Genomic DNA, 56,646 nt, shown 5'->3' with positions numbered 1-56,646 from the left:
GCGTCGACGAGCTTGCGCAGCTCCTCGGCGGCGGAGCCGGGCGGCGGCTCCTCCTGCCCCCGGCGCCGGGCTCGCTCGGCTGCCAGGTCCTCGGCACAGGCCCGCGCCCAGGCGTCCGCGTCGGGGCCGGACTCGGGTCGGTCGGTGGCGTCGCTCATGCCATCGACGGTACCCGAACGGCGGTGCGGTGTTCAGGGGGTACGGGGCCACAGCCCGGGGTCCGGGGTGAAGCGGACACTCAGGGTGCCGTCGCGCAGGGCGGCACCGGAGACGGTGCAGCGGCGGAGCGCGGACGGCAGCGGGGCGAGGTGGCGGAACGGGCCGACGGTGAGGACGAGTTCGTCGCCGCGGCGGACCAGGCCGAGGTCGCTCCTGGCGGCGCCGGGCAGCGGGATGTGCCAGACGAGGACGCCGTCCTCGGCACGGCGGTCCTCGACGGTCCAGTCCGGAACGCACGGCTTCTGCGGCGGGTGGCCGAGAGGGGCGAGGTCGTCGGCGGCGGTGCGCGGGTCGCGGCCGAGATGGGGCACCTCGTGCACGGGGAGTACGGGCTCGTACGCGTCGCGCAGTTCCTTCAGATGGGCCTGCTGCTCGGCGGCGAGCCCGGCCAGCCAGGTGTCGGGGGAGGTGGTGGGCAGCACGCGGTTGGCGACGACCGCGTCGATCGGGAGCCGGTGCAGGGCGAGCCCGGCACGGGCGGTGCGCAGGGCGTCGGCGGCGGCCGGGCCGGGTTCGACGACGAGCCGTACGCCGGTGGCGGGGGCGTCGATCAGGTCCTGTACGGCGGAGAGTTCGGCGTCCCAGCGGGCGGCGGTGCGGTACAGCCACTCGGCGGGCATGGGGACGCCCGCGAGCTGGGCCAGCATGGGGCGCAGGGCGCGGGCGGCCTGACGCTCCGCCGGGAGCAGGCGGCGCAGGTAGCGGCGCAGTTGGGCGGGCAGGGCGAGCAGGGCGATCGCGTCGCGGAGGGGAGGCAGGTCGACGACGGTCAGGTCGTGGCCGCCGTCGGCGGCGTCGCGGAGGGCCTTGAGGTAGGCGTGGTGGGCGCTGCCCGGGAGTTCGGTGACCTCCTCGCCGTCGAAGCGGGCGGCGCCGAGGAGTTCCAGGGCGGGGGCGGCGTGGTCCTGGAGCGCGAGGAGTTCGGCGCGGAAGTGCTCCGCGGGGCGTATGGCGCGGAGGGTGAGGCGGCCGCGCGCCTCATGGGGCGGGAGCCAGTCGACCGGGTCGCCGCTGATGAGGAGGACGTTCAGGCCCTGGTGGGCGGCGGTCAGGGCGGTGGCGGCGGCGTGGGTGGTGCGTCCGGCGCCGCCCGGGCCGGTGACGAGGAGCGTACGCATGCCCTGCACCGTACCGGCGCGCCCGCCCGCACCTCGCCGGGCGCTCCCCCTGCGGGCCCCACGGGTCGGCTCGCACGGGGCGCGGGCCGGGGGGGACGGTTTCCCCTGCCCCGGGCCGGAGGGACTGAGCCGCCCCTCCCTCCCGCGAGCACTGCGTCCGGGGGCCGCCCAGGCGGAACGAGCGCCCGCAGCTCAGGGGGCCTCTTCGTGGGTGTGCCCTCGCCCCCGGCGAAGTCGGGGACGCGGAGGACGCGGGGAGCCGCACGGCACCGGGCCGGCTGGGGGTGTCGCGCGGAGCTGAGCCCCCGGAGAGCCGCGGCCCGACCGCAGGCGGCCGGTGCCCCGCCCCGCGCGGGGAACGCCGCACACGGCGGGGCACCCGCCGCCGGAGGGGGCACCCCTCCGGCGGCGGTTACGCGGCCCGGGTGGACTCGACTCGCTTCTTGAGACCCGCCAGCGCCCGGTCGATGATGACCTTCTCCGCCTTGCGCTTGATCATGCCGAGCATCGGGATCTTGACGTCCACCGTCAGCTGGTACGTGACCTCCGTGCCGGTCCCCCCGCCCAGCGGTGCCAGGCGGTAGGAGCCGTCCAGTCCGCGGAGCATCTGGGACTTGACCAGGGTCCAGGAGACCTCCCGGTCGCCGGTCCAGGTGTACGCCAGGGTGTGGTCGTCGCGGATCGCCCCGGCGTCCAGGACCAGGCGGACCTGCTCGGCACGGCCGGTGTCGTCCTTCGACAGGACCTCGGCCTCCTTCACCTCGCCCGTCCACTCCGGGTAGCGCGCGAAGTCGGCGATCACGCCCATGACGTCGGCCGGCGCGGCCTCGATCGTGATGCTTGAGCTGGTGTGTTCCGCCATCGCTCTGGCTCCTCCAGGGGGCTCGGTACGTGGGGGAAGGCTACCGCGTACCCGCCCGCGCCCACCGCTGGCCCCGGGCCGCCGCCACCGCCGGTCCGGGAGGCGTCACCACTCCAGGGCCCAGGGCCTCCCCGAGGACGCGAAGTGGCCCACGTTCACACATTCCGTCGCGCCCACCCGCATGCGCCGCACCAGCGGCTGGTGGACGTGCCCGAAGAGCGCGTACCGGGGCCGGACCCGCCGGATCGCGTCCAGCAGGGCCGTGCTGCCGCGTTCGAACCGGCGGGCGACGGTGTCGTAGGTGAGCTCCGGGACGTCCGGCGGGATGTGCGAGCACAGGACGTCGACGTCCCCCAGCGCCTCCACCTTCGCCGCGTACTCCTCCTCGGGAATCTCGTACGGCGTCCGCATCGGGGACGGGAGCCCGCCGCCCACGAAGCCGAAGACGAGACCGCCCAGTTCGACGCGCTGACCGTCCAGGACGGTCGTCCCGGGTCCGGCGAACTCGGGCCACAAGGACGGTATGTCCACATTGCCGTATGTGGCGTAGGTGTGCGCGGGGAAGGCGGCGAAGAGCTCCGCGTACTGCTTGCGCACCGCGGACTCGATGGCCGTGTCCCTGTCGATGCCGCGCTCCGCGAGCCCGGCCCACAGGTCGCGGGCGAAGGCGCGGGCCTCGTCGAAGCGTCGTGCGCCGCGCAGCGCGACGATCCGGTCGGCGTTCGCCTCACCGAACAGTTCGGGGAAGATGCCGCGCGCATGATCCGCGTAGTCGAGGAAGAGGACGAGGTCCCCGAGGCAGAGCAGGGCGTCGGCGCCTTCCCCCGCCCTGGCCAGATCCCGGGCGTTCCCGTGTACGTCGCTGACCACATGAACTCGCATGAAGACCCACCCTAGAACTCGGCTCCCGACCCGGTCGGTACGGCCGGACCTGCGGTTACTTTCCCGTTGTGACGGGTGTGGACTACTGTGCGCGAAGTACGCCCACGACGTGTGACGCACGGAACATCTGGCCAGGACCCCCTATCGGGAACCGCGTACTGGTGGGTAACGTCCGGGCAGTCCAGTCGTGCTCACCCCACTGAGTGCGGCCTGCCATGGACCGCAGACCGGCGCAATCCACACAGAGCCGTGGCGTCGGCGCCCGATGAGGAGCAGCAGCCTTGCGCGAGTTCAGCCTTCCGGCCCTGTACGAGGTCCCGGCGGACGGCAATCTGACGGATCTCGTCCGCCGCAACGCAGCGCAGCACCCGGACGTGGCCGTCATGGCCCGTAAGGAGGGCGCGGGCGGCACCTGGACGGATGTCACCGCCGCCCGCTTCCTCCAGGAGGTGCGGGCCGCCGCGAAGGGACTCGTCGCCCAGGGCGTACGGCCCGGCGACCGGGTCGCGCTGCTCTCCCGCACACGCTACGAGTGGGTCCAGCTGGACTTCGCGATCTGGTGTGCCGGCGCGGTGACCGTGCCCGTGTACGAGACCAGCTCGCCGGAGCAGATCCAGTGGATCCTCAGCGACTCCGGCGCGGTCGCGGCGCTCGTGGAGAGCGACGGCCACGCGAAGGCGGTGGCGTCCGTACGGGACGGGCTGCCCGCGCTGAAGCACGTGTGGCAACTCGACGGAGACGGCCGGGGTGCGATCGCGGAGCTGACCGAGGCCGGGAGGGACGTCCCGGACGAGGCGGTCGACGAGGCGAGTGCGGCCGCGAAGGCCGACGACACCGCCACGATCGTCTACACCTCGGGCACCACGGGCCGCCCCAAGGGCTGTGTGCTCACCCACCGCAACTTCTTCGCGGAGTGCGGCAACGTCGTGGAGCGGCTGAAGCCGCTGTTCCAGACCGGCGACTCCTCTGTGCTGCTGTTCCTGCCGGCCGCGCACGTCTTCGGGCGGATGACGGAGATCGCGTCCGTGCTGGCTCCGATCCGGCTCGGCTGCGTCCCGGACATCAAGAACCTCACCGGCGACCTCGCGAGCTTCCGGCCGACGCTGATCCTGGGCGTCCCCCGGGTGTTCGAGAAGGTCTACAACTCGGCGCGGGCCAAGGCCCAGGCCGACGGCAAGGGCAAGATCTTCGACAGGGCGGCGCAGACCGCCATCGAGTACAGCCGAGCCAAGTCCCGCCCGGGCGGGCCCTCACTGGGACTGCGGCTGAAGCACAAGCTGTTCGACGTGCTGGTGTACAGCAAGCTCCGTGCGGTCCTCGGCGGCCGCTGCGAGTACGCGATCTCGGGCGGCGCGCCGCTGGGTGAGCGGCTCGGCCACTTCTACAGCGGCATCGGCTTCACCGTGCTGGAGGGGTACGGCCTGACGGAGTCCTGCTCCGCGACCGCGTTCAATCCGTGGGACCGGCAGAAGATCGGCACGGTCGGGCAGCCACTGCCGGGCTCCAGGGTGCGTATCGGGGACGACGGCGAGGTGCTGCTGCAGGGCGAGAACATCTTCACCGGCTACTGGAACAACGAGGCCGCGACGGCCGACGCGCTGGCCGACGGCTGGTTCCACACCGGCGACCTGGGCTCGCTGGACGAGGACGGTTATCTGTCCATCACCGGCCGGAAGAAGGAGATCCTGGTGACGGCGGGCGGCAAGAACGTCGCCCCGGCGGTGATGGAGGACCGGATCCGCGGGCACGCCCTGGTCGCCGAGTGCATGGTGGTGGGCGACGGGCGCCCGTTCGTGGCCGCGCTGGTCACCCTGGACGAGGAGTTCCTGGTCCGCTGGGCGGCCGAGCACGGCAAGCCGTCCGACGCCACGGCGGCGTCCCTGCGGGACGACCCGGAGCTGCTGGCGGAGGTGCAGAAGGCCATCGACGACGGGAACGCGGCGGTGTCGAAGGCGGAGTCGGTGCGGAGGTTCCGGGTCCTGTCGGCGCAGTTCACCGAGGAGGCGGGGCACATCACGCCCTCTCTGAAGCTGAAGCGGAACGTGGTGGCGAAGGACTTCGCGGACGAGATCGAGGCGCTGTACAGCGCGTGAGCGCGGTGTCCGGGGCCCGTAGGCGTGGCGCGGACCCCGGGCCGCCGTCGGCCGGGGTCCGGGCGACGGGCCTCCCGCTGCGGCGCTACAGCAGTTCCCGCAGCCGCCCCGCCAGCAGGTCCCACCGCCATCGCTCGTCCACCCACAGACGCCCCCGCTCCCCCATCCGCCGTCTCAGCTCCGGGTCCCGCAGCAGCGGGACGATCCGGTCCGCGGTCTCCTCGGGGGATCCGCCCCGGACCACCCATCCCGTCTCGCCCTCCAGGACCGTGTCCGGCGCCCCGCCCGAGTCTCCGGCGACGACGGGGAGGCCGGTCGCGGAAGCCTCCAGGTAGACGATGCCGAGCCCTTCGACGTCCAGACCGCCCCGCCGGGTCCGGCAGGGCATGGCGAACACATCGCCCGCCCCGTAGTGCGCGGGCAGCTCCTCCCATGGCACCGCACCGGTGAAACGTACGGAATCGGCCACTCCGAGCCGGTCCGCGAGCCGCCGCAGGTCCCTGGCATAGGGACCGCCGCCGACGATCAGCAGAACGGCGTCCGGCACCTCCCTGAGGATCCTCGGCATCGCGGCGATCAGCGTGTCCTGGCCCTTGCGCGGCACCAGACGTGAGACGCACACCACGACGGGCCGGTCGGCCAGCCCCAGCCGGGCGCGCACGTCGGCGCCGCCCGAGCCGGGGTGGAAGCTCTTCTCGTCGACGCCCGGCGGCAGCTGCACCATCCGCGCGGCGGCGGCCGGGCTGAGCACTGCGGCGATGCGGGAGCGGGTGTACTCCCCGAGGTACGTGATCGTGTCCGTGGCCTCCCCGATGCGGTGCAGGAGCTGTCGCGAGCCCGCGAGCTGGGCCCACCCGGCCTCGTGCCCGTGCGTCGTGGCGACGAGCCTGCGGGCCCCGGCCCGGCGCAGCGCGGGCGCCATCAGGCCGAGGGGCGCGGCGGCGCCGAACCAGACGGACCCGCAGCCGTGTTCCCGCAGCAGGGACACCGCGCGGGCGGTCACCCGGGGCGTCGGCAGCAGCATCGTCGTACGGTCGCGGACAACCGGGAACGGCTGCTCGGCGTCAAACGAGGCAGTGGCCTCGACACCGTCCCTGTCGCGCTTCCACGTGGACGCGTAGACGACGACACGGTCCGGGTCGAGCCGCAGCGCCATGTTGTGGAGGAACGCCTGGATCCCGCCCGGCCTGGGCGGGAAGTCGTTGGTTACGATCAGCGTCTTGTGCATCGTGGCCGAAACAGTACCGAACGACGGCCCCGCACACCGCTCAGCCACCCGAACCGAACCGGACGGACCGAGGTACCGATGACGTACGCGAGCGGACGACGGCTGCCCGCTGCCCCCGTGGCCGTGTGGCTCGCCTCCCGGGCTGTGCTGCTGCTCTACACCTTCAGAGTCGTCTTCGTCCCGGGTCCGGACGTCACCACCGACGTGTCGGTGATCTACCACAACTGGTATCTGGTGCTCCAGCAGGGCACCTTTCCGCTGGACGACGTGACCTGGCAGTACCCGCCGGCCGCCGCCGCCGCGATCCTCTCCCCCGCGCTGCTGCCGTTCCTGGAGTACGCACACGCCTTCTTCGTCCTCGCGCTGCTCTGCGACATCGCGGTGTTCGGGCTGCTCATGTACACGGGCGGGCGGCCCGGCAAGAGCTATGCGGGCGCCTGGGTGTGGATCGTCGGGCTGCCGCTGCTGGGCCCGACCTCGTACGCCCGCTACGACGTGATGGTGACCGCGATCGCCGTGGCGGCGCTGCTGGCCGGGGTGAGGCATCCACGGGTCATGGGCACGCTGGCCGGGGTGGGGGCGCTGCTCAAGGTGTGGCCGGTGCTGCTGCTGGTGGGCACCGGGCGGGGGCCGGTCACCCGCCGTTCGTGGACGGCGGCGGCCCTGTCGGGGGTGGCCGTGCTGCTGGGCTGTGTGGCGGCGGCGCCGGGCGCGCTGGCGTTCCTCGGGTTCCAGCGGGACCGGGGCACGGAGGTGGAGTCCCTGGGCGCGCTGGTCTTCCATGTGCTGCGCTTCTTCGGCTCCTGGGAGGGTGAGGTCCGGCTGAACTACGGGTCGGTGGAGTTCCTCGGGCCGTATGTCCCGCTGGTCAGCAGGGGCGCGCTGGCACTGACCGTGCTGGCGTTCGGCTGGCTGGTGCTCTGGCGGCTGCGTGCGCGGGAGTTCGGGAAGACGACGCTGTGCGACGCGGCGTTCGCGGCGGTGCTGCTGTTCACGACGACCAGCCGGGTGATCAGCCCGCAGTACATGCTGTGGCTGGTGGGACTGGCGTCGGTGTGCCTGGTGTGGCGGGCCAGCCGGATGCGCTCGGCGGCGGTGCTGGTGGTGGCGGCGACCGGGGTGACGCTGCTGGAGTTCCCGATCTGGTTCTCCCATGTGGTGCAGAGCGACGCGCTGGGCCTGACCCTGCTCCTCGCACGCAATGGCCTGCTGGTCGCGGCCTCGCTGCTGGCGTGCCGGGAGCTGTGGCGACAGACGGTGACCGAACCGGCCCTGCGGGAGGCCGCGTACCTCGGGAGCGGCGGCCCCGGGGAGGGTCAGCGTGCCGGGTCGGCGCTGCTCAGGTCCTGACGCAGCCGGTCCTGCCACAGGCGTGTGAAGGCGTCCGGCGTGGTGGAGAGGACCGTACGCATCGCCTCCTCCATCGCGCCGCCCCGGTCCTCGTGAGCACCGACCGCCTGGTAGAAGGCCGTCAGCTTCGCCTCGCCCCACCGGTCCGCGATGAGCGCGCAGGCCAGCCAGCCGCCCTCGTAGGCGCGGGCCACGGCCGCCGTGTCGTCGCCGCCGGAGGTGAAGTCGGCGTCGCCCGGCAGCGCGTCGGGCACCTTCCCGGCCCGTACGGCACGCCGCAGCTCGGGTGCGGCCTCGACCGGGGAGGGGCCGCGCGAAGCACGTCGGTCAGGGGCGGCGGTCGGGTGACGGGCGGGCCCCGGAGCGCCGGAGTCCCGGTGGGCGACCCAGTCCGCGAATCCCTCGGACAGCCACAGCGGGGTGGCGGCGGAGGTGTGGGCGCGGGTGGCGACATGGGCGGTCTCGTGGGTGAGGACGAAGCGCCGCCCGTAGTCACCGAGCGTCTCGTACGCCTCGGGGTTGACGATCACCCGGTCCCCGCCGCCGACGGCCCGCCCGGTGCGGTGGCCCCCGGTACGGCCCGTCGTCACCGCGGCGATGCCCCGGTACCCGGCCGCCGGTTCCCCCAGCAGCTCGCCCATCGCGTCGACCGACGGCGGCATCAGGACGACGACGCCCTGCGCCCACGGCTCGGTCCAGGCCTCAGCCACGGCGGGGACGGCACGGTCCGCGACGGCGGCCAGCTCCCGGAGCCGGTCCTTGCGGTGGCCCACCCCGAGCACCAGGCTGCGTGCCCCGCGCACCACGTCGACCCGTCCCTGCTCCCAGAGCTGCGCCGCCGCGCCCTCGGCCCGCCGGTCGTCGTGGACCCGCCACGGGCTGCCCTCCCGCTCCCGCCACAGCTTCAGCGCGCGCTCCCCGCTGACGGGGCCGGCGGCGCCGTGGCCCTCCAGCGTGTAGCTCAGCTCGGCCCGCACCTCCGCGGTGCGCGGACCCTCCTGGCGCACCTGGAGAATCCGGTACGTCCAGGAGGCGAGCGGGACGTCCGCGAGGTGGGACAGCTCCTGGGCCGCGGGGTCGTCGGGCGCGACCTCGCGGGCGAGCACCGACTCGGCGCGTGCGTCGAGCGCGCCCTGGATCCCCCGGGCGTCCCCGTTCCGCCCGGCCGCGCCGCCCGGATCGCCGGGCGTCGTACAACCGTTCAGGCCGAGGGCCAGACCGACGAGGACGAGAAGCGCCACGCATCCCCGGCGCACCACGCCACCACCCCTTCCCGGCCGGACTCGCCCCCGATCGTACGGTCCCGCCACCCACGCCGTGGCCGCTCCGGCGGATCTTCCCCCGTACCGACGTCTCCCGGACCGGGGGTGCGGGACCTCGGCCCGCCCGGCGCCCGCCGGCGGGCTCCGTCAGCCGCGCCGGGCAGGGGCCCGGGCGCGCCCGCACTTCCGGGAGGAGGCGGTGCGGGGAACGTTTCACCGCCTACACCCGCGTCACCGCCGAGACCGGCATCATCCCCACCGGGTCGTACCGCACCGGCGCCCCCGGGTAGGGGGCGTGGACGACCTGGCCGTTGCCCATGTACATCGCGACATGGCTCGCGTCGGAGCGGTAGGTGACGAGGTCCCCGGGGCGGGCCTCGGACAGCGGCACATGGCGGCCCGCGTTCCGCTGGGCCTGGGAGGTGCGGGGCAGCCCCACGCCCGCCTGCGCGTAGGACCACTGCATCAGGCCGGAGCAGTCGAAGCCGTTGGGGCCGTTCGCGCCCCACACATAGGGCTTGCCGACCGCGGAGCGGGCCGCCTGGACGGCCATGGCGGCCCGCGAGGAGGCGGCGGCTCCGGACACGGCGGGCACGGGCCCCTGTTCACGGGCGCCGGAACGCGAGGCACGGTCGACGGCCGCGCGTTCCTCCCGCGTGAGCGAGTTGAGCAGCGCCCGGGCCTCGGCCAGCTTCTTCTCGACCGTGCGCTTGTGCCGCGCGACGGTCGCCCGGCTCCGCTCCAGCTCCCCGAGCGCCCGCGTGGCCTCGGCCCGTTCCTGGTCCAGCCGCTGCTGGGCCCGGCGCAGTTCGACGAGCGCGCCGGACTGCCGCTCACTGATCCGGTCGAGCGTGGCGGCCCGGTCGAGGAACGTGTCGGGGTCCTTGGACAGCAGCAGGGCGAGCGTCGGATCGATGCCGCCGGAGCGGTACTGGGCGCCGGCGACCGAGCCGAGCGCGCCGCGCATGTGGTTGATGCGTTCCTGGCCGCGGGCGACGCTGTCCTGGGCCCTGGCCACCTGGCCGCGCAGCTCCGCGGTGCGCTCGCCGGCCTTGTTGTAGCTCTCCGTGGCCTGTTCCGCCTCGGTGTAGAGCCGGTCGACGCGGGCCCGGGTCGCCTCGGCGGTCGGGGTGCCGGCCGGCTCGGCGTGCACCGGGGCCGCGAGCGCGGCGGCGGCGGTGGCCGCGGCGGCCGACAGGACGGTGGCCTTGGCGGCCTTGGCGCTCTGGGCGGGGCCCGGGGGTGAGGTACGGCGATGGGATGCCACGAACCGCGCTCCCTTCAGCGGTACGCAGGCGGGTGCCTGTGGCGGGCTGTTGCGCGGCAGACAGTAGCCGGGCGGTGACGGCCCGGCCAAAGACCTCAGGAGGCGCACAAAGTGACGCCCCGCCGGGAAACACAGGTCACCGGCGGGGCGGGGCGTCAGTTCGGGGGCGGTTATTTCCCCCGATCGGGCGCGCATGGCGGGCGGTTAGCGCGTCTGGAGCACCACCCGCGCATATCAACGCATCAGATGCGCACGCCGAACTGGAACGTACCGAGGTAGTTCATCGACTCGTAGCGGACATACGCGCCCGGCTTCGGGGCGTGCAGCACGGTGTTGTTGCCCGCGTAGAGGCCCACGTGCGCGAGGTTGTTGAAGAAGACCAGGTCGCCGGGCTTGAGCTGGCTGCGGCCGATCTTCACCCCGTCGTTCTGCTGGGTGTAGGTGGTGCGCGTGAGGCTGACACCGGCCTGGCGGTAGGCCCACTGGGTGAGTCCGGAGCAGTCGTAGGAGTTGGGGCCCTCGGCACCGGAGACGTACGGCTTGCCGACCTGCGTGGCCGCGGCGCTGAGCGCGGCGGCGCCGCGGTTGGAGGCGGGAGCCTCGTCGCCGAGGTCGGGGCGGGACTCGCTGGTGGCGCGGCTGGCGCGCTCCTGGGCCTCGCGGGCCTTGCGCTGCTCCTCCTCCTGCATCTTCCGCCGCTCCTCGGCGGTGAGCGTGTTGAGGAGCTTCTGGGCCTCCGCGAGCTTGCCCTGGTACTTCTCCTTCTTGTCCCCGAGGGTCTTGCGGACGTCCTCGAGGTCGGCCAGCTTCGCGGTGGCCTCGGCACGCTGCTGGGCGAGGGTGCGCTGCTTCTCCTGGATGGACTCCAGCGTCTCGGCCTGCTTGGCCGTCAACTGGTCGACGGCCGAGGCCCGGTCGAGGTAGTCGTCGGGGTTGGAGGAGAGCAGGAGCTGGAGGGCCGGGTCGATGCCGCCGCCCCGGTACTGCGCGGCGGCGACGGAACCGATGCCGTCGCGGAGGGTGTTGACCTCCTCCTGGCCGCGGGCGACCTTGTCCTGGAGGGCGCTGATCTCCCCCTGGAGCTTCTCTCGGCGCTCTTCGGCCTGGTTGTACTGCTCGGTGGCCACCTCGGCCTCGTGGTGGAGCTTGTCGACCTTGGCCTTGACCTCTTCCTTGGTCGGCTGGGGCGCGGCCGACGCGGACTGGGAGGTGAGGGCCACGGCGGCGGCCGCGGTCGCGGTGAGCACGGTCACGCGGGCGCGGCTCGGCTGCTTGGGTCGACGGTGGGACGCCACGGAGGCGAGCTCCTTCTTCCTAGCGCCGCCTGCCGGGCTGAGGTCGTGCCCCGGCTCCGCGCAACGCGTCCGGATCCCCCACGAAACTGTCCGAACTGCACGGATTAGGCGGTTCCTTCACTGACACTCCGGATGAGTGATCAACCGTGTGAAGGTTCGAGGCCAGACCCTAGTGACCGAGTTGTGATCAGTTCAAATCCTCATACGAAAATTCTCGCCGCCGAGTATCATTCTTTACTCGCGCCCCACCCTGTGTCACGTGGAGTTGACGCACCGTTCCTGAACCCGAGTCCCGAAAGGGGCATCCGGCACAGGAGTTACGAGAGGCGCGAAAGCCGCTTCAGCAACATCACGGACGCGACCGGCCGGGCACCGGACCTGGCGACGCCGTCCGCGACCTCCTTGTCGCTGGAGACCACGACCACGGGACGTCCCGGCGGCTCGGCCCGCACCAGTTGGCGGATGAGCTCGTCGGCGGTGACGCCCGGCTTGGAGAACAGCACCCGCACCCCGCGCGGCGGGGCCAGCAGCACCGGGGCGGCCAGCTCGGCACCGTCGAACACACAGGTCACCTCGGCACCGCTGCGGGCGGCCAGCGCGGAGAGCCCGCCCAGCAGCCGCAGCCGCTGCTTCTCCAGCGGCATCGTCGGGTAGCCGGTCTTGGTGACGTTGTAGCCGTCGACCACCAGATGCGCCTGCGGCAGCTCCAGCAGCTGGTCGAGGAGGGCCGGGTCGGTCTCGGAGAGGGCGCGGGCCGCGATGTCCTTGGGTGACATCCGGCCGGGCTCGACCGCGTCGACGGTGTCCGCGGGCCGCACGGACACGGGCGGCAACGCCAGTTCGCGGCGCAGCCCCTGGGCGCCCTCCAGGACCGTGTCCAGCAGCAGACGGAGCCGCACGTCCTCGACGGACCGGCCCTCGCGGGCGGCGCGACGGCTGGCCTCCAGGGCCGCTTCCGCCTCCCCCAGCCGGGCCTTGAGACGGCGGGTCTCGCTCTCGGCCGCCGACACCCGGGCCGCCGCGTCCGTCTTGACGGCGTCGATGTCCGCCCGGGCACGGCGCAGCGCGGCCTCGCCGCGCTTGACGTCGCTCTGGGCGCTGCGGAGCTTGCGGTGAAGCGATTCGGCTTCCTTGCGGGCCGCCTCCAGTTCGGTGCGCAGCCGCTCGGTCTCGCTCCTGGTCTGTGCGCGGGCCTCGGCCAGCTCCTCCCGCAATCGGGCCAGTTCGCGCCGGCCGGCCTCGTCGGCCCGCTCGGCGTCCGCCCGCTGGACCTCCTCCCCGGCGGCGGCGACCAGCTTGACCCAGCCTCCCGGGCGCAGCACGTAGGCCGCCGCGGCCACGTCGACGGGGTCCGCGGCGGCGGGCGGGTTGCCGGATTCGACGGCGTCGGCGAGTTCGGGCTGGGAGGCCCGCAACCGGTCCGCGATCCGCTGCCGGAAGACCGGGTCGCTCTCCAGAGCCGCCGCCATCGCGTTCCCGGCGAACCGGGAGCGGCGGCTCGGCGTGAACCGTGCGTACTGGCGCAGCTGCGCGGGCAGCTCGGTGACGGTCAGGCCGCCGAAGGCGTCCGAGACCAGCGCGACGACCCGGCGCCGCACCTGCTCGGGCAGCGGGCGGTCGAGCGCCTCGGCGGCGTCGTCGGCCGCACCGGCCGACTCGGCGCCGCTCTCCGGCTCCGCCACGATCCGTCACCCCACTACCCATCAGCTACCCGGCCTGCCGGGGTCACCGGCACCTACCAGCCGTACCAGGCCTACTACCCGTGCGCACGCACGCGGGTCTCGATCAGGTCTCGATCAGGAACCGGCACCTTCCGCCGGGGCGCCCGGCCGGTCCACCAGTTCGATCTGGTCCACCGCGTTGCACCAGCGGCAGCGGACCGACTCGATGGTCTCAGAGACCACCTCGCGCTCCTCGACCGCGGGCTCCCCTGCCAGGTCCAGATGGACGTACTCCACGACCTTCGAGGAGCGGGTCACGTCGAAGCGGGTCAGATTGCCGCAGAGGGTGCAGCGCCAGCGGGTCGTCGCTGTCGGCTGGGGAACCGTCGTCATGGGTGCCGTCGTCCTTCTCGTGCGCGGCCCGGGCGGGCCGGTCCGAATACGTGCCGGTACGGGTCCGCGGTGCGCCGTCGAACTGCGGAGGCGCCCCGGACCGGCCATCGCCGCCCCCGGGACACCTGTAACCCTACGGCCTCCGCCGACAGCGCGGCCCGGGGCTCCGACCCCTGGTCCGGGAGCCGGACACGGCGGGGCGGGGTGTTCGGTTTGGTCCGTTTACGTCATGATCTGGGCATGATCGACTGGCGGGGATCCCTCCGGGTGGCGGCCACCGGCCCCTCGGTGACCTACGGCCTCATCGGCGTCTGCGCACTCCTCTTCGTTCTCGGCCCGGCCTCCGGACTGCGCACCGGCTACGGCACGGGCGAGAGCCTGCTCGCCGCGCAGGGCGCCTACTTCGAACGCTGGGGGGTGATCCCCTCGGAGCTGCTGAGCGGGGCGCCCGGCACGCTGCTCACCCCGTTCAGCGCGCTGTTCGTGCACGGCAACTGGCTGCACCTGCTGGGGAACATGCTGTTCCTGTTCGTGTTCGGCGCGATGGCCGAGGAGCGGATGGGCCACCTGCGCTTCGGCCTCTTCTACACGGGCTGCGGCTGCCTCGCGCTGTGCGGGTACGCGCTGGCGCACGCGGGCAGCGACCAGTCCCTGGTCGGCGCGTCCGGCGCGATCTCCGCCGTGCTCGGCGCCTTTCTCTACCTCTTCCCGAGGGCCCGGGTGACCAGCCTCTTCCCGTTCCTCTTCTTCCTGCCCCTGCGCTTCCCCGCCTGGATCGTGCTGGTCTTCTGGTTCGCGCTCCAGTGGCTCGCGGCCCGCGGTGCCGGAAGCGGGCCGGGCGTGGCCTACCTGGCCCACCTGATCGGGTTCGGCCTGGGCTTCCTCTACGCGTGGGCGCGCTACCGGGGCATTAGAGTGAAGGCCCCAGCAGCGGCCACCGAGGGAGAAGGACAGCCGTGATCACCGCGATCGTGCTCATCAAGACCAGCGTGGACCGCATCCCGGAGATCGCGGAGGAGATCGCCGCGCTCGACAGCGTCAGCGAGGTCTTCTCCGTCACCGGTACGTACGACCTCATCGCCATGGTGCGGGTGGCCCGCCACGACGACCTCGCGGAGGTCATCCCGGGCCGGATCAGCAGGATCCCGGGCGTGGAGGGCACCGACACGCACGTGGCCTTCCGCACCTACTCGCAGCATGACCTGGAAGCCGCCTTCGCCATCGGCCTCGACGCCTGACGGTTCACCCGTACGAGGGAACACGGTTCGGCCACGGCCGTTCATCCGGCCACACCCGCTCCCTCATCCCCGGTCGGGCACGCAGCGCCCGTCCTCCGTGCGGTACGTCCAGTGCGCCCCGTCCCGTACGAGTTCCTTCACCGCCCGTACGAAACGGTCGATGTGCTCGTCCGGGGTGCCCGCGCCGAAGCTGACCCGGACGGCGTTCAGCGACCTCTCCCCCGGTCGCGCGGCGGCCGGCGCGCCGCACTCGCCGGGTGTCCGAGGGGCCTCCCCGAGCAGTGTCCGGACCAGCGGATGCGCGCAGAACAGACCGTCGCGGACCCCGATGCCGTACTCGGCGGAGAGCGCGGCGGCGAAGTGCGAACTGTTCCAGCCGTCGACGACGAACGACAGCACCCCGACACGCGGTGCGCCGTCCCCGAACAGCGAGAGCACCCGCACCTCCGGCACCTCCGCCAGCCCCTCGCGCAGCCGGTCGACCAGCTCCTCCTCCCGCGCCACCAGCGCGTCGAACCCCGCCTCCGTCAGCGCCCTGCAGGCGGACGCGAGGGCGTAGGCGCCGATGACGTTCGGGGACCCGGCCTCGTGGCGGGCAGCGGTGTCGTGCCAGACCACGTCCACCCCGCCGTCCCGGCGCCGTGAGACGCTCCGGGAGGCCCCGCCGCCCGCCAGGTACGGCTCCGCCACCCGCAGCCAGTCGGCCCGCCCTGCCAGCACCCCGGCACCGAACGGCGCGTACAGCTTGTGCCCCGACAGAGCCACCCAGTCCACGTCCAGCTCCGCCACGTCCACCGGGTGGTGCGGGGCCAGCTGGGCGGCGTCCAGCACGATCCGCGCGCCGTGCGCGTGCGCGGCGGACGCCAGCTCCCGTACGGGCCACAGCTCGCCGGTGACGTTCGACGCGCCCGTCACACACACGAGGGCGGGCCCGTGGGGTTCCCGGTCGGCCAGTGCCCGTTCCAGCGTGCCGACCGCCTCGGCGGGCGTACGGGGAGCGTCGAGGCAGGTGACCCGGGAGTCCCCCCAGGGCAGCAGCGAGGCATGGTGCTCGGTCTCGAACACGAACACCCGGCAGTCCCGGGGAAGGGCGCGGGCCAGCAGGTTGAGCGAGTCGGTCGTCGACCGGGTGAACACGACCTGGTCGCCGGGACGGCAGCCCAGGAACTCCCCCACGGTGCGGCGGCTGTTCTCGAACAGCTCGGTCGACAGCTGGGACAGGTATCCGGCGCCTCGGTGCACGCTTCCGTAGTACGGCGCGTAGGCGGCGACGTCGTCCCACACACGCTGGAGCGCGGGTGCGCTGGCAGCGTGGTCGAGTGCGGCGTAGGCGACTTCGCCGCCGGTCACGAGCGGGACGGTGACGTTCTGCCCCAGAACGGGCAGAGGGGTGCGGACGGTCGGGTCGGTGGCAAGGCCGGTGGCACACATGACGAACGAACTCCCGTACAGGGCAGGCGAAATGGGGGCGCGAAGGTGGGCCTAGACCGGTTGTCGCTCTCCCGCCGCCCCCTTCTCGCAGCCGGGGGTGCTGTCCTCGAAGCCCCGCTCCTCGGACACCCGGAGGGGCTGACGACCGCCCGGCCCGCACGGAACCGGTTCGCGGGGCGGACCCCCGCTGCTCCAGCGAGTGAGGTGCCGGAGGCCGAGCCCGCCCGGCATCCGAGGACGAGCGCTGTTCCAGCGCGACGGGGGGGGGAGGGGCGGAGCCCTCCCGATACGGGAAGGGCGGGGTGGGGGAAAGCGACGGGCCTAGGCCCTAGCGCATTCGCTTGCTCACGAGACGGCTCCCTCGGGACCAGGACCCCAGGGGCGACAGGGGTCCGCGCTTGCCACAGACCTCGCTGCCTGCGGCCTGGTCTTCACCCGGGGCACCCCGCCACGGACGGAGGGTTGCCGGACAGCGGGCCGGGGCCGGAATCGCTGTCACTCATGACCTTGGTTCAGCATCCTGCCATACGCGCCTGACGGCGCAAGTCGCCGGTCCGCATGCCGGAACGCCTCTGGAGGCTCCGGCCCCCGGGAAGCGGGTTCCCGCATACCGGAGCGCCCCCGCACCGCCTATCGGTGGCTGGCCTCGACCCACCGCGCCAGCGCGTCCCTCGCCGCGCCCGAGTCGATCGACTCGGCCGCCCGGGCCATCCCGGCCCTGATCTGCTCCGCCAGCGGCGCGTCCGTCGGGCTCAGCGCCACGAGCGCCGCCGCCGAGTTGAGCAGGACCGCGTCCCGTACCGGACCGGTCTCCCCGGCCAGCAGCCGACGGGCGACATCCGCGTTGTACGAGGCGTCGGCGCCACGGAGGGCCTCCACGGGCACCAGGTCGAGGCCGACGTCCCTCGGGTCGAAGGTCTCCTCGCGCACCGCGCCGTCCCGGACCACCCACACCCGTGAGGTGGCCGTGGTGGTCAGCTCGTCGAGCCCGTCGTCGCCGCGGAACACCAGCGCCGACGCACCGCGCCCGGCCAGGACACCCGCCATGATCGGGGCCATCCGGGCGTCCGCCACGCCCGTCGCCTGGGCGGAGACCCTCGCCGGGTTGGTCAGCGGGCCCAGGAAGTTGAACGTGGTGCGGATGCCCAGCTCCTTGCGGGCCGCGGCCACGTGCCGGAGCGCCGGGTGGAACTTCACGGCGAAGCAGAACGTGACGCCCGCCTCCTCCGCCACCTCCGCCACCCGGTCCGGCGTCAGCTCCAGGTTGACACCCAGCTTCTCCAGGACGTCGGAGGCACCGGACGCCGAGGACGCGGCCCGGTTGCCGTGCTTGACGACCTTCGCCCCGGTGCCTGCCACCACGATCGCGGACATCGTCGAGATGTTCACGGTCTTGGCGCCGTCGCCGCCCGTGCCGACGATGTCGACGGACGGGCCCGGCACGTCGATGGTGCGGGCGTGCGCATACATGGTGCGGACCAGGCCGGTGATCTCCTGGACGGTCTCGCCCTTGGCCCGCAGCGCCACCGCGAAGCCCGCGATCTGGGCGTTGGTGGCCTCACCGCTGAGGATGCGCTCCATCGCCCAGGCGGTCGCGTCCGCGTCCAGGTCCTGACCGGTCAGCAGTGCGTCCAGGACGGCCGGCCAGGAGCGGCCCGCCGTGGTCGGTCCTCCAGCGGGGGGCACAGCGCTCATGGGTCGCTCCTGGGTCGTAGGACTCCGGAGTTCTCCGAACTCCGGACACGGCACCAGCCTATCCACCCCCGAGGACGGCAAAGAGCCCCGTCCGTTAAATGGACGGGGCTCTCGCCGTGGCGACCCTACAGGTCAGATGTCAGGTGATCAGTGGTGGCCGTGGCCCGCGCTGATCTCCTTGTACTCCTCGACGGTGGCCTTCGGCACCTGGTTGTCCTCGCCGAAGTAGCCCTTGCTGAGCTTGGCGCGGAGCTTCTGGGTGCGGCTCGGCTTGCGCTCGACGCCGTTCTCGTCGACCGTCGGACCGATCTCGGCCGGCTCGTACTGCTCGTGCGCGGTGAGCGAGTGCAGCCGGGCCTGGCTGAGCGGCTCGTGGATCTCGACGAACTCACCGTGCGGCAGCCGCTTGATGATGCCGGTCTCGCGGCCGTGCAGCACCTTGTCGCGGTCGCGACGCTGGAGACCCATGCAGATCCGCTTGGTGACCACGAACGCGATGACCGGTCCGACGAAGAAGAAGATCCGGACGAACCAGGTGACCGCGTTGATCGACAGATCGAAGTGGGTGGCGACGATGTCGTTGCCACCGCCGATCAGCATGACCATGTAGCCGGTGATCCAGGCGACACCCAGCGCGGTGCGGGTCGGGGCGTTGCGCGGGCGGTCCAGGATGTGGTGCTCGCGCTTGTCCCCGGTGATCCACGACTCGATGAAGGGGTACGCCGCGATGGCGGCCAGCATCACACCGAAGAGCACCAGCGGGATGAACACGCCCAGCACGAGCGTGTGACCCCAGACGTTGACCTCCCAGCCCGGCATGGCGCGGATGAGACCCTCGGCGAAGCCCATGTACCAGTCGGGCTGGGCGCCGGTGGACACCATGTCCGGGCGGTACGGGCCGAGGGCCCACACCGGGTTGATCGTGAAGAGCGCCGCGATGATCGCGATGACGCCGAAGACCAGGAAGAAGAAGCCTCCGGCCTTGGCCATGTAGACCGGCAGCAGCGGCATGCCGACGACGTTCTTGTTGGTGCGGCCGGGACCGGGGAACTGCGTGTGCTTGTGGTAGAAGACCAGGATCAGGTGCGCCACCACGAGGCCGAGCATGATGCCCGGCAGCAGCAGGATGTGGATCGAGTAGAACCGGGCCACCATGTCGTGGCCGGGGAACTCTCCGCCGAACAGGAACATCGAGATGTACGTGCCGACGATCGGCACGGACAGGATCGCGCCCTGGGTGAAGCGGACACCGGTGCCGGAGAGCAGGTCGTCCGGGAGCGAGTAGCCGGTGAAACCGGTGAACATGCCCAGGACGAACAGCAGGAAGCCGAACAGCCAGTTGATCTCACGCGGCTTGCGGAACGCGCCGGTGAAGAACACGCGCATCATGTGCACGAACATGCCGGCGAGGAAGATCAGCGCCGCCCAGTGGTGGATCTGCCGGATCAGCAGACCACCGCGGACGTCGAAGCTGATGTCCAGCGTCGACGCGTACGCCTCGGTCATCGTGATGCCCTGCATGGGGACATACGAGCCTTCGTACGTGATCTCGTTCATCGACGGGTGGAAGAACAGTGTCAGATAGACACCCGTCAGGATGATGATGACGAAGCTGTAGAGGCAGATCTCACCCAGCATGAAGGACCAGTGGTCCGGGAAGATCTTGCGCATGTTGGCCTTGGCCAGGGAGTAGATCCCGAGCCGGCCGTCCGCCCAGTCCGCGACCCGCTCGCCGGCGGGCGCCTTCCGCGATGTGTTGTCTGCGGTGCTCATCCGCGCTCCCAGAATGCAGGACCGACGGGCTCTTCGAAGTCGCCGAGCGCTTCGAGGAAGCCCTCGCCATTGACGCCGATCCGCAGCTGCGGGAGGGCGTGGCCGGCCGGGCCGAAGATGACACGGGCGCCGTCGGAGAGGTCGAAGGTGGACTGGTGGCACGGGCAGAGGACGTGGTGGGTCTGCTGCTCGTACAGGGAGATCGGGCAGCCCACGTGGGTGCAGATCTTCGAGAAGGCGACGATGCCCTCGTGGGACCACTCCAGCTCGCGGCGGTCCTTGATGTCCTTCGGTTCGATCCGAACGACCATCACGGCGTCCTTGGCGATCTTCGTGTTGAAGTCGTGGTCGTGGTCGTCCAGGTTCGCGGGCTTCACGAACGTCAGCGAGCCGACCGGAACGTCCTCGGGACGCAGCGGCTCGTTGGTGTTCATGTTGATCAGCTGGATGCCCTTGGACCAGTTGGTCTTGAAGAGCTTGTCCTCGGGCAGCGGGCCCAGCTCACGCAGCAGGACGACGCCGGAGAGCGGCACCATCGCGAGCGCGCCGAACATGGTGTTGCGGATCAGCTTGCGGCGGCCCAGCGCGGACTCCTCGGCACCCAGCCGGAAGTCGGACATGACCTTGGCCTTGACCTCGGGGCTCGCCTCGATCGGGTGACGGTCGTCCGCGACCTCCACGTCCGACATCAGCGTCCGCGCCCAGTGGACCGCGCCCGCGCCGATGCAGAAGAGCGCGATGCCCATGGTCAGACCCAGCATCACGTGCAGGATGCTGACGTGGCCCAGCGGCCAGATGTACACGATCTTGTCGACGTCGAAGGCGACGAACGAGGCGATGAAGCCGACCGTGGCGAGCATCGAGACCGTGAACATCAGGGCGACCGTGCGCTCGGAGCGCTTGGCGGCCCGCTCGTCGATGTCCTGGATGCGGGGCTTGTGGGGCGGGATGCCCGGATCCGCGAACGGGTTCTCGGCTACCGCCTTGCCGTGCGCGCTGTCCTGCTCGCTCGGCAGGCTCTCTTCGGAAATCTCTTGGCTACTCATGACTTCTTGGCCTTAGCGGTGTGGGCCGCGACCCAGACGGCGACAGCGATCAGCGAACCGAGACCGAAGATCCAGCCGAACAGGCCCTCGCTGACCGGCCCGAGGCCGCCCAGACCGAAGCCGCCGGGGGACGGCGTCTCGTCACCGTTCACGGCCTTGACGTACGCGATGATGTCCTTCTTCTCCTTCTCCGGCATCGTCGTGTCGGGGAAGGAGGGCATGTTCTGCGGGCCGGTCTGCATGGCCTCGTAGATGTGCTTCTCGTCGACGCCGGTGAGCGGGGGCGCGTACTTGCCCTTGGTCAGCGCGCCACCCTCACCGGTGAAGTTGTGGCACTGGGCGCAGTTGTTGCGGAACAGCTCGCCACCGTTGGCGATGTCCGCGCCTTCCACGCTGTACTGCTCCTCGGTGGGCGTGATCGGACCGGCGCCGAGCGACGCGATGTACGCGGCGAGCTGGTCGATCTGGGCCTGCGTGTAGATGTTCTTCTTCCCCGGGACCTGGGCGCCCGGCTGCATGGCGGGCATCCGGCCGGTGCCGACCTGGAAGTCCACCGCGGCCGAGCCCACGCCGACCAGGGACGGGCCGTCAGAGGTGCCCTGACCGCCGGTGCCGTGACAGGTGGCGCAGCCGACGGTGTAGAGCTTCTTGCCCTCCTCGATGGCGAGGGACTGGGCGGTCTCGTCGGCCTGCGCCTTGCCCGCGGGCGCGAACGCGGCGTACAGCCCCCCTGTGGCCGCCAGCGCGAGAAGTAGGACGACGAGCGCCGCCAGCGGATGGCGTCGTCGTGCGGAGAGCTTTTTCACGGATTACCCCGGTGTCAGGATCTTCTGCGTCGATGCTTGCTGGACGTGTCGGGCCCTCGCCCGACTACTTGATCATGTAGATCGTGGCGAAGAGGCCGATCCAGACCACATCGACGAAGTGCCAGTAGTAGGACACGACGATGGCGGCGGTCGCCTGCTCGTGGGTGAACCTCTTCGCGGCGTACGTCCGGCCGAGGACCAGGAGGAAGGCGATGAGGCCGCCCGTCACGTGGAGGCCGTGGAAGCCGGTGGTCATGTAGAACACGGAGCCGTACGGGCCGGAGGACAGGGACATGCCCGCCTCCTTGACCAGTTCCGTGTACTCCAGGACCTGGCCGCCGATGAAGACCGCGCCCATGATGAAGGTCACGATGAACCAGGCGCGCAGCTTCTTCACATCGCCGCGCTCGGCGGCGAACACGCCGAGCTGGCAGGTGAGAGAGGAGAGCACCAGGATCGTGGTGTTGGAGAACGCGAACCAGAAGTTCAGGTGTTCCGCCTGCTCGGCCCAGTAATCAGGACCTGTCACCGATCGCAGGGTGAAGTACATCGCGAAGAGGGCCGCGAAGAACATCAGCTCGGAACTGAGCCAGATGACGGTTCCGACGCTGGTGAGGTTCGGTCGATTGACCGTCGGGTGCGCGTGCCCGGTATCTACTGTCGTTGCTGTCGCCACGACCGACATTATGTCGGTCGCTTATCTCGCCCTCACTCCGGGGGGTGCCGTTCGGAGTGTCCGCACCCCCGGAGGGTGCCGCCAGCTACCCGAACGGCCCATCGAAGCGGTCCCCCGGCGGTGGTCGGACACCGTGCGCGGGGCCGTCCGGCCGGTGTTGACGGGGCGTGGGAGGGAGTAGCATCCGCGCAGATCGGTTAGCAGATCGGTTAGCGAGCAGCTCCCGTGTACGACGTCGTACGAACCCGGAGGGACCCAGCCATGCAGTCGACCGCCACCGTACTGGTCTACAGCGATGACGCGAACACCCGCGCGCAGGTCCGGATGGCGGCGGGGCGGCGGCCCGCCGCCGATGTCCCCCCGGTCGAGTACGTCGAGTGCGCCACGCTCCCGGCGGTTCTGGAGCGGCTGGACCGGGGTGGGATCGACGTGTGCGTCCTGGACGGCGAGGCCGTCCCCGCGGGCGGCATGGGCGTGTGCCGGCAGATCAAGGACGAGATCTTCGAATGCCCGCCGGTCCTGCTCCTGATCGGCCGCCCGCAGGACGCCTGGCTCGCCACGTGGAGCCGTGCGGACGCGGCGGTGACACTGCCGGTCGACCCGGTCGAACTGGCGGACGCGCTGGCGGGGCTGGTGCGGAGCCGGCTGTCGGTGGAGGCGTAGCGGACCGGCCCTCCCGGCCGTGCCCTACACCGCCTGCGGCCTCAGCCGGGCACCGTCCCAGGGGGCGGCCCCGTCCCGGGTGCCGCCCAGCACCGCGCTGCCCTGACGCCACTTGTCCCACGGCATGTTCCAGTCACCGAACCCGTTCCCGAACGTGGGCATGTCGTCACCGATGCTGTTGACGGCCGTCACCAGGTCGCCGGGCCGGATGTTCTCGTAGAACCAGGCCGCGTTCCCGGTGGACATGCCCACGCACCCGTGGCTGACGTTGGCCCATCCCTGGGAGCCCACGGACCAGGGCGCGGCGTGCACGTACTCGCCGCTCCAGGTCACCCGGGTCGCGTAGTACACCGGCAGGTCGTAGGACTCGCTGCTGCCCGCCGCGATGCCGACCGTGGAGCTGCGCATCCGGACGAAGTACTGCTTCTCCAGCACGACTTTGGTGCCGTTTCGCGTAGAGAAGCCCGGTTTGCCCATGGTGATGGGCATGGTGTTGATCACTTTGCCGTTGCGTTTGAAGGTCATGGTGTGCGCCGCGGCGTCCGCGATGGCCTCGACCCGGTCCCCGATGGTGAGGGTGAGCGGCTCCGTGGCCGTGCCGTACAGGCCCTTGCCGACCCGGACGCCCGTGAGGTTGCCGGTGAGGGTGACCCTGGCTCCGGAGGGCCAGTACTCCTTGGGCCGGTAGTGGAGCTGCTTGTCGTCGACCCAGTGCCAGGCCCCTGCCACGGCGGGCTTGGAGCGCACCTTGAGGGCCCGCTCGACGGCTGCCCGCCCCTCCTTGGCGGTGACGGGGGCGCTCAGCTTGACCGTGAGGGGCTGTCCGACGCCGTAGGTACCCGCCTGAGGGCCGAACTCGGCCTTGAGCTGCTGTGGTCCCGCCGCGGTCTCGAAGGTGAGGGTACGGACGCCGGGGGCGCCGTCGCCGTTCTCGGTGGCCACTCTGACGGTGTACCGGGCATCCGCGGCCAGCGGGCCCGTGGAGCGCCAGCGGCTGCCGTCGGCGGTGAGTTCACCGGCCAGGTGGTGTCCGGCCTCGTCGACGGCCGTGACGTCCGTGATGCGGCCGTCACCGTCCTTGGTGGTGACCTCCAGGGGCTTGTCCAGGGCCGCCTTCCGGTTCTCCCCGGGTCCGTTGAAGGCGATCTGCCCGGCCGCGTCGTAGGGGCGGGCGGACAGCGGGTGGTCGCCGTCGGAGCCGGCACAGCCCGCCGCGCCGGCGCCCGCGACGACGGCCAGCAGGGAGAGGCTGAAGGCGAGGCGAAGGTTCGGCGTGTGGCTGTGGTTCATAACCACACCGTAGGAAGAACTGTCGAACGCGGCACGCCGGATGGGGCCGAAAGGATGACCACAAAAGAAGGGCCCGGCTCCCCTGTTGAAGGAGGAGCCGGGCCCTTCGACGGCACACGGTCCGACTACTACTGGTTCTGGTTCTCGCCCCGGTAGTACTCGAAGACCCAGCCGAAGATGCCGATGAGGATCAGCGGCAGGGAGAAGAACATCAGCCACCAGCCGATGGCCACGGCCAGGAAGGCGAAGGCGCCACCGATGGCCAGGGAGAACGGCTGCCAGCTGTGCGGCGAGAAGAAGCCGACCTCACCGGCCTCGTCCGCGACGTCGGCCTCCTTGTCGTCCTGCGCCATGGCGTCGACCCGCTTGGCCGTGAAGGCCAGGTAGTAGCCGACCATGATCGCCAGGCCGAAGGCCATGAACAGCGCCGTGGTGCCGACCGGCTCCTTCGACCACACGCCGTACAGGACGGCCATGGCGAGGATGAAGAAGCTCAGCCAGATGAACATCTTGCCCTGGATCTTCACTTGCCGGCCTCCTTGCCACCGACCAGCGCGGTTTCCGTGCGGCCCTGGTTCTCCAGCTGGTCGATCGCGGCGATCTCAGGGTGGTGCAGGTCGAACGCCGGGGATTCGGAGCGGATGCGCGGCAGCGTGATGAAGTTGTGCCGCGGCGGCGGGCAGGACGTCGCCCACTCCAGCGAACGGCCGTAGCCCCACGGGTCGTCGACCTCGATCTTCTTGCCGTACTTCGCGGTCTTCCACACGTTGTAGAAGAACGGAAGGATCGACAGACCGAGCAGGAACGAGCTGATCGTGGAGATCGTGTTCAGCAGGGTGAAGCCGTCGGCGGCGAGGTAGTCCGCGTACCGGCGGGGCATACCCTCCGCGCCCAGCCAGTGCTGGACGAGGAACGTGCCGTGGAAGCCCACGAACAGCGTCCAGAAGGTGATCTTGCCGAGCCGCTCGTCCAGCATCTTGCCGGTGAACTTCGGCCACCAGAAGTGGAATCCGGAGAACATCGCGAAGACCACGGTGCCGAAGATCACGTAGTGGAAGTGCGCGACGACGAAGTACGAGTCCGAGACGTGGAAGTCCAGCGGGGGCGAGGCCAGGATGACGCCGGTCAGACCACCGAAGGTGAAGGTGACCAGGAAGCCGACGGCCCAGAGCATCGGGGTCTCGAAGGAGAGCGAGCCCTTCCACATGGTGCCGATCCAGTTGAAGAACTTCACACCGGTCGGAACCGCGATCAGGAACGTCATGAAGGAGAAGAACGGCAGCAGCACACCGCCCGTGACGTACATGTGGTGTGCCCACACCGTCACCGACAGGCCCGCGATCGCGATCGTCGCGGCGATCAGACCGATGTAGCCGAACATCGGCTTACGGCTGAAGACCGGGATGACCTCGGAGATGATGCCGAAGAACGGCAGCGCGATGATGTACACCTCTGGGTGCCCGAAGAACCAGAAGAGGTGCTGCCACAACAGGGCACCGCCGTTGGCCGGGTCGAAGATGTGCGAGCCGAACTTGCGGTCGGCCTCCAGGGCGAACAGCGCGGCGGCGAGCACCGGGAAGGCGAGCAGGACCAGGACACCGGTCAGCAGCACGTTCCAGGTGAAGATCGGCATCCGGAACATCGTCATGCCGGGGGCGCGCATGCAGATGATCGTGGTGATGAAGTTGACCGAGCCGAGAATCGTACCGAAGCCGGAGAAGGCCAGACCCATGATCCACATGTCGGCGCCGACACCCGGCGAGCGGACGGCGTCCGACAGCGGGGTGTACGCGAACCAGCCGAAGTCCGCCGCACCCTGCGGGGTGAGGAAGCCGGCCACGGCGATGATCGAGCCGAAGAGGTACAGCCAGTAGGCGAACATGTTCAGCCGGGGGAACGCCACGTCGGGCGCGCCGATCTGCAGCGGCATGATCCAGTTCGCGAACCCGGCGAACAGCGGCGTCGCGAACATCAGCAGCATGATCGTGCCGTGCATCGTGAACGCCTGGTTGAACTGCTCGTTCGACATGATCTGCGTGCCCGGACGGGCCAGCTCGGCGCGCATGAAGAGCGCCAGCAGACCGCCGATGACGAAGAAGACGAACGAGGTGATCAGGTAGAGCGTGCCGATCGTCTTGTGGTCCGTGGTGGTGAGCCACTTGACGACGACGTTGCCTGGCTGCCTGCGCCGTACGGGCAGCTCGTTCTCGTACGGCTCCTTCGAGCCGTCCGCTGCCGTGTCGGCACCCTGGGGTTCGTTGAGGATGCTCACAGTTGGTTCTTCTCCGCGTTCCTGGCCGGGTCAGTCTGCTCGATACCCGACGGAATGAAGCCGGTCTGCCCCTTCTCCGCCAGCTGCTTCAGGTGCTGCCGGTACTCCTCGGGGGAGACCACCTTGACGTTGAAGAGCATCCGGGAGTGGTCGACGCCGCAGAGCTCGGCGCACTTGCCCAGGAAGGTGCCCTGCTTGTTGGGGGTCACCTCGAAGGCGTTGGTGTGGCCCGGGATGACGTCCTGCTTCATCAGGAACGGAACCACCCAGAAGGAGTGGATGACATCACGGGAGGTCAGGATGAACCGGACCTTCTCGCCCTCGGGAAGCACCAGCGTCGGACCCGGGTTCTTGGTCTCCGGGTCACGGGTGCCGGGGATACCGGCGTCGTAGACGCCCTCGGCCCCCTTGGGGAACTCCTTCTGGAACTTGTCCGGAATGGCGCCGAGTTCCTTGGGGACCTCGGTGCCCGTGGCGGCGTCGCCGTCCACGTTCTCGATGTAGTTGAAGCCCCAGCTCCACTGGTAGCCGACCACGTTGATGGTGTGGGCCGGCTTCTCGGAGAGCTCGAGGAGCTTGGACTCGTCCCGCGCGGTGAAGTAGAAGAACACCGAGACGATGATGAGCGGCGTGACCGTGTACAGCGCCTCGATCGGCATGTTGTACCGGGTCTGCGGAGGAACCTCGACCTTGGTGCGGCTGCGCCGGTGGAACATGACGCTCCACAGGATCAGGCCCCAGACGAGCACGCCCGTGACGAGCGCTGCCGCCCACGAGCCCTGCCACAGAGAAAGGATCCGCGGAGCCTCTTCCGTCGCCGGATAGGGCAGACCGAGGCGGGGGAAGTCCTCCCAGTTGTACGAGCAACCGGAGGCGGTAGCCAGAATCAGGCCCGCAGTCAGCACCTGCGGCAGCTTCCGCCGCATCGGGCGCCGCGACGAGCGGTCGGAGCCGTTGGGACTCACGTAGCGCCTTCCCGAGAGTCTCGCCCGCGGGTCGGCTGCGGCCGTCTCGCTGGTCGGTCGCCGGCCCTGACGCGGGCAGGGGTTTGGATGTTTATGCGGACCAAACCCTACTGGACGCCATTTGGCGCCGCGCGGGGAGGGTGCCCAACGCGCCGCCGGTCCCCTCTTTCGGGTTGTTCTGCCTGGTGGGAGCCGTGTGTCAGGGGGGCGGCGCGGGCCTTTCGACCCCTGTCCGGCGGCCGTTCAGGGGATAGCGTGAACACGTGGCCTACTTCGATGTCGCTTCCTCCGCGCCCCTCCATCCCGTCGCCCGACAGGCCTTGCAGGCGTCCCTGGACGAAGGGTGGGCGGACCCCGCCCGGTTGTACCGGGAGGGGCGCCGGGCCCGGATGCTGCTGGACGCCGCGCGGGAGGCGGCGGCCGAGGCGGTGGGCTGCCGCCCGGACGAGCTGACGTTCACTCCGTCGGGGACCCACGCCGTCCACTCGGGGATGGCCGGCGCACTGGCGGGACGGCGCCGGGCGGGACGGCACCTGGTGGTGTCGGCGGTGGAGCACTCCTCGGTCCTGCACACGGCGGAGGCCCACCAGGCGGCCGGCGGGACGGTCACCGAGGTGCCGGTGGCCCGGTCCGGGGCGGTGACCCCGGAGTCGTACGCCCGCGCCCTGCGCGAGGACACGGCGCTGGCCTGTCTCCAGTCGGCCAACCACGAGGTGGGCACGGTGCAGCCGGTGGCCGGGGTGGCCGGGGTGTGCCGGGAGGCGGGGGTGCCACTGCTGGTGGACGCGGCGCAGTCGCTGGCGTGGGGGCCGGTGGAGGGCGACTGGTCGCTGCTGGCGGCGAGCGCGCACAAGTGGGGCGGACCGCCCGGGGTGGGGCTGCTGGTGGTTCGGAAGGGCGTGCGGTTCGCGGCCCAGGGGCCGCTGGACGAGCGGGAGTCGGGCCGGTCGCCCGGCTTCCAGAACCTCCCGGCGGTGGTGGCTGCCGCGGCCTCGCTCCGGGCGGTACGGGAAGAGGCGGCGGAGGAGGAGGCACGGCTGCGGGGGCTGGTGGAGCGGATCCGGTCACGGGTCCCGGAGGCGGTCCCGGACGTGGAGGTGGTGGGCGATCCCGTGCGGCGCCTCCCGCATCTCGTGACCTTCTCCTGTCTGTACGTGGACGGTGAGGCGCTGCTGCACGAGCTGGACCGGGCCGGTTTCTCCGTGTCGTCCGGTTCGTCCTGTACGAGTTCCACCCTGACGCCCAGCCATGTGCTGCGCGCCATGGGCGTGCTGTCCGAGGGCAACGTCCGCGTGTCGCTGCCGCTGGGCGTGCCCGGGGGCGAGGTGGAACGTTTCCTGGAGATTCTGCCGGGGGTCGTCGCGGGGGTGCGGGAACGGCTCGGCGCGCCGGTGACGGCAGAGGCGCCGACGGCCGGGGCCCGGGAGGCGCTGGTGGTGGACGCGCGGGGGAAGCGGTGCCCCATCCCGGTGATCGAGCTGGCGAAGGTGATCGGGGACGTCCCGGTGGGCGGCACGGTGCGGGTCCTCGCGGACGACGAGGCGGCGCGGCTGGACATTCCCGCGTGGTGCGGGATGCGGGGACAGGAGTACGCGGGCGAGGAGCCGGTGGAGGGGGGCGGCGCGGCGTACGTGGTGCGGCGGAAGGTGTAGGCCGGGCCCCGTCCACCCCGTCCGGCCCCTCCCCGGAACTGCCGGCTCCGCCCCCGGACACCGTTGTCGCCTCCGGACGGCGACCGTCCGCAGGCGCCGGACAGGCCGGAACGCGGCCCGTCCGGCGCCTGCGGAGGAGGACGCGCAGCCCCCGGCGGCGGTCAGCCCAGGTGGGCCCGCACCTCGGACGCGGCCTCGTCGCCGTACGTCTTCGTGAAGCGCTCCATGAAGTGGGCGCGGCGCAGGGTGTACTCCTGGGTGCCGAGGGTCTCGATGACCAGTGTCGCCAGCATGCAGCCGACCTGCGCCGCCCGCTCCAGGCTGACGCCCCAGGACAGGCCGGACAGGAAGCCCGCGCGGAACGCGTCGCCCACGCCGGTCGGGTCGACCTTGGCCTCCTCGTCGGGGCAGCCCACCTCGATGACGGACTCACCGACACGCTCGATGCGCACCCCCCGCGAACCGAGCGTGGTGACGCGGTGACCGACGCGGCCGAGGATCTCCTCCGAGGTCCAGCCGGTCTTGCTCTCGATCAGCCCCTTCTCGTACTCGTTGGAGAAGAGGTATGTCGCGCCGTCCAGCAGCGTGCGGATCTCCTCGCCGTTCATCCGGGCGATCTGCTGCGAGAAGTCGGCGGCGAAGGGGATGTCCCGGCTCTTGCACTCCTCCGTGTGGCGGAGCATCGCCTCGGGGTCGTCGGCGCCGATCAGCACGAGGTCGAGCCCGCCGACGCGGTCCGCGACGGCCTTCAGCTCGATGAGCCGGGCCTCGCTCATGGCGCCGGTGTAGAAGGAGCCGATCTGGTTGTGGTCGGCGTCGGTGGTGCAGACGAACCGGGCGGTGTGCTGCACCTCGGAGATCCGGACCGAGCCGGTGTCGACGCCGTGGCGGTCGAGCCAGGCGCGGTACTCGTCGAAGTCGAAGCCCGCCGCGCCGACGAGGACCGGGCGGGTGCCGAGCTGGCCCATGCCGAAGCAGATGTTGGCGCCGACGCCTCCCCTGCGGACGTCGAGGTTGTCGACGAGGAAGGAGAGAGAGACCGTGTGCAGCTGATCCGCGACGAGCTGGTCGGCGAATCGTCCGGGGAAGGTCATGAGGTGGTCGGTGGCGATGGAGCCGGTGACTGCGATACGCACGGCGGCAAGCTCCTGCGGGTCATTGGGGGGCGCGCGAAGCGCCCGGACTGGGGCGGTGATGAGCGACGGGTGAGTTGTCGGCACTCCAACGCTACCGGCCGGTCGGCGGGGCGGGGAACAGGGGAAACTACCCGATAGTAGGTCTTTCTCGGGCCCCTGGGGCGTGCGTACGGTGCCGGTATGTCGAACACCATGACGTCGCGTGAGCGGCAGGAGCCCGAGTTGACCCTGGCCGAGCTGTGCGGAGACTCCGCACGGATGGCCCCGCACTGGGCGGTTCCGGTGCTGGACACGCCCCGCCCCGTGCCGCCGTCCGCGATCCACGGTGTGGTCGTCCCGGCGGCCTCGGCACGGCTGCTGGACGGGACGGCCGAGTTCGGGGCCTGAGACCCGCACCCCGCCGGACCCCGTACCCCGTTGTGCGGAACCGCTCGCCCGTCCGCTCCGTCCCACCGGTGTCTCCGGTCAAAAGGAGATACGACAGGGGAGTAGGACCGACGAAGGAGCGTTGCGGTGAGTGAGACAGACGAGCCCACAGGCGACAGCCAGGTGGACGTCACCCCCGGCCGGCGGCGTTCGCCGCTCGCCGTCTCCATGATCGCCGCCGCGGTCCTGCTCGCGGGGGGCGGAGGCACGTATCTGGCCGTCGCCGCGGCGGGCGGCGACCGGGGCGAGGCGGCGGGCGGCGCCGGGAACGCGGCCGTCTCGGACAGCCGTGGGGCCGCGCCCCCGCCCTCCGCCACGGACGGCGACGGGATCCGTGAACCGGGGAAACCGGGGATCGCGCCGGGTGAGCCGGATCCGGGCGGTGCGGCGTACCAGGTGCGGGGGACGCTGCCGGACGGACCCGGCAAGGCGTACACGTACCGGCCGAAGGGTTCCGTGGACGCCGACGACGTGGCGCGGCTGGCCCGGCTGCTGGGCGTGGAGGGCACCCCCCGCAAGGAGGCGCTCGGCTGGCGGGTCGGACCGCAGAAGGACGGCACGGGCGCGGTCCTGCGGGTGGACGCCGAGGCCCCGGCGACCTGGTCGTACCACGTGGGCGGCCCGGCGTCCGACGACTGCCCCAAGGGCAAGCGGGCCTGCCCGCCGGACGGCGGGACCCGCAGCGGGCAGCCGGTGAGCGAGGCGGCGGCGAAGAAGGCCGCGGCGCCGGTGCTGAAGGGACTGGGCCTGGAAAAGGCCAGGCTGGACGCCACCCAGGTGACGGACTCGGTCCGGGTGGTGAACGCGGACCCGGTGGTGGCGGGGCTGCCGACGTTCGACTGGTCGACCGGGATCCGGGTCGGCGCGGGCGGCGAGCTGGTCGGCGGCAGCGGACGGCTGCTGGATCCGGTGAAGGGCAGCGAGTACCCGGTGATGAGCGCCGAGGAGGCGGTCCGCGAGCTGAACGACTCGGTCGGGTACCGGAGCCGGATCGGCGGCTGTGCGTCGCCGGTCCCGCACGAGGAGCCGAAGGCCCCGGACGCTCCGCAGGCGCCGGATGTGCCGCGCCCCGGCAGTGAGCCGAACTACCCGGATGTGATGACGGGCACGGGACCCTCCGGCACGGACCCGGCTGTGCCGTGCGAGCCGGGTTCCGGGTCCCCCGTGCCGCCCAAGGAACGGGTGACGATCAGGGGCGCGGCCTTCGGGCTGGCCGGCCAGCTGGAGAAGGGCGCCCCGGCGCTGGTCCCGGCCTGGCTGTTCGACGCCGAGCGGGAGAACGGGGAGCGCTACCGGTTCGCGTACCCGGCGGTGCCGGTGGAGAAGCTGGCGCCGGAGCCGGAACGGCAGAACGGGCACCTGCGGGCCGAGCGGTACGAGGCCGAGGGCCGAACGCTGACGGTGTGGTTCCTGGGCGGGGCGTGCAGCCGGTACACCATGCGCGTCGAGGAGACGGCGACGCAGGTGAAGGTCCGGCTGTACGGCACGCCCGTCGAGCTGCACCGGGCGTGCATCGCCCTCGCGGTAGAACTCAGCGACACGGTGACGCTCAAGGCCCCGCTGGGCGACCGGAAGGTCGTGGACGCGGTGACGGGCGAGCCGGTGCCGCGCGTGTAACCGACGGCGGCGGTCTCCGGGTGTCCCGGGGACCGCCGCCGTCGTGCCGCGCAGAGAGCCGTACGGAGAACTCCGCGTCAGCTGAAGGAGTCGCCGCAGGCGCAGGAGCCCGTCGCGTTCGGGTTGTCGATCGTGAAGCCCTGCTTCTCGATCGTGTCGACGAAGTCGATGGTGGCGCCGCCCAGGTAGGGGGCGCTCATGCGGTCGGTGACGACCTTGACTCCGCCGAAGTCCTTCTCGACGTCCCCGTCGAGCGAGCGCTCGTCGAAGAAGAGCTGGTAGCGCAGGCCGGAGCAGCCGCCGGGCTGGACGGCGACCCGCAGGGCGAGGTCGTCGCGGCCTTCCTGGTCGAGCAGGGCCTTGACCTTGGCCGCGGCGGCGTCCGTCAGGAGGATGCCGTCGCTGACAGTGGTCTTCTCGTCCGATACGGACATCTGCTTCTCTCCCGGGTTGTACGAAGACTGCTTGCCGACGGTCAGGTCAACCGGCGGGGCCGCGGATTCATTCCGGGCCGGGCGTGTGTCTTTGTCCTTGGCCTTTTCATGCTCGCACACCCGGGTCCCGGCAGGCACCGCCGCGCGGAGAGGGGATGTGTCACATCGACACTATGGCCATCGTCAAAGTGACGTGAACCGGATATGATAGATAGCGTCATTTAGACGAAAAGGCGCGGTGTCCCTGTTCGTGCCTGCCACGTGAAGCTCAGTAGAAAGGGTGCGTGACGTGACCACCGCCCAGCCCCTGGACGTCCAGCCGACGCCGCTCGCGCTGCTGCTCCTCGGCCGCGAGGCCGACCCCAAGAGCGAGCGGGGTGTGGAGTGTCCGGGCGACCTGCCCGCACCGTCCGACCCGGACCTGGTGGAGCGCGCCCGCGCGGCCAAGGAGAAGCTCGGCGACAAGGTCTTCGTGCTCGGCCACCACTACCAGCGCGACGAGGTCATCCAGTTCGCGGACGTCACCGGCGACTCCTTCAAGCTCGCCCGGGACGCGGCGGCCCGGCCGGAGGCCGAGTACATCGTCTTCTGCGGCGTCCACTTCATGGCCGAGTCGGCGGACATCCTGACCGGCGACGACCAGAAGGTCGTACTGCCGGACCTGGCGGCGGGCTGCTCGATGGCCGACATGGCGACCGCCGAGCAGGTCGCGGAGTGCTGGGACGTGCTGACGGAGGCGGGCGTCGCGGACGTGACGGTCCCCGTCTCGTACATGAACTCCTCCGCCGACATCAAGGCCTTCACCGGCAAGCACGGCGGCACGATCTGCACCTCCTCGAACGCGCAGCGGGCACTGGACTGGGCCTTCGGGCAGGGCGAGAAGGTCCTGTTCCTGCCCGACCAGCACCTGGGCCGGAACACCGCCGTCCGGGACATGGGCATGTCGCTGGACGACTGCGTGGTCTACAACCCGCACAAGCCGAACGGCGGGCTCACCGCCGAGGAGCTGCGGGCCGCGAAGATGATCCTGTGGCGCGGCCACTGCTCGGTGCACGGCCGGTTCTCGCTGGACTCGGTGAACGAGGTCCGCGAGCGCATCCCCGGCGTGAACGTCCTCGTCCACCCCGAGTGCAGGCACGAGGTCGTGGCGGCCGCGGACCACGTGGGGTCGACCGAGTACATCATCAGGACCCTGGAGGCCGCCCCGGCGGGCTCGAAGTGGGCGATCGGCACGGAACTGAACCTGGTCCGGCGGCTGGCGAATCGTTTCGCCGCCGAGGACAAGGAGATCGTCTTCCTCGACCGCACGGTCTGCTTCTGCTCGACGATGAACCGCATCGACCTGCCGCACCTGGTGTGGGCGCTGGAGTCGCTGGCGGACGGGAAGCTGGTCAACCGCATCGAGGTCGACCGCGAGACGGAGAGCTTCGCGAAGCTGGCGCTGGAGCGGATGCTGGCGCTGCCGTAAGGCACCGACGTGTGCGCCGAGGGGCGCTCCCGGACGTACCGGGAGCGCCCCTCGGCGCGTCATCCGCCCTGAGGACGCACCAGTCCGGACTCGTACGCGATGACGACGAGCTGGGCACGGTCGCGGGCGTTCAGCTTCGCCATGGTGCGGTTGACGTGGGTCTTGACGGTGAGCGGACTGACGGTGAGACGCCCGGCGATCTCGTCGTTGGACAGCCCGGCGGCGACGTGGACGAGGACCTCGCGCTCCCGGCCGGTGAGCGCGGAGAGCCGCTCGGCCCCGGGACTCCCGGCGCCCGTTTCCTCGCCCCGGACCGGGCCCTGAGCGAGGAAACGGGCGATGAGCCCCTTGGTCGCGGCGGGTGACAGCAGGGCGTCCCCGGCCGCGGCGACCCGGATGGCGTTGAGCAGCTCGTCGGGCTCGGCACCCTTGCCGAGGAATCCGGAGGCCCCGGCACGCAGCGACTCGACGACGTACTCGTCGACCTCGAAGGTGGTCAGCATGACCACATGGACCCGGTCGAGGTCCGGGTCGGTCGTGATCATCCGGGTGGCGGAGAGCCCGTCGGTCCCGGGCATCCGGATGTCCATGAGGACGACGTCCGGCCCGGTGCTCCGGGCGAGCGCGAGTGCCTCGGCCCCGTCGGAGGCCTCCCCCACGACCCGCATGTCCGGCTCCGAGTCCACCAGCACCCGGAAGGCGCTCCGGAGCAGCGCCTGGTCGTCGGCCAGCAGCACACGGACGGGGGCGGCGGGCGGGTGGGATGTCATCTGGGGCCTGTCTCCGCTGTTCGGGGGCTGAGGGGCAGGATCGCCTGGACCCGGAAACCGCCGCCGTAGCGGGGGCCCGTGCTGAGGGCGCCGCCCAGGGCGGTGACGCGTTCGCGCATGCCGAGCAGGCCGAGGCCGCCCGGCGTCTCCGACGGCTGCCCGGGGCCGGCGGGTGCGCCGTCGTCCAGGACCGTGACCTCGACTGTGCGGCCGACGTGCAGCACGCTCACCTCCGCCGCGGCCTGCGGACCGGCGTGCTTCCGTACATTGGTGAGGGACTCCTGGATGATCCGGTACACCGCGAGGTCCACCGCCGCGGGGAGCTGGGCTCCCTCGTCCGTACGGGCCAGGGCGACCGGGAGGCCCGCTCTGCGGAAGCCGTCCAGCAGCTCGTCCAGCCGGGCCAGGCCCGGCGCGGGCTCCGTCGGCGCCTCCGGGTCACCGGACTGGCGCAGCAGGCCGACCGTGGCCCGCAGCTCCTCCAGGGCGGAGCGGCCGGCCTCACGGACATGGGCCAGGGCCTCCTTCGCCTGGTCGGGGCGCCGGTCCATGACATGTGCGGCGACCCCGGCCTGGACGTTCACCAGGGCGATGTGATGGGCGACCACGTCGTGCAGGTCGCGTGCGATGCGCAGCCGCTCCTCCGCGACGCGGCGGCGTGCTTCCTCCTCGCGGGTCCGCTCGGCGCGCTCGGCGCGCTCGCGCATGGCGTCCACGAAGGCGCGGCGGCTGCGGACCGCGTCGCCCGCGGCGGCGGCCATGCCGGTCCAGGCGAATACGCCCAGGTTCTGCTGGGAGTACCAGGGGCTGTGGCCGAACAGCATGGTGGCCGCGGTGAGCACCGTCATCGTCGCCAGGCCCACCCGCCGGGTGGTGGGGCGGTCGGTGCGGGACGCGACGGTGTACAGCGCGACGACGGCGCTCATCGCGACGGGGGCGGGCGGGTCCCCGGTCAGGAACTCGGCGACGGTCACCGCGCTGGTGAGGACCAGGACCGGAAGGGGTGCGCGGCGGCGCCGCACGAGGGCGGCGGCGCCCAGCACCATCAGGGCGATGCTGCCCGGGCCGGGAGCCCGGGTACCGAAGCCGGGACCGGCGGCGCTGCCGTGCGGGTCCGCGAAGGAGCCCAGCACCATGGCGGTGAGGACGGCGGCGGCGAGAGCGGTGTCGGCGGCCAGCGGATGGGCACGAGGCCAGGCGCGGGCGCGGCTTCCTGGAGACAGCACGGTTGCGAGGGTACGGCGTCGGGGCACGGCACCTACGGGAGCCGAGGTGCCCGCGGGGCGGCCGCGCAGGGGTGACCCTCCGCGGCCGGGGCCCGGTCAGACCTCGGGGATCAGGCCCGTGTCGGAGAGGAGGGCCTGGACTTCGGCCAAGGTGGCGTCGGGGGAAGGGAGGATCAGTTCGGACGGCTCCAGGGAGTCGTCCGGGAGCGGCTCGCCCAGGGCGCGGACCGTTTCCAGGAGCCGGGCCAGGGTCTGGCGGAAGCCGGGCCCGTCGCCGTTCTCCATCTCCTCCTGCAGCTCGTCGTCGAGCTTGTTGAGCTCGGCGAAGTGGCTGTCGGCCAGCCGAACCTGGCCCTCCCCCATGATCCTTACGATCATGACGCGCCGTCCTTACTGCTTGTCGAACCTCGGGTGCGACTGCTGCTGGGACTGCGGCTCGCCCTGCTGCGTGCCGTTGCCGCCCTCAATAGCCTGCTGCGAGGACGTCCCGCCCGCCAGTTCGGCCTTCATCCGCTGAAGCTCCAGCTCCACGTCCGAACCGCCGGACAGCCGGTCCAGCTCGGCCTGGATGTCGTCGCGCTGGAGCCCGGACTGGTCGTCCAGCGCCCCGGACGCCAGCAGCTCGTCGATCGCGCCCGCGCGCGCCTGGAGCTGGGCGGTCTTGTCCTCGGCCCGCTGGATGGCGACCCCCACATCGCTCATCTCCTCCGAGATACCGGAGAAGGACTCCGCGATCCGGGTCTGGGCCTGCGCGGCCGTGTACGTGGCCTTGATCGTCTCCTTCTTCGTGCGGAAGGCGTCCACCTTGGCCTGGAGCCGCTGCGCCGCCAGCGTCAGCTTCTCCTCCTCGCCCTGGAGTGTCTGGTGCTGTGTCTCCAGGTCGCTGACCTGCTGCTGCAGTGCCGCCCGCCGGCTCAGCGCCTCGCGCGCCAGGTCCTCGCGGCCCAGCGCGAGCGCCTTGCGTCCCTGGTCCTCCAGCTTGGAGGACTGGCTCTGCAACTGGTTCAGCTGAAGCTCCAGACGCTTGCGGGAGGTCGCCACGTCGGCGACGCCGCGCCGCACCTTCTGGAGCAGCTCAAGCTGCTTCTGGTACGAGTAGTCGAGGGTCTCGCGCGGGTCCTCGGCCCGGTCCAGGGCCTTGTTCGCCTTCGCGCGGAAGATCATCCCCATACGCTTCATCACACCGCTCATGGGCTTCGCGCGCCCCCTTCTGACCGAGTCTGCTGCAGCTCTCCGACAGAACCCACAGTACGGGCCCTGCATCCATTACCGCACTGTCCGGACCCCGATGGGCTCCTCCCCAAGAACGACTGGTACCCGTTCCCTCTCCCGCCCAGGGAGTAGATACACCTACGGGGACGCCAGCCGTTGCCGGATCGTTCCCGTCCGGCGTGAGCAGCATGGGCGACACCCCGTACCCTTGGGCTTTGTGTTCCGTAGCCGTTCGAAGGATGAGAAGGCCGCCGCCGACAAGGTGAGCCCGGACCTCTCCAAGCAGCCCCGTGACCCGCAGGCCCGCAAGGGCCGGCCCACCCCGAAACGGAGTGAGGCCCAGTCCCAGCGCCGCCGCGCGGTCAGTCCGCCGCTGGACCGCAAGGAGGCCATGCGCCGCCAGCGGGAGGCGCGCCGCGCCGACCTGGCCCGTCAGCGGGAGGCGCTGGCGAGCGGCGACGAGCGCTATCTGCCCGCCCGGGACCGGGGGCCGGTGCGCCGCTTCGTCCGCGACTTCGTCGACTCGCGCTTCTTCGTCGCGGAGCTGTTCCTGCCTCTCGCCGTCATCATCCTGGTGATGTCGGTGGTCCGGGCCGGCCAGACCCAGTTCATCGCGACACTGCTGTGGCTGGGCGTCATCGTGATGATCGTCGTCGACTCCGTCGGCCTGACGATCCGCCTGAAGAAGCAGCTGAACGAGCGCTTCCCGAACGAGCCGAAGAAGGGCGCCGTGGCGTACGGCCTGATGCGTACGCTCCAGATGCGTCGGCTGCGGCTGCCCAAGCCCCAGGTCAAACGGGGAGAGCGGCCCTGACCAGCGAGTCCGTCGAGAGCGGCCGGGCCGGGTTCGGGGGCGCCGCCGCCGACTGGCTGGACGGGCTCGGCGGGCTGCGCAACACGGTCCGCCAGGAACTCGTCGCCCGGCAGCTCGACGAGCAGATCACGACCCGCTACCCGGTGGGCCAGCGGCTGCGGGTCCTCGACGTCGGCATGGGCCAGGGCACCCAGGCCCTGCGGCTGGCGCGGGCCGGACACACGGTGACCGGCCTGGAGTCCGACCCCGGGATGCTGAAGGCCGCCCGGGAGGCACTGGCCGCCGAGCCCGCGGGCATCCGGGACCGGGTGCGGCTCATCGAGGGCGACGGCCGTGACACCGGGGTGCACTTCCTGCCCGGCAGCTTCGACGTGGTGCTGTGCCACGGTGTGCTCATGTACGTGGAGGAGCCGGACGCGCTGCTCGCCGGACTCGCCCGGATGCTGGCCCCCGGTGGCCTGCTGTCCCTGGTCGTACGGAACGCGGACGCCCTGGCCCTGCGGCCGGGGCTGGCCGGGGACTGGCCGGGTGCTCTGGAGGCGTTCGAGTCGGACCACTACACGAGCCGCCTCGGCCTGCGGGTGCGCGCCGACCGCCTCGGCGCGCTCACCGCCACCCTCGCGGGTATCGCCGCCCCCCTCCAGGCCTGGTACGGGGTCCGCGTGTTCACCGACAGCGTCCCCAACGACCAGGGCCTCCCCCCGGCCGGCGAACTGGAACACCTCCTCGCCGCCGAAGACCGCGCGGGCCGTACCGAGCCCTACCGCCGCGTGGCGGCCCTGCTGCACCTGTGCGGTGTGCGCGGCTAGGGAGCACCCCGGGCGGGCCGTCGCGGCCGCCCCCTGAACGGGGGTGTTCCGGAGGCCGGGTGGGCTGGGGACGGGGATACTCCCCTCATGGACGTCCTCCCCCGGCTGCTGCCGGGAGCACGGGCCGTGGTGTGTGCCGTGGCCGTGGCCGCCCTGGTGGGCGGGTGCTCCGGTGCGCGCTCGGGCGGACCCGCGGGCGCCGGGGCCGGACAGGCCGCGGTGACGGCGAGCGCGCGGGCGGCGGCGCCCCGGCAGGCCGACGACCTGCAGAGCGACTACCAGACCGTCATCAGGAACGTACTGCCCTCGGTCGTGACCATCGAGGCGGGCCGCAGCCTGGGCTCCGGCGTCGTCTACGACGGGCAGGGGCACATCGTGACGAACGCCCATGTCGTGGGTGACTCCTCGGACTTCCGCGTCACCGTCGCGACCCGCGAGCAGCCGCTGACCGCACGGCTGGTGTCCAGCTACCCGGAGCAGGACCTGGCCGTCATCAAGCTGGAGGGCGCCCTGCCGGACGGGGTGCGGCCCGCACGGTTCGGGGACTCCACGCAGGTGGAGGTCGGACAGATCGTGCTGGCCATGGGGTCGCCGCTGGGGCTGTCCGGAAGCGTCACCCAGGGCATAGTGTCCGCCATCGGGCGCACCGTCAGCACGACCCGCACGGACGGGGCTCCGGGCGCGACCATCGGCAACATGGTCCAGACCTCCGCGCCCGTCAACCCCGGCAACAGCGGGGGTGCGCTGGTCAACCTGGACAGCGAGGTCATCGGCATCCCGACGCTCGCGGCGGCCGACCCGGAGCCGGGTGGCGGGCAGGCGTCCGGGATCGGGTTCGCCATCCCCGTGTCGATGGTGCGGACCGTGGCCGACCAGATCGTGGAGTTCGGGGAGGTACGGGACTCGGGACGGGCGGCGCTCGGGATCTCGGGCCGTACCGTGCTGGACGACAGCTACCAGCCCGCCGGGGTGGCGGTGGAGCAGGTCCTGCCGGACGGTGCGGCCGAGGAGGCAGGGCTGCGGGTCGGGGACACCATCACCCGGGTGGGTGACACGGAGATCACGACGATCACGTCACTGCTGGAGGCGCTGGCCTCGCGGCAGCCGGGGGACGAGGTGCCGGTGCGGTTCCTCCGGGAAGGCCGGTCCCGGACGGTGACGGTGACGCTGGGCGAGATGTGAGGGCGCGGGCCCATCGGGGGGCCGGTCCCGGCCCCCCGCACAGCGGGACCGGGGGCTCAGCCCTCCGCGTTCAACGGCATCGGGCCGTAGATCCTGGTGTCGTCCTCGAAGAGGGTGGCCTGGTCGGCGCCGCCGTCCAGGAGGTCGCGCCAGGTCTCGCCGATCCAGGACTCCGCGTCGCCCTGGGTGGTGAACTCCTCCGGGGTGACGGCCGGTTCCACCTCCGTGCCGTCGGACTTCTCGAACCGCCACGTCCACGCCATGTGCGCCTCCCGAGTTCTTCGGTTTCCTGCCCGCAGCGTAGCCGGGCGCGCAGCGTTCGCGGGGGCGCGGGAGGATCAGGGGTGTGGAACTGACTCTGCTCGGCACCGGCACACCCCTCGGGCTCCCCCGTCCCGGCTGTCCCTGCGCCGTGTGCGCACTCGCCAGGGGCGCGGACGCGCGGGCCGCGACCTCACTGCTCGTGGACGGCGCCCTGCTGCTCGACCTCACCCCCGGCGCCGCCCTGGCCGCCGCCCGCGCCGGACGTTCGCTGTCCGGTGTGCGGCAGGTGCTGCTCACCCACCCGCACGACGGGCCGGCCGTGGAGGTCCCGGCCGGGCTGCCCGCCGCCGGACGGGTGCCGGACGGGCGGGAACTCACCCTGATCAGCGGGCACAAGGTGCTGGCGGTGTCCATGGACACACCCGGCACCGGGTACGAGGTCACGTCCCTGGAAGGCGGGCGGCTGCTGTACCTGCCGCGCGGGGCGGCCCCCGCCGGGCTGGGAGCCCCGGCCCGCCCTTACGACACGGTGGTCGTCGACGTGGCCGGGCGGCCCGAGTCTCTGGCGCGGCTGCGGGCGGTGGGCGCGGTCGGGCCGGACACCGACGTCCTGGCCGTACATCTGGATCACGACGTGCCACCGGGGCCGGAGCTGGACCGGCGGCTCGCGGCGGCGGGGGCGCGGGCGGTGCCGGACGGGGCGACGGTGGTGGTGGGCGCGCACCGGGAGCGGAGCCCCGTGCCACGGCGCACGCTGGTCACCGGCGGGGCCAGGTCCGGGAAGTCGCTGGAGGCGGAGCGGCGGCTGGAGGCCTTGCCGGAGGTCGTGTACGTGGCGACGAGCGGCACCAGGGAGGGCGACGCGGAGTGGGCGGACCGGGTGAGCCTCCACCGGGACCGGCGGCCCGGGTCGTGGCGTACGGAGGAGACCTGCGAGCTGGCGCCGCTGCTGCGGGAGGAGGGGCCGCCGCTGCTGATCGACTGTCTGTCGCTGTGGCTGACCGACGCGATGGACCGGGTCGGCGCCTGGGACGACGACACCTGGCGGCACACCGGGGAGAAGGCACTGCGGGAACGGGTGGCCGAGCTGGTCGCGGCGGTCCGCGGTACGTCTCGTACGGTCGTCGCCGTGACGAACGAGGCGGGCAGCGGAGTGGTGCCCGCGACCGCGTCCGGGCGGCGGTTCCGGGACGAGCTGGGGCGGCTCAACGCGGCCTTCGCGGACGAGTGCGAGCAGGTGCTGCTGGTGGTGTCCGGGCAGGTCCTGCGGCTGCGCGGCTGAGCGTCACCCGCGGGCGGTACTGTTCCGCGAATGAGCAGCAGCCTGAATCTCGACGACTTCTCCGACCTCATCGAACGCCCCGACAGCGGCGTCCGCCGGGACGCCGAGGAACGGAGGGAGCGGCTCGCCGTGCGGCCGGGTGCGCTGGGCCGCCTGGACGAGCTGGGCGAGTGGCTGGCGGCGGCCCAGGGGGCGGTGCCGGTGCGTCCGGTCGACAGTCCCAGGGTGGTGCTGTTCGCCGCGGACCACGGGGTCGCGAAGCTGGACGTGTCGGGCCGCCCGGCCGGGACGGCGTACCGGCTGGTGCGGGACGTCCTGGACGGGGCGGGCCCGGTCGCGGTGCTGGCGCGGCGGGCGGGCGTGCCGGTGCGGGTGGTGGACGCCGGGCTGGACTGCGAGCCCGAACTGCTGCCGCAGGACGTCGTACGGCACCGGGTGCGGCGCGGCAGCGGGCGCATCGACGTCGAGGACGCGCTGACTGCGGAGGAGACCGAGCAGGCGGTACGGCTCGGCATGGCGATCGCCGACGAGGAGGCCGACTCCGGCACCGACCTGGTGGTGCTGGGCGATCTGAGCGTCGGCGGCACGACCGTCGCGGCCACGCTGATCGCCGCGCTGTGCGGGACGGACGCCTCGGTGGTGACCGGTCGGGGCGGTGCCGGGATCGACGACCTGGCGTGGATGCGCAAGTGCGCGGCGATCCGGGACGCGCTGCGCCGGGCACGGCCGGTGCTGGGTGATCAGCTGGAGCTGCTGGCGGCGGTCGGCGGGGCGGATGTCGCCGCGATGACCGGGTTCCTGCTCCAGGCCGCGGTGCGGCGGATGCCGGTGGTCCTGGACGGGGTCGTGTCGGCGGCGTGCGCGCTGGTGGCGCAGCGGGCGGCGTTCCGGGCGCCGGACTGGTGGCTGGCGGGCCAGGTGAGCGGGGAGCCCGCGCAGGCGAAGGCGCTGGACCGGATGGCGCTCAACCCGTTGCTGGACCACGGCGTCACTGTGGGGGAAGGAACCGGGGCGCTGCTCGCACTCCCCCTCGTCCAGGCCGCCGCGGCGCTCGCGGCGGAGCTGCCGGAACGGCCTGAGCTGCCGGAACAGCCGGAACTGGACGGGTAGTCGGGCTGCCCCGCATTTTTCGGTGGGTCGGTAGGAGAGGTCCGGTTGGCTGTGCGTGCTGCGGTGCGGGGGTTCGCCCGCCGTGAATGGGGGCCGTTGTACGGGACGGTGCGGGCGGGGCTGACCGCGCGGGGCTGGAGGGCCGTCGCGCTGACGCTGGCCGCGGTGTGTCTGACGGCGCTGCTCCAGTTCGTGCAGAACCAGCCGTGGGGGTACGGGCCGGTGCGGGCCGCCGGGGCGGTGCGGGCCGAGGACCCCCTGTGGCTCGCGCTGCTGCGGACGCCTCTGTCGCTGTTCGTGCCCGCGCTGGACCTGCCGGTGTGGGGGGCCCTGGCGCAGATCCTGGTCGTCTTCGGCATCGCGGAGGTGTGCCTGGGGCGGGCACGGATGCTGCTGATCGCCTACGCGGCGACGCTGGCGGGGACTCTGTACGCGCGGGTCGGCATCGCGCTGGGGCCCGGGCGGGCGCCGCTGGGGCTGCCCGGGTCCGACGCGCTCGTGGTGGACACGGGACCGTCGGCGGCGGTGGTGGGGCTGGCGGTGTTCGTGTGCTGGCGGTACCGGGCGCGGGTGACGGGGTGGCTGGTGGTCGTGGCGATGGTGGTGGAGGTGCTGGTGAAGCCGAACCTGGCCGGGAAGGAGCACCTGGCGGCCATCGCGGGAGTGCTGGCGCTGTGGGGTGTGGCGAGGTTCTGGTCCGCGCGGAAGGCGCCCCTTCCCGAGACCGGGGGTGCCGCCTCCCTGACCCCGGCTCCCCGGGCGCCGGGGCGCCTGGGCCTCAGCCCGTCCGCGCGTCCCCCCTCCGGGGCGTCCTGAGGACGGGCGCGGCAGCCGCCGCAACGGGGCCCGGGGGCGCCGCCCCGTTCGGAAGGAGGCGGCCGGAGAAGAGCCGCCGGCAGGCCCTAGCCCTGTGACGGCTCGTCCGGCGCGCCCAGGACCAGGTCCTGCACCCGCCGCCCCCAGCGCGTCCAGCGCCTGTCGTGGCGGTAGCCCCGCAGGAGCGCGCGGGCCCGGGCACGGGGACGGTGGGCATAGAGGCGGCGGGACCAGAGCGAGCCGGGCCGCGCCAGCCGCACCGCGCCGACGATCGCGAGGGGTGGGACGAGCACCCCGATCAGGCCCAGCCGGAGCTTGCCCTTCAGCAGTGCCACCACCACGAACAGGAAGTTCACGACGAGGGTCACCATCAGCTCCAGCCGGTTCTGCCGCTCCTCCTCCGTCACCTCGTTCACGCCCAGCGGCGCGAACCCGGCCACGACCAGCAGCAGGAGCGCGGCGGTGAGCACCACCACCTCCACGCTCTTGCGCCCCTCCTCCGTCCAGTACACGTCGTCGAGGTGCAGGATCAGGGCGAACTCGTCCAGCACCAGCCCCGCACCCATTCCGAACACGATGGCGAAGAGCATCGCCGCGGCGCCGTACCCTCCCACGGCGACCGCGCCGAAGCCGCCGATCACGGAGAGGACGACCCCGGGAACCACATGGTGGATGTGGAGTCCGCCCGGCGTGACGTTCCGGAACGGCCCCCGTCCCGCCCGGATGAGCCGGGTGATGGTCCGGGTCACGGCGAAGGTGACGACGAAGGATGCCAGCGAGAGCAGCAGCGGCAGCTTCCCGGGCTCCACGATGTTGCGGGTGAACCAGTGGTCCATGCCCTGGAGCCTAGGCTCCGTGCGGACGGTATCCCGGCAGCGACTACCCTGCGGGCGATGAACCACGGCATACGTTTCGCCTTCGGCACGCTCACCGTGCTGCCCGCCCGGGTCACCCGCTGGGACCGCGGGACCGCCCGCGCCGGAATGCTGTGGGCGCCGCTCGCCGGGCTCGTCGTGGGCCTGGCCGCGGCCGGCGCGGGCACGGCCCTGCTGCTGCTGGGCGCGGGGCCACTGCTCGCCGCTGTCGCGTCCGTCGCCGTCCCGGCGCTGCTGACCCGGGGACTGCACCTGGACGGGCTGGCCGACACGGCCGACGGTCTGGGCAGCGGGAAGCCCGCGGGGGACGCGCTGCGGATCATGAAGCAGTCGGACATCGGGCCGTTCGGGGTGATCACCCTCGTACTGGTGCTGTTCGCCCAGGTGGCCGCGCTGTTCCAGCTGTACGGGGACGGGTGGCGGTACGGGGCTGCCGGGGCGGTCCTGGCGGGGGCCGTGGCCCGGCTGGCGCTCACCCTGGCGTCCCGCACCGCTGTCCCGGCGGCCCGCCCCGAGGGACTGGGCGCGGTGGTGGCGGGGACGGTTCCGGGGGGCGCGGCGTTGGCGGTGGCGGGTCTGGTGCTTGTCGCCTGCGCGTCGGCGGGCGGTGCGGTGTCGGGGCCCTGGGGGGCGGTCCGGCACGCGCTGGCGGCGCTGGCGGCGCTGGGCGCGGCGGAGCTGCTGCTGCGGCGGTGCGTGCGGCGGTTGGACGGGGTGACGGGGGACGTGTTCGGGGCTGTGGCGGAGACGGCGACCGTGACGGCGCTGGTCACCCTGACGCTGGGGTGACTGCGGGGCCCCGTCTCCGGACCTCCGGGTTCAGCACGGTCTGCGCCACGAGTCCAGGTCGTACCTCTTCAGTATCGAGCTCATCCCCATCCGCCGGGCCTCCGGGCAGAACGCCCGCGTCGGGAGTTCGTACTCCACGTGGAACACCGCTTTCCCCGCGTCCAGGAACGGCCGGAGCGTGTCGCACTCGTCGTACTGGGCGCACTGCTCGTTGACCGCGAAGTCGAAGTCACCGACGAGTTGCGGGATCTGGTCCAGGTCGTTCTTCAGGCCCACGGACAGGCCCCGTTCGTGGGCGAGGCGGGCGATGAGGCGGTTGTAGCGGAGCTGGTCGGCAGCGGTCAGGGGGAAGCCGGTGTCGTTGGCGTAGCCGTCCATGTTGTCCGGCTCGACCGCGTCGAAGCCCTTGTCGCGGCACATGTCGAGCCGGGCTGCCATGAGCGGTTCGAGGACGTCGGTGCGGCGGATGTCGAGCCAGCGTTCGCCCTCCCAGCCGTTGCCCTTGCCCAGCAGTGTCTTCGGGAACTCGCCGGCGTCGGGGCGGAAGTCCTCCCAGGCGCCGGTCGACAGGTAGCAGATCACCTTGCGGCCCCGGCGGTGCAGGTCGGCCACGGTGGCGGCGGGGTGGTCGAAACCGTCGATGTCGTACACGGGGACGTCCACCGTCGGGTCCAGTTTCCCGCTGAGCTGCCACTGCCAGGGGCCGCCCGGCTCCGGCTGCCAGACCGCCTCCGGGCCGCCGGTGGGGCTCGGGCCGCCGGTCCGGCCGCCGGTGGGGCCCGGCGCCGGGCCGGTGCCGTCCGGGGACGACGTGCAGCCGGCGAGGAGCGCGGCGGCCAGGGCGAGGGCTGTCAGGGCAAGGGAACGTCTCGTCACGAAGCGGGCTCCAGTAGGTGCGGAAGGGTGCCCCACGGGTGTGCCCCGTCGCCGGGTACGGCGCACCGGACGGGGGCGGTGAGCCACGCGTCCGGCGGAGCCGCGTACACCAGGTGGCACTGGCCGGGACCGCCGGGCGGGTCCAGCCGCCGGTAGGTGTGCCAGGGGCCTTCGAACGTGACCAGCAGGTCGGCGAGTTCACTGTACGCGAGGTGCGGGGGCGTCCCGTGGTTGAGGACGAGCGTGGCCGCCCCGGCGGCGCGCGCGGCGACCGCGAGGCGGCCGTAGTGGCCAAGCAGTTCGGGCCCGGTGGCCGCCTGGTCCAGGAACGCGCCGTCCGTGCCGTACCAGTCGCGGTGGCGCAGCAGGTCACGGACGACGTCGGCGTGGGGGCGGCGTCCGTAGGCGGTGTCGGCGTAGCCGAGCACGCGGACGCCCTCGGCGCGCAGCCGGGCGGCGACGGCCGCGAACGCCGGGTCGGGGGCGTCGCCCGGCCCGCTGGCCGGGTTGAGGACGACTCCGTACAGGAGAGGCGCCGCGGCGACGATCGCCGACCACTGCGCGGGGCGGGCTGCGGGGTGCTCGTAGTAGGGCACCAGAAGTGTCATCCGTACGGCTCCTCGGTCCTCGTCAGTAGCGGTGCGCGGTCGCGCGTCCCAGCAGTACGCAGCACAGGACGCCCAGAGCACCCGCCGCCGCGCCCGCCACCACGGCACCCGCCATGCGCGCGTCGCCGGCGCCGGTGGCGAGCAGCAGGGTCCGGGCGCCCGCCGCGGTCAAGCAGACGGCGGCGGCCCACAGCACCGCCCCGAAGGACTGCAGCAGCAGGGCCGTCCACAGCACCGCGCCGATCAGCAGCAGCGCCACCAGCCGTACCCCGCCCGGCGGCGGCGCCCCGGGCATGAGCGCGGTCCCCGCGGCCGTCAGCAGCAGAAGCACCGTCAGATAGCCGGCCAGGCACAGCGCGAGTGTGCCGCCGGCGGCCCGGCGGAACGCGCCGGGGCTGCGGGCGGCCCGCAGTCCGGCGAGGCTCTCGCTGCGGAACCGGTGCAGCAGCCATTCCGCGGGCCCCATCGAGAGGGTGAGCGCGACCGCCGCGGCGAAGTCGGGCGCGGTGCCAGCCGCTCCGGTGGAGCCGGTGCCTGCACCGGGGACAGCCGCGGCGGGACCGTACGCGAGGGCGTCGCCGAAGGCCGTGTAGAGGACGAGCAGCCCGGTGCCGAGGCCGAAGAGCCCGTACGGGAGTGACGCGGTGAGCCGTGGCACGGCGAGCCCGCCGCCCGTCTGCCGCCCGGGCGCGCCCGGCGTGGTCTCCCCGGCGAGGGCGCGGGTGGCGAGGCCGAGCGCCGCGAGCAGCGACAGCAGCAGCAGCGCCACCCGGGCGGCCGTCGGCAGCGGCGTCCACAGCGCGACGAGCGCCCCGGCGGCCAGCGGCAGCAGCGCCCCGAACAGTTCCTTCTCCCGTTCCAGGACGAGCAGGACGGTGGCGGCGGCCAGGTAGAGGGACTGTCCGGCGGCGAACGCGACGGCTCCCCACTGGCCCGGCTGGGCGGCGGCGACGGCTGCGAGCGCACCGAGGAGGGCACCGAGCGGGGCACCGAGGAGCAGCGCGCGGGCGGCGGCGGGGCGGTCCGCGAGGCCGAGCCAGGCGTGGGCGCGGTGGGAGAGGGCCTGGTTCCAGGTCCAGCCGGTGAGGGCGCCGGCGAGGAGGGGCATCGTTCCTGCCGGCAGGCCGAGGGTGCCGGGCGGGCCCGCGAGAAGGGGCGCCCCGAGGACGTACGCGAGTCCGGGAAGCGCGAAGACGAGGCCGCGCAGGACGCAGCCGCCGAGGCGGGTGTGCCAGGGGCCGGCGGACGTACCGGCGGGTTCGGGGTGGCGGCGGGGCACCCGGGCGTAGAGGTCCTCCGCGAGGGCGAAGGAGTTCTCCCGGCCGTAGGTGAGCCGTATGTGGTCGTCCGTCATGCCGTCGGACTCGAGGGCGGCGGCGATCTCGTCGGGGTGGACGGCCTGGGCGATCAGGTCCTCCAGCCGCTCGGTGAGCTCGTCGAGGGGGTCGGCGGCGGCCCAGCCGGGTGCCTGGCGTGCGGGGCGCACCGGTGTGTCGCCGGTGCGGGGCCGGGGCGGGCGCGGGATGCGGGTGAGGGTGTCGCTGTTCTCGGGCGGGGTGAGCCAGAGGGAGCCGCTCATGAGCGGTCACACCGTCCCTTCGGTGGCGAGTTCACGCATCCACGGATCGGTGACGCGGAGCTGGAGTGTCCAGTCGCCGGAGTCCCCGGCTGTCCCCCGGTCCTCGGGGCCGGGGCAGCCCGCGAGTTCGCGGTAGATGCGGCGGAAGCCGTCGACGGAGCGGAGCAGGGTGAACCGCTCGATGACCCGGCGGCGGGCGAGGCGGCCCAGTTCGGCGCGGCGATCGTCGTCCTTGAGGAGGGTGAGGGCGGCCTCGGCCATGACGGCGGGTTCCCGCGGCGGTACGACGAGCCCGGTGTCCCCGACGGCTTCGCGTACGCCGCCGACGTCGGTGGAGACCGTGGCCCGGCCGCAGGACATGGCTTCGATGAGGGAGAAGGGGAAGCCCTCGCTGATGGAGGACAGCATGACGAGGCTTCCGGCGGCGTAGGCGCTCGCGACGTCGCTGACGCGCCCCTCGAAGGTGATGCCGTCGGTGACGCCGAGGTCGGCGGCGGTCTTCTCGAGTTTCGTGCGGTAGTCCGCGTTGCCGTCGGGGACCGGGCCGAAGAGGCGCAGCCGCAGTTCGGGAAGTTCGGCGCGGGCGATGGCGTAGGCGCGGATGAGGGTTTCGAGGTCCTTGATCGGATCGACCCGGCCGCACCAGCTGAGCGTGGGCACCTCGGGTTCGGGGCCGGCCAGCGGGAAGGCATGGGGGTCGACGCCGTTGTAGACCGTGCGGATGCGGTCGGCGGGGGCGCCGCCGCGCTCCTCCCAGCGGCGGTTGTACTGGTTGCACGGGGTGATCAGGTCGGCCTTGCGGTAGCCGAGGGAGTTGAGTTCGCGGTAGAAGCCGAGCATCAGGGCCTTGACGGGCCAGCGTTGGGCTTCCGTGCGGTAGCCGAGGTAGCGCTCGCGCAGGTAGATGCCGTGTTCGGTGAGCAGGAACGGAACGCCGTCGAGCTGCTGGGCGACGAGGGCTGGGAGGGTCGCCAGGCCGCTGGAGACGGCGTGGGCGACGCGGCCGGCGGGAATGCGGGCGGCGAGCGGGCGCAGGGCGTGTTCGAGGAGGTCGGTGGCGGTGAGTGCGTCGTGGACGGTGGGGCGGGCGGCGGCGGTCTCCAGGTGCGGCATGGTCCATATCCACATCAGGGAGCGCAGGGCGGCCTCGGAGCGCAGGGCGCTGGAGAGCCGTCCGCGGCGGGCCAGCGCGGCCAGTCCGTAGAGGCCCTCCGTGAAGTGGGTGCGGGGGGCGGACGGGTCGAGGACCGCGAGGAGGAAGCGTTCGTAGGTGTCGATGAAGCGGCGGCGCTCTCGGCCCAGCAGGGGCAGGGAGTGGCCGGGTGCCGGGCCCCACAGGGGGAAGGCGGTGTGCCGGGAGACGTTGGAGGGGAGCTGCCAGGTGACCGGTTCGCGGCCGCTGCCGGTGAGGGAGAGGACCTGGAAGTCGACTTCGGGCATCCCGCGGACGAGCTGGTCGCACCAGGTGCTGACTCCTCCGTGGACGTGCGGGTAGGTGCCTTCGGTGAGCATGGTGACGTGGCGGCCGCTGCTGGGCATGGTGGTGGTTCCCCCGGGGTGGAGCGGTCGTCGGGCCGTGGTGATGCTGAGATGCAAGGGCATGCCGGTGGTGAGTGGTCCGGACGGTGGTGGACGGGCGCGGTCTGCGGTGCGGTGCCCGCGCGTCAGGCGGCTGCCCGTGCTGGGCAGCCGCCTGACGCGTCGGGATCAGCCGGTGGCAGGCAGCGTGAGGGTGAGCGCGGTCTGGAACGCTCCGGGGGTGTCCCAGGCGGAACGGGCGCCCGCGTAGGGGGTGCCGAAGGCCGTGGAGCCGAGCAGGGCGCTCTTCCGTGTGCCCTCCGGTGCGGTGACGGGCATCGTCACGTCGGCCGGCGCCTTGACGGTGACGGTGTCGCCGATGCGGTAGGCGGTGACCCTGCCGTCCGCGAGGGCCCTGTCCCAGTCGGCGCGGCGCTTCAGCTCCGTGCCGATGTCGCGGTGGCGGGGGTTGACGAGCGGGGTGTTGTCGGCGAAGAGCCCGCGGTAGTCCGCGAGGATCCGGTCGAGGACGGGGTAGAGGATGCGGTCCTCGGCCAGGTTGGACTGGTGGACGTAGTGGGGGCGCGGGTCGCCGGCCAGGACGTGGCTCATGGCGATGCGGGCCTCCTGCGGAACGATGTACGTGCGGTAGCCGGTGGCCGTGTCGAGGGGCGCGTCGAGGCAGGTGGAGGCGGGGTTGGTCTCGCAGACACCGCTGCCGCCGTCGGAGGCGCGGCTGTAGATCCAGTTGTATTCATCGGTCATCTCGGCTTCCGTGCCGACGTTGTAGTACACGTTCATCGGGTGGCGGGGCACGGTGCGGGAGGTGCCGACGGGCCGCTGGTCGGGCTCGCGGGAGTTGTCGCTGCCGATCCAGCGGACGCCGTTGTCCGCGAGGGCCCCGGCGAGGTTCGGGTTGTCCTGGGGCTGCTGCGGGTGGGTGGCGAGGCCGGAGTGCTCGCCGGTGACGAGTTCGGCGCGGTCGACGGGCAGGCCCTTGCGGAGCGCCCAGTAGTGGTTGTCGCGGATCTGGGCGGAGATCTCCGAGCGGCTGACCCAGTCGGTGGTGCCGTCGGGCTTCGTCGCGCACCGCCAGGGGACGGTGGAGGTGTCCTGGACGCAGCCGAGGAACGGGTGGGTGTAGGTGTGGTTGACCCAGCGGTACCGGTTCTTGTCGGCGAGGAGTTGCGTGGCGAGCGGGTCGCTGCCGCCGTGCTCGGCCTTCCACTCCTCCCCCGCCCCCGCGTTGAAGACCATGTCGAGGGTGAAACCGGCGGAGCGCTGCCACAGGGCGGCGTGCTGGGCGTCCGCGGGGGTCATGCGGATGGGGACGGTGCCCTCTCCGTCGCCGCCGACGCAGTCGAAGTCGCCGGGGGTGCAGTTGCGTTCGGTGTCCCAGCGGGAGTCGGGGGCGAAGACGTCGTCGACGTGTACGGAGAAGTGGTAGCGGCTCTGTCCGAGGTGGACGCCCTGGGTGAGCCACTCGACGATGCCGCGGGCCACGGCCCGGAACTGCCGCTGGTGCTGGTTGTAGGCGAAGGTGACGACGAGTTCGCGGCGGCCGTCGTGGGCGTACTCCCCGATGAGGCTGGCGCGTCCGCCGCCCTCGACGGGCATGTCCAGATAGCTGGTGTAGCCCTCGCGGGGGCGGCCCGCGTAGCCGAAGCTCTCGGAGACGCCCGGGTCGTTGTCCTCGAAGGTGAGCGGCCCGTCGAGATAGCGGAAGGGGCCGGAGCGGCCCGCCGTGGTGACGGTGGTCTCGGTGCCGTCGAGGACGCCGGAGTGGCCGCCCTGGTCGGTGTAGTCGAGGCCGACACCCGGATGCGCCCAGGTGTAGGCGTCCACCTGCGGGATCCCGTAGGTCTGTTCGTACGAGACGAGGGCGGCCTGCTCGCTCTCGCTGAGGCCGTAGGGCGCCTCGTCGGGCAGGATCACGCCCTGGTACCTGGCGCGGGGGCGGCCGTCGACCGTGTCGGCGAGGAACCCGGCGGTGAGGACGGGCCGCCCGGCCTCACCGAGGCGGACGCGCTCGTACGGGACGCCGGTGGCGCGCAGTTCGGACATGAGCGCGGCCACGGCGCTGCCTCCGTCGTCGACGACGAGGACGGTGAGGTCGATCCGAGGGGTGACGGCCGGGGCGGCGGTGGCGGTGGCGGCCGGGACGGCGGTGGTGATCAGGGCCGCGGCGGCCAGCACGGCGGCTGATCTCACGGCACGGAACCGGTGGTGGCGCATTGGGTGTTTCCCCCTGACGGGTGCTCCCGCCGCGGAGTTCCGCACCGGGAGGAGCTGTGGAGATGATGCAAACGGGTACGCATCTGCCTCCCGCGATTGAGGGGAGTGTGACGTAGCTCTCAAGATCTGATCAGCCAAACATGAAAGAGACGCCACGTACGAGTGAACGACCGCCCCTCTGAACGAGTCTGGTACGCGCGCGTAGTCTCGTCCCTGGCGCTCCACCCGGACCGTGCCCCGAGGCCCCGGCGCTCCGACCGGCCGAACTACGATGCGGCGGGCCCGGTCGGCCCACCCACCGACCGCTCTACTCAACTCAACGGAAGCGAGATCTCACCACCGTGACTGCTCTCACTCTCAGTACCGCCGGGGCCGCGACTCTGCGCGCGGACGCCCTGGTGGTCGGTGTCGCCAAGCCCGCCGACGGCGGCAAGGGCCTCGTCGTCGCGACCGGCGCCGAGGCCGTGGACACGGCGTTCGACGGAAGGCTCGCCGCCGTCCTGGAGACCCTCGGCGCGTCGGGCGCCGAGGGTGAGGTCACCAAGCTGCCCTCTCCCGACGGCGTGAAGGCCCCGCTCGTGCTGGCCGTCGGCCTCGGCTCCGCCCCGGAGAAGGACGACGTCTTCCCGGCGGAGACGCTGCGCCGCGCCGCCGGTGCCGCAGCCCGTGCCCTGCACGGCTCGAAGAAGGCCGCGTTCGCGCTGCCCGTCGAGTCGGCGGACGGCGCCCAGGCGATCGCCGAGGGCGCGCTGCTCGGCACGTACACCTTCACCGCCTACCAGGAGAAGCCCAAGGGCAAGGACGCCAGGCTGCCGCTGGCCGAGGTGGCGCTGCTCGGCGGCAAGCCGCGCGACAAGGCGTACAAGGCGGCGGCCGAGCGGGCGCGCGTGGTGGCCGAGGAGGTCAACCGGGCCCGCGACCTGATCAACACCCCGCCGAACGACCTGACCCCCGAGGCGTTCGCCGCCGTCGCCACCGCGGCCGGCAAGGAGAGCGGCGTCAAGGTCCAGGTCCTCGACGAGAAGGCGCTCGCCAAGGGCGGCTACGGCGGCATCCTCGGCGTCGGCGCCGGTTCGGAGAACCCGCCGCGGCTGGTGAAGCTGGCCTACACGCACCCGGACGCCGAGAAGACCCTCGCCCTGGTCGGCAAGGGCATCACGTACGACTCCGGCGGCATCTCGCTGAAGCCGGCCGGTCACAACGAGACGATGAAGTGCGACATGAGCGGCGCCGCCGCCGTGTTCTCGGCCGTCGTCGCCGTGGCCCGGCTGGGCCTGCCGGTCAACGTCACCGGCTGGCTGGCGCTCGCCGAGAACATGCCGTCCGGCTCCGCCACCCGCCCGGGTGACGTGCTGCGCATGTACAGCGGCAAGACCGTGGAGGTCCTCAACACGGACGCCGAGGGCCGTCTGGTGCTGGCCGACGCGCTGACCCGCGCCTCGGAGGAGAGCCCGGACGCCATCGTGGACGTCGCGACCCTGACCGGCGCGATGGTGCTGGCGCTCGGCCACCGCATGTTCGGCATCATGGCGAACGACGACGCGTTCCGCACCGCGATCCACGAGATCTCGGAGGAGGCCGGCGAGCAGTCCTGGCCGATGCCGCTCCCGGCGGAGCTGCGCAAGGGCATGGACTCCCCCACCGCCGACATCGCCAACATGGGCGAGCGGATGGGCGGCGGCCTGGTGGCCGGACTGTTCCTCAAGGAGTTCGTGGGCGAGGGCATCACCTGGGCCCACCTGGACATCGCGGGCCCCGCCTTCAACGAGGGCGGCCCTCACGGCTACACCCCGAAGGGCGGCACCGGCTCGGCCGTGCGCACCCTGGTGAAGCTGGCCGAGCGCACCGCCGACGGCGACCTCGCCTGACACCGCGCCCCCGGGGAGGGATGCCGGCCGGGCGACCGGCCGGCAGCTTGGGGGCGCGGCACCGCGGCCGCTTTCGGTGACACGGGTCACGTCGACCGGTCACTTCAGGGGAGAGCGGCCGCACACGCGGGCTTCGCACCGGCGGCCCCGGACCACACCGGTCCGGGGCCGCCGCCGTTCCGTCCGGGTCCCGTCCGGCGGGTTCCGGCCGGGCGGACCTGCGCCGGAGCGGCCCCGTTCGCTCTCGACGAAATCCGTACGTTCGTCCGCAGCCGCGACCTCGGCAGGTGGATCATCCTCCGGGACTTCCCCCGTCTCAGGACATGGCCCCGCGTCCCGTGCCCGGCCGACTAGTGCGAAGATGGGTGACCGGCAGGACAGGGCCCCCACCACAGGGCCGAAACGACAGCGGCCGAACACCAGCCGCCGCGGGTCATCGAGGACCGGCGACCGGCGCACATGCATGGAGGACGTGACGTGGCGAACGACGCCAGCACCGTTTTCGACCTAGTGATCCTCGGCGGTGGTAGTGGCGGCTACGCTGCGGCCCTGCGAGGCGCGCAGCTGGGCCTGGATGTCGCACTGATCGAGAAGAACAAGCTCGGCGGCACCTGCCTGCACAACGGCTGTATCCCCACCAAGGCCCTGCTCCACGCCGGTGAGATCGCGGACCAGGCCCGCGAGGCCGACCAGTTCGGTGTCAAGACGGTCTTCGAGGGCATCGACATCAAGGGCGTCCACAAGTACAAGGACGACGTGATCAGCGGCCTGTACAAGGGCCTGCAGGGTCTGGTCGCCTCCCGCAAGGTGACGTACATCGAGGGCGAGGGCCGGCTCTCCTCCCCGACCTCCGTCGACGTGAACGGCCAGCGTGTCGCGGGCCGCCACGTCCTGCTCGCGACCGGCTCCGTGCCGAAGTCGCTGCCGGGCCTGGAGATCGACGGCAACCGCATCCTGTCCTCGGACCACGCGCTGGTCCTGGACCGGGTCCCCGAGTCCGCGATCATCCTCGGCGGCGGCGTCATCGGCGTCGAGTTCGCCTCCGCCTGGAAGTCCTTCGGCACCGACGTCACGGTCGTCGAGGGCCTCAAGCACCTGGTGCCGGTCGAGGACGAGAACAGCTCCAAGCTCCTTGAGCGCGCCTTCCGCAAGCGCGGCATCAAGTTCAGCCTCGGCACGTTCTTCCAGAGCGCCGAGTACACCGACAGCGGTGTGAAGGTCACCCTGGCGAACGGCAAGACCTTCGAGGCCGAGGTCCTGCTGGTCGCGATCGGCCGCGGCCCGGTCTCCGCCGGTCTCGGCTACGAGGAGCAGGGCGTCGCCATGGACCGCGGCTACGTCCTGGTCGACGAGTACATGCGCACCAACGTGCCGACCGTCTCGGCCGTGGGCGACCTCGTCCCGACGCTCCAGCTCGCGCACGTCGGCTTCGCCGAGGGCATCCTGGTGGCGGAGCGGCTGGCCGGTCTGAACCCGGTGCCGATCGACTACGACGGGGTCCCGCGGGTGACGTACTGCCACCCGGAGGTCGCCTCCGTCGGTATCACCGAGGCCAAGGCCAAGGAGATCTACGGCGCGGACAAGGTCGTCGCGCTCAAGTACAACCTCGCGGGCAACGGCAAGAGCAAGATCCTGAAGACCGCGGGCGAGATCAAGCTCGTCCAGGTCAAGGACGGTGCCGTGGTCGGCGTCCACATGGTCGGTGACCGTATGGGCGAGCAGGTCGGTGAGGCCCAGCTGATCTACAACTGGGAGGCCCTGCCGGCCGAGGTGGCGCAGCTCATCCACGCCCACCCGACGCAGAACGAGGCCCTGGGCGAGGCCCACCTGGCGCTGGCCGGCAAGCCGCTTCACTCCCACGACTGACGCCTCGGTCACCGGGCGCGACCACATACCGCACAGATCTGTTAGGAGCAAGTGAAACCATGCCGGTTTCCGTAACCCTGCCGGCGCTCGGTGAGAGCGTCACCGAGGGCACCGTCACCCGCTGGCTGAAGGCCGAGGGTGAGAAGGTCGAGGCCGACGAGCCGCTGCTCGAGGTCTCCACCGACAAGGTCGACACCGAGATCCCCGCCCCCGCTTCGGGCATCCTCAGCAGCATCAAGGTGGCCGAGGACGAGACCGTCGAGGTCGGCGCCGAGCTGGCCGTCATCGACGACGGTACGGGTGCCCCGGCGGAGGCTCCGGCCCCGGCCGCCGCCGAGGCCGCCGCCCCGGCTCCGGCCGCCGAGGCCGCCGCCCCCGCCCCTGTGGCCGAGGCCCCGGCCGCCGCTCCGGCGGCCGGTGGCGCCGAGGGCACCGACGTCGTGCTGCCCGCGCTGGGCGAGTCGGTCACCGAGGGCACCGTCACCCGCTGGCTGAAGGCCGTGGGCGAGTCCGTCGAGGCCGACGAGCCGCTGCTGGAGGTGTCGACGGACAAGGTCGACACCGAGATCCCCGCCCCGGCCTCCGGCGTGCTGCTGGAGATCACCGTCGGCGAGGACGAGGCCGCCGAGGTCGGCGCCAAGCTGGGCGTCATCGGCGCCGCGGGTGCGGCTCCGGCCGCTGCCCCGGCTCCGGCACCCGCCGCGCCTGCCGCCGCCCCGGCCCCGGCAC

Annotated in this window: 52 protein-coding genes and 1 riboswitch (1 of these 53 only partly in view); of the genes, 19 read left to right on the top strand and 33 right to left on the bottom strand. The window is 72.2% G+C overall.

Translation table 11 applies throughout. The features are described from left to right. The 4 genes from I3F58_RS19400 to I3F58_RS19385 form a co-directional block, all read right to left on the bottom strand. Positions 1–158: the 5' portion of a DUF5304 domain-containing protein gene (locus I3F58_RS19400; RefSeq protein ID WP_240109903.1), read on the bottom strand. 310 nt of this gene lie to the left of the window's left edge; only the first 158 of its 468 coding nucleotides appear in the window; the start codon lies at positions 156–158; its stop codon lies off the left edge, out of view. A 33-nt stretch (positions 159–191) separates the two neighbouring features. Continuing rightward, entirely contained in the window at positions 192–1,337 is a 1,146-nt protein-coding gene (locus I3F58_RS19395; RefSeq protein WP_240109902.1) for an ArsA family ATPase, read from the bottom strand. A gap of 412 nt (positions 1,338–1,749) precedes the next feature. Next, entirely contained in the window at positions 1,750–2,199 is a 450-nt protein-coding gene (locus tag I3F58_RS19390; RefSeq protein ID WP_240109901.1) for an SRPBCC family protein, read from the bottom strand. Between the two features lie 105 nt (positions 2,200–2,304). Next, the gene (locus tag I3F58_RS19385; protein WP_240109900.1) at positions 2,305–3,081 is read right to left on the bottom strand and encodes a metallophosphoesterase; all 777 of its coding nucleotides are present in this window, start codon (positions 3,079–3,081) and stop codon (positions 2,305–2,307) included. A gap of 281 nt (positions 3,082–3,362) precedes the next feature. Here I3F58_RS19385 and I3F58_RS19380 point away from each other — a divergent pair, with 281 nt between their 5' ends. Further along, a complete protein-coding gene (locus tag I3F58_RS19380) occupies positions 3,363–5,174 on the top strand; it encodes a long-chain fatty acid--CoA ligase (protein WP_240109899.1) in 1,812 nt (603 codons plus the stop codon). 85 nt (positions 5,175–5,259) lie between these two features. Here the strand turns inward: I3F58_RS19380 and I3F58_RS19375 are convergent, their stop codons facing one another. Further along, the gene (locus tag I3F58_RS19375) at positions 5,260–6,402 is read right to left on the bottom strand and encodes a glycosyltransferase family 4 protein (RefSeq protein ID WP_240109898.1); all 1,143 of its coding nucleotides are present in this window, start codon (positions 6,400–6,402) and stop codon (positions 5,260–5,262) included. A gap of 78 nt (positions 6,403–6,480) precedes the next feature. Between I3F58_RS19375 and I3F58_RS19370 the strand changes: the two genes are divergently transcribed. Beyond that, positions 6,481–7,752 (top strand): glycosyltransferase 87 family protein, encoded by a 1,272-nt coding sequence (locus tag I3F58_RS19370; RefSeq protein ID WP_240109897.1) that lies wholly within the window; start codon positions 6,481–6,483, stop codon positions 7,750–7,752. Here I3F58_RS19370 and I3F58_RS19365 read toward each other — a convergent pair. From I3F58_RS19365 to I3F58_RS19345, 5 genes are all read right to left on the bottom strand, one after another. Next, entirely contained in the window at positions 7,719–8,993 is a 1,275-nt protein-coding gene (locus I3F58_RS19365) for a hypothetical protein (RefSeq protein ID WP_240109896.1), read from the bottom strand. The genes I3F58_RS19370 and I3F58_RS19365 overlap by 34 nt on opposite strands. 241 nt (positions 8,994–9,234) lie before the next feature. Continuing rightward, positions 9,235–10,281 (bottom strand): C40 family peptidase, encoded by a 1,047-nt coding sequence (locus I3F58_RS19360; protein WP_240109895.1) that lies wholly within the window; start codon positions 10,279–10,281, stop codon positions 9,235–9,237. A gap of 242 nt (positions 10,282–10,523) precedes the next feature. Next, on the bottom strand, positions 10,524–11,576 hold the full coding sequence (locus I3F58_RS19355) for a C40 family peptidase (protein WP_240109894.1): 1,053 nt from the start codon (positions 11,574–11,576) through the stop codon (positions 10,524–10,526). A gap of 317 nt (positions 11,577–11,893) precedes the next feature. Beyond that, positions 11,894–13,258 carry an NYN domain-containing protein gene (locus tag I3F58_RS19350; RefSeq protein ID WP_240109893.1) on the bottom strand — a complete coding sequence of 455 codons (1,365 nt, stop codon included), beginning with the start codon at positions 13,256–13,258 and terminating at the stop codon, positions 11,894–11,896. 114 nt (positions 13,259–13,372) lie between these two features. Beyond that, the gene (locus I3F58_RS19345) at positions 13,373–13,630 is read right to left on the bottom strand and encodes a hypothetical protein (RefSeq protein WP_240109892.1); all 258 of its coding nucleotides are present in this window, start codon (positions 13,628–13,630) and stop codon (positions 13,373–13,375) included. A gap of 240 nt (positions 13,631–13,870) precedes the next feature. Between I3F58_RS19345 and I3F58_RS19340 the strand changes: the two genes are divergently transcribed. Beyond that, positions 13,871–14,590, top strand: coding sequence for a rhomboid family intramembrane serine protease (locus tag I3F58_RS19340; RefSeq protein WP_240109891.1), 720 nt, complete (start codon positions 13,871–13,873; stop codon positions 14,588–14,590). Continuing rightward, positions 14,587–14,868: an Lrp/AsnC family transcriptional regulator gene (locus I3F58_RS19335; protein ID WP_240109890.1), complete on the top strand. Its 282-nt coding sequence runs from the start codon at positions 14,587–14,589 to the stop codon at positions 14,866–14,868. The genes I3F58_RS19340 and I3F58_RS19335 overlap by 4 nt, the downstream gene beginning before the upstream one ends. A 63-nt stretch (positions 14,869–14,931) precedes the next feature. On the opposite strand, the gene I3F58_RS19330 is transcribed toward I3F58_RS19335, so the two are convergent. From I3F58_RS19330 to I3F58_RS19305, 6 genes are all read right to left on the bottom strand, one after another. Then, entirely contained in the window at positions 14,932–16,299 is a 1,368-nt protein-coding gene (locus I3F58_RS19330; protein WP_240109889.1) for an aminotransferase class V-fold PLP-dependent enzyme, read from the bottom strand. A 389-nt stretch (positions 16,300–16,688) separates the two neighbouring features. Continuing rightward, positions 16,689–16,806: riboswitch (SAM riboswitch) on the bottom strand. A 123-nt stretch (positions 16,807–16,929) separates the two neighbouring features. Beyond that, positions 16,930–17,994: an anthranilate phosphoribosyltransferase gene (trpD, locus tag I3F58_RS19325; RefSeq protein ID WP_240109888.1), complete on the bottom strand. Its 1,065-nt coding sequence runs from the start codon at positions 17,992–17,994 to the stop codon at positions 16,930–16,932. A gap of 147 nt (positions 17,995–18,141) precedes the next feature. Continuing rightward, the gene (locus I3F58_RS19320; protein ID WP_240109887.1) at positions 18,142–19,767 is read right to left on the bottom strand and encodes a cytochrome b N-terminal domain-containing protein; all 1,626 of its coding nucleotides are present in this window, start codon (positions 19,765–19,767) and stop codon (positions 18,142–18,144) included. Then, positions 19,764–20,813 (bottom strand): ubiquinol-cytochrome c reductase iron-sulfur subunit, encoded by a 1,050-nt coding sequence (locus I3F58_RS19315; RefSeq protein ID WP_240109886.1) that lies wholly within the window; start codon positions 20,811–20,813, stop codon positions 19,764–19,766. Before I3F58_RS19315 ends, I3F58_RS19320 begins: the two co-directional genes overlap by 4 nt. Next, entirely contained in the window at positions 20,810–21,619 is an 810-nt protein-coding gene (locus I3F58_RS19310; RefSeq protein ID WP_240109885.1) for a c-type cytochrome, read from the bottom strand. The genes I3F58_RS19315 and I3F58_RS19310 overlap by 4 nt, the downstream gene beginning before the upstream one ends. A gap of 64 nt (positions 21,620–21,683) precedes the next feature. Next, positions 21,684–22,304 carry a heme-copper oxidase subunit III gene (locus I3F58_RS19305; protein WP_240109884.1) on the bottom strand — a complete coding sequence of 207 codons (621 nt, stop codon included), beginning with the start codon at positions 22,302–22,304 and terminating at the stop codon, positions 21,684–21,686. Between the two features lie 252 nt (positions 22,305–22,556). Here I3F58_RS19305 and I3F58_RS19300 point away from each other — a divergent pair, with 252 nt between their 5' ends. Continuing rightward, positions 22,557–22,958 (top strand): hypothetical protein, encoded by a 402-nt coding sequence (locus tag I3F58_RS19300; protein ID WP_240109883.1) that lies wholly within the window; start codon positions 22,557–22,559, stop codon positions 22,956–22,958. 24 nt (positions 22,959–22,982) lie between these two features. Here the strand turns inward: I3F58_RS19300 and I3F58_RS19295 are convergent, their stop codons facing one another. The 4 genes from I3F58_RS19295 to coxB all read right to left on the bottom strand — a co-directional run bounded on the left by I3F58_RS19295 (position 22,983) and on the right by coxB (position 27,485). Next, positions 22,983–24,248, bottom strand: coding sequence for an Ig-like domain-containing protein (locus tag I3F58_RS19295; RefSeq protein ID WP_240109882.1), 1,266 nt, complete (start codon positions 24,246–24,248; stop codon positions 22,983–22,985). A 128-nt stretch (positions 24,249–24,376) separates the two neighbouring features. Further along, positions 24,377–24,775 carry a cytochrome c oxidase subunit 4 gene (locus I3F58_RS19290; protein ID WP_240109881.1) on the bottom strand — a complete coding sequence of 133 codons (399 nt, stop codon included), beginning with the start codon at positions 24,773–24,775 and terminating at the stop codon, positions 24,377–24,379. Further along, a complete protein-coding gene (ctaD, locus tag I3F58_RS19285; protein WP_240109880.1) occupies positions 24,772–26,520 on the bottom strand; it encodes a cytochrome c oxidase subunit I in 1,749 nt (582 codons plus the stop codon). Before ctaD ends, I3F58_RS19290 begins: the two co-directional genes overlap by 4 nt. Beyond that, a complete protein-coding gene (gene coxB / locus I3F58_RS19280; RefSeq protein WP_240109879.1) occupies positions 26,517–27,485 on the bottom strand; it encodes a cytochrome c oxidase subunit II in 969 nt (322 codons plus the stop codon). Before coxB ends, ctaD begins: the two co-directional genes overlap by 4 nt. A 263-nt stretch (positions 27,486–27,748) precedes the next feature. Here coxB and I3F58_RS19275 point away from each other — a divergent pair, with 263 nt between their 5' ends. Next, positions 27,749–29,137 (top strand): cysteine desulfurase/sulfurtransferase TusA family protein, encoded by a 1,389-nt coding sequence (locus I3F58_RS19275; protein ID WP_240109878.1) that lies wholly within the window; start codon positions 27,749–27,751, stop codon positions 29,135–29,137. Positions 29,138–29,298: 161 nt separating this feature from the next. Here the strand turns inward: I3F58_RS19275 and I3F58_RS19270 are convergent, their stop codons facing one another. Next, positions 29,299–30,273 (bottom strand): carbohydrate kinase family protein, encoded by a 975-nt coding sequence (locus I3F58_RS19270; RefSeq protein ID WP_240109877.1) that lies wholly within the window; start codon positions 30,271–30,273, stop codon positions 29,299–29,301. Between the two features lie 180 nt (positions 30,274–30,453). Between I3F58_RS19270 and I3F58_RS19265 the strand changes: the two genes are divergently transcribed. Both I3F58_RS19265 and I3F58_RS19260 read left to right on the top strand, forming a co-directional pair. Further along, positions 30,454–30,660, top strand: coding sequence for a hypothetical protein (locus I3F58_RS19265; RefSeq protein ID WP_240109876.1), 207 nt, complete (start codon positions 30,454–30,456; stop codon positions 30,658–30,660). Between the two features lie 126 nt (positions 30,661–30,786). After that, positions 30,787–32,316, top strand: coding sequence for a hypothetical protein (locus I3F58_RS19260; RefSeq protein ID WP_308355042.1), 1,530 nt, complete (start codon positions 30,787–30,789; stop codon positions 32,314–32,316). A gap of 77 nt (positions 32,317–32,393) precedes the next feature. Here I3F58_RS19260 and I3F58_RS19255 read toward each other — a convergent pair whose 3' ends face one another. Continuing rightward, a complete protein-coding gene (locus I3F58_RS19255) occupies positions 32,394–32,750 on the bottom strand; it encodes an iron-sulfur cluster assembly accessory protein (RefSeq protein WP_236240931.1) in 357 nt (118 codons plus the stop codon). Positions 32,751–33,030: 280 nt separating this feature from the next. Here I3F58_RS19255 and nadA point away from each other — a divergent pair, with 280 nt between their 5' ends. Further along, the gene (gene nadA / locus I3F58_RS19250) at positions 33,031–34,218 is read left to right on the top strand and encodes a quinolinate synthase NadA (RefSeq protein ID WP_240109875.1); all 1,188 of its coding nucleotides are present in this window, start codon (positions 33,031–33,033) and stop codon (positions 34,216–34,218) included. A gap of 59 nt (positions 34,219–34,277) precedes the next feature. Here nadA and I3F58_RS19245 read toward each other — a convergent pair whose 3' ends face one another. From I3F58_RS19245 to I3F58_RS19230, 4 genes are all read right to left on the bottom strand, one after another. Then, positions 34,278–34,988, bottom strand: a complete 711-nt coding sequence (locus I3F58_RS19245) for a response regulator transcription factor (protein ID WP_240109874.1) — start codon at positions 34,986–34,988, stop codon at positions 34,278–34,280. Next, on the bottom strand, positions 34,985–36,214 hold the full coding sequence (locus I3F58_RS19240) for a sensor histidine kinase (RefSeq protein WP_240109873.1): 1,230 nt from the start codon (positions 36,212–36,214) through the stop codon (positions 34,985–34,987). Before I3F58_RS19240 ends, I3F58_RS19245 begins: the two co-directional genes overlap by 4 nt. Before the next feature lie 96 nt (positions 36,215–36,310). After that, positions 36,311–36,592: a hypothetical protein gene (locus tag I3F58_RS19235; RefSeq protein WP_240109872.1), complete on the bottom strand. Its 282-nt coding sequence runs from the start codon at positions 36,590–36,592 to the stop codon at positions 36,311–36,313. A 12-nt stretch (positions 36,593–36,604) separates the two neighbouring features. Beyond that, the gene (locus I3F58_RS19230) at positions 36,605–37,405 is read right to left on the bottom strand and encodes a PspA/IM30 family protein (RefSeq protein ID WP_240109871.1); all 801 of its coding nucleotides are present in this window, start codon (positions 37,403–37,405) and stop codon (positions 36,605–36,607) included. 238 nt (positions 37,406–37,643) lie between these two features. On the opposite strand from I3F58_RS19230, the gene I3F58_RS19225 reads away from it, so the two are divergent. From I3F58_RS19225 to I3F58_RS19215, 3 genes are all read left to right on the top strand, one after another. After that, on the top strand, positions 37,644–38,240 hold the full coding sequence (locus I3F58_RS19225; RefSeq protein WP_240109870.1) for a DUF3043 domain-containing protein: 597 nt from the start codon (positions 37,644–37,646) through the stop codon (positions 38,238–38,240). Between the two features lie 56 nt (positions 38,241–38,296). Next, entirely contained in the window at positions 38,297–39,049 is a 753-nt protein-coding gene (locus I3F58_RS19220; RefSeq protein WP_275678698.1) for a class I SAM-dependent methyltransferase, read from the top strand. A gap of 87 nt (positions 39,050–39,136) precedes the next feature. Beyond that, on the top strand, positions 39,137–40,231 hold the full coding sequence (locus tag I3F58_RS19215) for a S1C family serine protease (protein WP_240109868.1): 1,095 nt from the start codon (positions 39,137–39,139) through the stop codon (positions 40,229–40,231). A 56-nt stretch (positions 40,232–40,287) separates the two neighbouring features. On the opposite strand, the gene I3F58_RS19210 is transcribed toward I3F58_RS19215, so the two are convergent. Then, positions 40,288–40,494 carry a hypothetical protein gene (locus I3F58_RS19210; RefSeq protein ID WP_240109867.1) on the bottom strand — a complete coding sequence of 69 codons (207 nt, stop codon included), beginning with the start codon at positions 40,492–40,494 and terminating at the stop codon, positions 40,288–40,290. A gap of 83 nt (positions 40,495–40,577) precedes the next feature. Between I3F58_RS19210 and I3F58_RS19205 the strand changes: the two genes are divergently transcribed. From I3F58_RS19205 to I3F58_RS19195, 3 genes are read left to right on the top strand one after another with little or no spacing between them, the layout of a single operon-like run. Next, complete coding sequence (locus tag I3F58_RS19205; RefSeq protein ID WP_240109866.1) at positions 40,578–41,777, top strand: bifunctional adenosylcobinamide kinase/adenosylcobinamide-phosphate guanylyltransferase; 1,200 nt, start codon at positions 40,578–40,580, stop codon at positions 41,775–41,777. A gap of 42 nt (positions 41,778–41,819) precedes the next feature. Next, positions 41,820–42,887: a nicotinate-nucleotide--dimethylbenzimidazole phosphoribosyltransferase gene (cobT, locus tag I3F58_RS19200; protein ID WP_240109907.1), complete on the top strand. Its 1,068-nt coding sequence runs from the start codon at positions 41,820–41,822 to the stop codon at positions 42,885–42,887. 45 nt (positions 42,888–42,932) lie between these two features. Continuing rightward, positions 42,933–43,703 carry a hypothetical protein gene (locus tag I3F58_RS19195; protein WP_240109865.1) on the top strand — a complete coding sequence of 257 codons (771 nt, stop codon included), beginning with the start codon at positions 42,933–42,935 and terminating at the stop codon, positions 43,701–43,703. Positions 43,704–43,789: 86 nt separating this feature from the next. Here I3F58_RS19195 and I3F58_RS19190 read toward each other — a convergent pair whose 3' ends face one another. Next, positions 43,790–44,539, bottom strand: coding sequence for a hypothetical protein (locus tag I3F58_RS19190; RefSeq protein ID WP_240109864.1), 750 nt, complete (start codon positions 44,537–44,539; stop codon positions 43,790–43,792). Positions 44,540–44,596: 57 nt separating this feature from the next. Here I3F58_RS19190 and I3F58_RS19185 point away from each other — a divergent pair, with 57 nt between their 5' ends. Further along, positions 44,597–45,367, top strand: coding sequence for an adenosylcobinamide-GDP ribazoletransferase (locus I3F58_RS19185; RefSeq protein WP_374208001.1), 771 nt, complete (start codon positions 44,597–44,599; stop codon positions 45,365–45,367). Between the two features lie 30 nt (positions 45,368–45,397). Here the strand turns inward: I3F58_RS19185 and I3F58_RS19180 are convergent, their stop codons facing one another. The 5 genes from I3F58_RS19180 to I3F58_RS19160 all read right to left on the bottom strand — a co-directional run bounded on the left by I3F58_RS19180 (position 45,398) and on the right by I3F58_RS19160 (position 52,183). After that, positions 45,398–46,243: an endo alpha-1,4 polygalactosaminidase gene (locus I3F58_RS19180; protein ID WP_240109863.1), complete on the bottom strand. Its 846-nt coding sequence runs from the start codon at positions 46,241–46,243 to the stop codon at positions 45,398–45,400. Further along, entirely contained in the window at positions 46,240–46,851 is a 612-nt protein-coding gene (locus I3F58_RS19175; protein ID WP_240109862.1) for a spherulation-specific family 4 protein, read from the bottom strand. Before I3F58_RS19175 ends, I3F58_RS19180 begins: the two co-directional genes overlap by 4 nt. A 22-nt stretch (positions 46,852–46,873) precedes the next feature. Further along, a complete protein-coding gene (locus I3F58_RS19170; RefSeq protein WP_240109861.1) occupies positions 46,874–48,430 on the bottom strand; it encodes a hypothetical protein in 1,557 nt (518 codons plus the stop codon). A 6-nt stretch (positions 48,431–48,436) separates the two neighbouring features. Beyond that, positions 48,437–49,969 carry a GT4 family glycosyltransferase PelF gene (gene pelF, locus I3F58_RS19165; protein WP_240109860.1) on the bottom strand — a complete coding sequence of 511 codons (1,533 nt, stop codon included), beginning with the start codon at positions 49,967–49,969 and terminating at the stop codon, positions 48,437–48,439. Between the two features lie 168 nt (positions 49,970–50,137). After that, on the bottom strand, positions 50,138–52,183 hold the full coding sequence (locus I3F58_RS19160; RefSeq protein WP_240109859.1) for a hypothetical protein: 2,046 nt from the start codon (positions 52,181–52,183) through the stop codon (positions 50,138–50,140). Between the two features lie 341 nt (positions 52,184–52,524). Here I3F58_RS19160 and I3F58_RS19155 point away from each other — a divergent pair, with 341 nt between their 5' ends. The 3 genes from I3F58_RS19155 to I3F58_RS19145 form a co-directional block, all read left to right on the top strand. After that, a complete protein-coding gene (locus tag I3F58_RS19155; RefSeq protein ID WP_240109858.1) occupies positions 52,525–54,051 on the top strand; it encodes a leucyl aminopeptidase in 1,527 nt (508 codons plus the stop codon). Between the two features lie 477 nt (positions 54,052–54,528). Next, on the top strand, positions 54,529–55,917 hold the full coding sequence (lpdA, locus tag I3F58_RS19150; RefSeq protein ID WP_240109857.1) for a dihydrolipoyl dehydrogenase: 1,389 nt from the start codon (positions 54,529–54,531) through the stop codon (positions 55,915–55,917). A gap of 59 nt (positions 55,918–55,976) precedes the next feature. Continuing rightward, positions 55,977–56,646, top strand: a 670-nt coding sequence (locus I3F58_RS19145; protein WP_308355041.1) for a biotin/lipoyl-containing protein, incomplete at its 3' end; no start/stop codon positions are given.

It is taken from the genome of Streptomyces sp. MUM 203J (assembly GCF_022414595.1).
Taxonomy (GTDB): domain Bacteria; phylum Actinomycetota; class Actinomycetes; order Streptomycetales; family Streptomycetaceae; genus Streptomyces.
This window is presented reverse-complemented; position numbering and strand designations above follow the sequence as displayed.

What these genes read in the sequence shown, in the direction of transcription:
- I3F58_RS19315 (WP_240109886.1), bottom strand. Translation starts at nt 20,813, where the DNA reads ATGAGTAGCCAAGAGATTTCCGAAGAGAGCCTGCCGAGCGAGCAGGAC.
- I3F58_RS19230 (WP_240109871.1), bottom strand. Translation starts at nt 37,405, where the DNA reads ATGAGCGGTGTGATGAAGCGTATGGGGATGATCTTCCGCGCGAAGGCG.
- I3F58_RS19265 (WP_240109876.1), top strand. Translation starts at nt 30,454, where the DNA reads ATGTCGAACACCATGACGTCGCGTGAGCGGCAGGAGCCCGAGTTGACC.
- I3F58_RS19210 (WP_240109867.1), bottom strand. Translation starts at nt 40,494, where the DNA reads ATGGCGTGGACGTGGCGGTTCGAGAAGTCCGACGGCACGGAGGTGGAA.
- I3F58_RS19305 (WP_240109884.1), bottom strand. Translation starts at nt 22,304, where the DNA reads ATGTCGGTCGTGGCGACAGCAACGACAGTAGATACCGGGCACGCGCAC.
- I3F58_RS19170 (WP_240109861.1), bottom strand. Translation starts at nt 48,430, where the DNA reads ATGAGCGGCTCCCTCTGGCTCACCCCGCCCGAGAACAGCGACACCCTC.
- I3F58_RS19370 (WP_240109897.1), top strand. Translation starts at nt 6,481, where the DNA reads ATGACGTACGCGAGCGGACGACGGCTGCCCGCTGCCCCCGTGGCCGTG.
- I3F58_RS19330 (WP_240109889.1), bottom strand. Translation starts at nt 16,299, where the DNA reads ATGTGTGCCACCGGCCTTGCCACCGACCCGACCGTCCGCACCCCTCTG.
- I3F58_RS19255 (WP_236240931.1), bottom strand. Translation starts at nt 32,750, where the DNA reads ATGTCCGTATCGGACGAGAAGACCACTGTCAGCGACGGCATCCTCCTG.
- I3F58_RS19345 (WP_240109892.1), bottom strand. Translation starts at nt 13,630, where the DNA reads ATGACGACGGTTCCCCAGCCGACAGCGACGACCCGCTGGCGCTGCACC.
- I3F58_RS19185 (WP_374208001.1), top strand. Translation starts at nt 44,597, where the DNA reads ATGAACCACGGCATACGTTTCGCCTTCGGCACGCTCACCGTGCTGCCC.
- I3F58_RS19235 (WP_240109872.1), bottom strand. Translation starts at nt 36,592, where the DNA reads ATGATCGTAAGGATCATGGGGGAGGGCCAGGTTCGGCTGGCCGACAGC.
- I3F58_RS19385 (WP_240109900.1), bottom strand. Translation starts at nt 3,081, where the DNA reads ATGCGAGTTCATGTGGTCAGCGACGTACACGGGAACGCCCGGGATCTG.
- I3F58_RS19175 (WP_240109862.1), bottom strand. Translation starts at nt 46,851, where the DNA reads ATGACACTTCTGGTGCCCTACTACGAGCACCCCGCAGCCCGCCCCGCG.
- I3F58_RS19340 (WP_240109891.1), top strand. Translation starts at nt 13,871, where the DNA reads ATGATCGACTGGCGGGGATCCCTCCGGGTGGCGGCCACCGGCCCCTCG.
- pelF (WP_240109860.1), bottom strand. Translation starts at nt 49,969, where the DNA reads ATGCCCAGCAGCGGCCGCCACGTCACCATGCTCACCGAAGGCACCTAC.
- I3F58_RS19245 (WP_240109874.1), bottom strand. Translation starts at nt 34,988, where the DNA reads ATGACATCCCACCCGCCCGCCGCCCCCGTCCGTGTGCTGCTGGCCGAC.
- I3F58_RS19375 (WP_240109898.1), bottom strand. Translation starts at nt 6,402, where the DNA reads ATGCACAAGACGCTGATCGTAACCAACGACTTCCCGCCCAGGCCGGGC.
- trpD (WP_240109888.1), bottom strand. Translation starts at nt 17,994, where the DNA reads ATGAGCGCTGTGCCCCCCGCTGGAGGACCGACCACGGCGGGCCGCTCC.
- I3F58_RS19395 (WP_240109902.1), bottom strand. Translation starts at nt 1,337, where the DNA reads ATGCGTACGCTCCTCGTCACCGGCCCGGGCGGCGCCGGACGCACCACC.
- I3F58_RS19160 (WP_240109859.1), bottom strand. Translation starts at nt 52,183, where the DNA reads ATGCGCCACCACCGGTTCCGTGCCGTGAGATCAGCCGCCGTGCTGGCC.
- I3F58_RS19190 (WP_240109864.1), bottom strand. Translation starts at nt 44,539, where the DNA reads ATGGACCACTGGTTCACCCGCAACATCGTGGAGCCCGGGAAGCTGCCG.
- I3F58_RS19295 (WP_240109882.1), bottom strand. Translation starts at nt 24,248, where the DNA reads ATGAACCACAGCCACACGCCGAACCTTCGCCTCGCCTTCAGCCTCTCC.
- I3F58_RS19390 (WP_240109901.1), bottom strand. Translation starts at nt 2,199, where the DNA reads ATGGCGGAACACACCAGCTCAAGCATCACGATCGAGGCCGCGCCGGCC.
- I3F58_RS19215 (WP_240109868.1), top strand. Translation starts at nt 39,137, where the DNA reads ATGGACGTCCTCCCCCGGCTGCTGCCGGGAGCACGGGCCGTGGTGTGT.
- I3F58_RS19300 (WP_240109883.1), top strand. Translation starts at nt 22,557, where the DNA reads ATGCAGTCGACCGCCACCGTACTGGTCTACAGCGATGACGCGAACACC.
- I3F58_RS19320 (WP_240109887.1), bottom strand. Translation starts at nt 19,767, where the DNA reads ATGAGCACCGCAGACAACACATCGCGGAAGGCGCCCGCCGGCGAGCGG.